The organism is Micromonospora jinlongensis (genome assembly GCF_013410645.1).
GTDB lineage: Bacteria > Actinomycetota > Actinomycetes > Mycobacteriales > Micromonosporaceae > Micromonospora > Micromonospora zamorensis.
Genome location: NZ_JACCHK010000001.1, coordinates 4,104,413 through 4,162,083, shown reverse-complemented (window position 1 = coordinate 4,162,083; position 57,671 = coordinate 4,104,413). Strand labels below are relative to the sequence as shown.

Sequence of the window (57,671 nt, the reverse complement as noted above, 5' to 3'; positions counted from 1 at the left end):
GCCGACGACGCGTTGTCGGCCATCTCGGTGTCACCCTGGCCGAACGCGGAATCCATTCCGCCCTGACCGCCCAGAATCGCGCCCAGCGCGGAATTGAGAGAGGCGGTGATCGAATCCGCGTTGGCCTTGAACGAATCGAATGCCACCCGCCCGGCACCGTTGAAGTTGCCCTGCAGCGGCTCAGCGGCAGCGATCAACTGCTTGATCAGGCTGCCGAGATCATCAGACGATCCCTGGGTCTGCTTGGTGAGGCTGCCGAGAGTCTGCGCTCCCATGTCGAACTTCATGCCGCTCCTCCCCGTGCCGGGATGAATAACGTTCGCGGTCAATGCTACGTCACCCACGCCACCTGGTTTGACATCCACCGACCGCGATAGATCAAACAGCGGTTGTCTCGGCGGGGTCCCGAAGATGACGACACGGCATCCGCAGATGCACGACTCAGTCGATTGGTGTACCGCTCACACAGGTGAGCACCTGGCTCTTACCGCGAGTGGCGCTTGCTGTGGTTGTCGCGAACCCGTGGGCTTCGAGCAGCATCGTGGTCGAGGTGAGGTTCGCGGTGGCGTGTGCGGCTGTGGGCCGTTCGCCGAAAACGTAGAGCCGCCCACCAGGCGTCAGCAGGCTCCGCATCCGTTCGATCTGCTGGGTTGCGTCGCCCAGCCAGAAGATGCTGACGTTTACTGCGAAGATCTTGTCGAAACGGAGCGAATCGAGGTCTGCTGACTCGAATCCGACACATTGAATTTCAGCTCGGCCGGCGTTGATGTGGGCAATGTTCCGTTTGGTGGCGAGTCGCACCATCGTCGCGGCCCGATCGATGGCGACGATCCGGCCGGTAGTGAGTCGGCTGGCGACCAGAGAAACGGCGGCTCCCCGACCGCATCCGATCTCCAGCACCTTGTCGTCGGATGCGACTGCCATCGTCTGGATCGCCCAGCGCTGCCGGTGGGCGGTCGTCGGCCGCACCGGTTCGTCCGGCGAAGAGGCGGCATCGCCGGTGGCGGAAGCCGGATGGCGGATGGGCAGAGTGCGCTTCACAACGTCACCCGTGGTGCCTGCTCCGCTCACGCATCTGATTCCACCCTGCCGGACGCGCCGGTGCACCGTGTCCTCGGTCACCGGCGGCGAGTCCGGCACGCGGAGTCGCGCCGATCAGTGCGCGGGGTAGGGCGTGATGTCCGGCAGGCAGCCGGGCGCCGACGTGGCCCCGATGGCCTTGCGGCACCGCCGTCGGCATGAACGCCAGGCCCGCCAGCACCGAGGCACTGAGGCGCTGAGGTCCGGTCCGGGGCGGCGGCTCAAGCGGCCGCCACCCCGGACCGGGCAGTGTGTCAGGCGATCCGGTATGCCCGCTGGATCGTCTCCGTGACCGTGTTGCCGGCGGTGTCGGTGGCCGTCAGTCGCAGCGAGACGAACCCGGCTCGCCGGGGGTGACTGATGAGGGCGACGTTCCGGAGCACCGGCAACGCAATCCACGTCCTGCCGTCGTCGAACGACGCGGACACCCCGAGAGTGCGGTTGGGCGCCGACGTCGAGCCCGCCCGCGTGATCGGCCCTGGCGCCGACCAGGTGCGGGCCGCCAGCAAGCCGGGCACCGACGACGTGTCGCTCTGGGTCGGGCGCCCGCGGGGCGACAGGTACCAGATCGTGTCGGCGGTGGCGGTCTGCATGACCGTCGTGCACGACGCCGCGCCGGGCAGCGTACGCGGCCGGGGGTGCGACCCGGCCGCCGAGACGCAGCTCTTCCGGATCGACCAGGTCCCCGACGGCAGCTACTCGATCTTCCAGGGCAAGCGCTACATCCAGGTGGTCGACGGCACCAACGCCCTGGTTCCCGACCTGCCCGAGGGCCTGACCACCACGTACGAGTTCGAGGATCGCGGACCCGCCCCGAGCTGAGCCGAACTGGACGCTGTTTACCGAAACGTTTCGATGCCCCGTGTTCGGGGCGTGAACTCGGGCACCGACAGGTCGACGCCCTGCCGGCCTTGACCCGTCTGCCTGAGCTGCGTGCATCTGCACCCCCACGGGCAACGGCGGTGGGCCGAAAAGACCGAAACTTTCGGCTCAGATATTGACACTTTCCGATAACCGAACCCAGACTTGACGTGGCTGGCATTCGCGATCATCGATCGCGTTTCGTTCCTTCCCTTCACCACCACCGCACTCGGAAGGAGAGCCTGATGAACATCAGCTCGGGCCGCTCTGGGATCCGTTCGGCGGTCGTCGCGCTGGCGGTAGCAGCGCTCACGATCGCCGGATCGGTATCAGTAACAACAAGGACGACAACGGCACACGCCGCCACCGGCGTCATGGCCGCCGCAGCAGTGGAGGACGAGGGCGCCGACTGCGCGGTGTCCGGTCTGCCGGACCTGGGCTCGCTGCCCACCAACGCCAAACTCCCCGATCCGTTCAAGAAGCTGAACGGCCAGACCATCACCTCCAGGTCCGACTGGCGCTGCCGTCGGGTCGAGATCAAGGAGTTGGCGGAGAAGTTCGTCTTCGGCGACAAGCCGGCAAAGCCGGCCACCGTCACGGGCACGGTCTCGAACAGCACCGTCACCGTGAACGTGTCGCACAACGGCAGGAGCGCCAGTTTCTCGGCGCGCGTCGAGCTGCCCAGCGGCACCGGCCCGTTCCCGGCCGTCGTGGTCGTCGGCGGCTTTGGCGCGGACACGGCCACCATCAAGGCCGCCGGCGCCGCCGTCATCAGCTACGACCCCATGGTCGTCGGCCGTGAGGGCACGCCCCGCAACAACAAGCAGGGCGCGTTCTACAGCATCTACGGCGCATCGAGCAGCACCGGTCTGCTCGCCGCCTGGGGTTGGGGCGTGAGCCGGATCATCGACGTCGTCGAGCAGTCCGGCAACGGGATCCTCAAGGCCGACGCGATGGGTGTCACCGGTTGCTCACGCTACGGCAAGGGCGCCTTCGCGATCGGTGTGTTCGACCAGCGCATCGCCCTGACCATGCCCATCGAGTCGGGCAGCGCTGGCGTTCCCATCTTCCGGGGCATCCCCGGGGAGGGTGCCCAGAGCCTGAGCAGCGCGTACGGGGAGCAGCCGTGGCTGGGTGACGCATTCGGGTCCTTCACCGGCAGCCCGAACAGGCTCCCGGTGGACACGCACGAGATGGTCGCCATGGTGGCGCCACGGGGGCTGTTCATCATGGACAACCCGCACATCGCCAACCTCGGTCCCCGGTCGGCGAGTGTGGCGGCCCTGGGTGGCGCGGAGGTCTACCGGGCGCTCGGTGCCGGCGACAACATCACCTACTGGTCCGACGTCCAGGACGGCACCCACTGCGCCAACCGCCCCGAGTGGCGGGGCCCCCTGCAGAACAACATCCGGAAGTTCCTGTTGAAGACGGGAAACGAGCCGGGTGTGATCCGGATTTCGAGCAGGGCGCTCGGCCGGTTGGCCGACTGGCGGGACTGGCAGACACCGGTCCTGGCTGATGGCCCGACCACCCCGCCGCCGACCACGCCGCCCCCGACGACACCCCCTCCGACCGAGCCGCCTCCGACCACGCCGCCTCCGACCGGTGGTGGCTGTGCGGCGACGGCGTCGATCAACCAGTGGACGGGCGGTTTCGTCGCCACGGTCCGCGTGACCGCCGGATCCGCGCCGGTCAACCGCTGGACGGTCACCATGACCCTGCCGTCGGGCGCCAGCATCACCAACATCTGGGGTGCCGGTCGAAGCGGCAGCACCGGCACGGTCCAGTTCACCAACGTCGCCTACAACGGCGCCATCGCCCCCGGCCAGTCGACCGAGTTCGGCTTCCAGGGCACCGGCAGCGGCACGGGAATGACTCCCACCTGCTCGGCCGCCTGATCTGCGGGCCCGGCGCGGAGGCCGCACGCCTCCACGCCGGGCCCTGCGGCCCTGCTGAGCGTCAGAGCCAGACGACGATCCCGGTCAGGTCGTTGAGGACCGCGGCCACGCCGGCCCGAATGGCGGCCGCGCAGCGCTCGGCCGTGAACGACTTCGGGTCGTACGTCGAGGACGCGCCCAGCCCTTCCCCGCGGAACGACGCGCCGTCCCAGTCGACCGCGGTGACGTTGTGGGTGGGCTCGGCCAGTTCCGCGCCCACCACCAGGAACTTCTCGTCCAGGTGGCTCGGGGTGACCAGCGCGAGGGGGTCGATGAGGTCGTTGCCCGCGCCGACGATGAGGTCCGGGCTCATCTCCATGGCCTCGGCGATGCTGGAGACGGCGTCGTGCGCAGTGCCGACGACGATCGTCCGGAGGTCGACGTGCTCGTCGTCGGCCCACTCCTTGACGGCTGTCACGAGCACCTTGGTCGGGTCGTCGTCCCCGGAGGTCAGCAACACCACCCGGTAGTCCTTCGGCGGGTGGACGCCGTCCCATGAGCCCGGCTGCGGCGTGATCGTCGCCTCCGGAGCGGGTGTGGTGGAGGGGGCGACGAATCCTGGGCCGAGAGTGCCGATGGCGGCGGGCTCGGGGTGTGGCTGTGACCAGTCGTCGCCGGAGTCGCAGCCGGTGATCAGGGCGACGGTCGCGGCCAGCATGGCAACGGCCCGGAGCGGGGGGCGCAAGGCGATCGTCCTTTCGAGTGGTGGCGGAAAGTGCGCGTACGTCTTCGTATTCCTATCTCAATTCTGGTCGCCAACTATCCGTGGGTGGCCGCTCGGGGTCTTTGTTTTCCGGCGGTTCGTCGGCGCGCGGGTTGATGTTCACCCGGGCCGTGCAACGTGCACTGGCCAACCGAGGGAGTCGCATGTCAGGGCGCGTCCGCCGTACCGTAATCGTCGCCGCTGTCGGGATCGCCGCAGCGGTGATTCCTTTTCTGGGCGCTGGAACCGCGTCCGCGCATGGCTTTTCGTCGACCGTGTATGCGAAAATCTCAGCGGGAGACGAGGGTCACATCCGCACGGCGTTGGAGTTCGAATACGACCTCCTCGTGGTGTCCGCCGCCGATTCCGCTGACGCCGATCCGCTCTTCCAGGCGGGAACGGCCGCGTTCGAGGCGGGTGACGCCACCGCCCAGGCGACGGCCCTGAAGAGCCATGCCTCGACGGTCCTCGGGTACGTCGCCGACCGCTTCTCGGTCACCTCGGGAAGTGCGGCCTGCCGACCGACCGAGGTGGGCGACGCGTCGATCGGCGAGCGCGAGGGCGTGCCGTACGCGGATCTGCTGTTGGACTGGACCTGCCCCGAGAAGGCCGACGAGCACGAGGTGCGCAGCGGTCTCTTCCCCGATGGCGAGGGTTACGTCAAGGGCACCAAGACGATCGTCACGTACGAGATCGACGGCCGGTCGGGCAGTGCGGCGCTCGACGCCGACCACCCGACCTTCTCGACCGGGCAGGCCTGGTACCAGCGTTTCGGCGAGTTCTTCCTGCTGGGCGCCGAGCATCTGCTCTCCGGGATCGATCACATCCTGTTCCTGCTGGCGCTCATCGCCGGGTCGCGGCGGCTTCGGGAGATCGTGCTCGCGGCGACCAGCTTCACCCTGGCGCACTCGGTGACGTTCATGCTCGCCGCCCTCGGCCTGGTCGAGGTGCCGGCGGCGATCGTGGAGCCGGTCATCGCGTTGTCGATCGTCGTCGTCGCTGGCTGGCACCTGTGGGGGATCTGGCGGCGCGGTGCGCACGCGGCCGACCTGGAGACGGCCGGGGCCGGTCACTTCAGCCTGGACCGGGCCGGCTGGATCCGCCTCGGGGTGGTGTTCTGCTTCGGCCTGGTGCACGGTCTGGGCTTCGCCGGTGCGTTGGGCATCGACGAGGCATGGTCGTGGACCCTGCTGTGGTCGCTCCTGGTGTTCAACGTCGGCATCGAGGTCGTTCAGTTGACGATTATCGCTGCCGTGTTCCCGCTGCTGTTCGTGCTGCGCCGCCGTGCGCCGAAAGCCGGTCTCTGGGCGACCGGCGCTGTTTCTGCGGGCGTGTCCATTATGGGGTTGATCTGGTTTGTCCAGCGCGTTTCTGGATCATGAGTAGGGCTAAGTAGTTCGTGAAGTGCAGTTTTTCGCAAGATCACGTTCATGGTCGGTTCATCAGGCGGCGAAACCGTGGATTTGCTTCCCCAGTGTCGGGTGAAGGCACAATCCATTTCTCTATTTGAAAAGGGAACAATGTCGATGACATTGAGCACCTCGACACGGGCCTCCGGGCTCGTGCGGCGGCGCCTGGTCGCCGGGGTCGCAGCCGGTTTCCTCGGAATGGGCGCGGCCCTCGGCAGTGGCCTGATGGCCACCGCGAGCGCGGCCGAGTCCACCACGATCACCAGCGTGGTCCTCGGCGTCGGCGCCAACGAGACCCAGCGCATCGTGAGCTGGTACTCCTCGGCCGACACCGCGCAGAAGATCCAGCTCGCCCCGACCGCCGAGATCGTCAACGGTGAGTTCCCGGCCGGCGCCGTCAGCTTCGACGCCGTCGGTGCGGCGAACACCTCCACCACCGGCTTCAATCGGCACGCCACGATCAGCAACCTGCGGGAGAAGACGGCCTACTCGTACCGGGTCGGCGCCGAGGGCAGCTGGTCCCCGACGTACGCCTTCAAGACGCAGGACTTCGAGGGCGACTACGACTTCCTGTTCTTCGGCGATCCCCAGATCGGCTCCTCCGGCGACCGGCTGAAGGACCAGGCCGGCTGGGAGGACACCCTGAAGGTGGCCACCGCGGCCAACCCGAACGCCGAGCTGCTGGTGTCCGCCGGCGACCACGTCGAGAGCGCCAACGACGAGGGGCAGTGGACCTCGTTCCTGGCCCCCGACCAGCTGCGTCAGATCCCCCTCGTGGCCACCATCGGTAACCACGACGTCGGTGGCAAGTCGTACGAGCAGCACCACTTCACCCCGAACACCGACCGCTCGTCTGCGTACTACAACGGGGACCAGGCCACGCGGTCCGGCGGCGACTACTGGTTCATCCACAAGGACGTGCTGTTCATCGACCTGAACAGCAACAGCTACGTCAACCCGGCGGACGGCTCCGCCGGCGGCGACGCGGCGCACGTCGCGTACGTCACCGACGTCATCAACAAGCACGGCTCCGAGGCCAAGTGGAAGGTGCTGGTCTACCACCACTCCATCTACTCGCCGGCCAGCCACGCGACCGACACCGACAACAAGCAGCGGCGGGAAGACTTCACCACCGCGTTCTCCAACCTCGGCGTCGACATGGTGCTTCAGGGCCACGACCACAGCTACACCCGCAGCTACTCCATCAAGAACGGCCAGAAGGAGAACCCGGCCGAGAAGCCGGGTTCCGCCGACGTGTTCCCCGGCCCGGGTGGCGTCATCTACGTGACGGCCAACTCGGCCTCCGGCTCGAAGTACTACGACATCAAGAAGCCGGACAACACCGGCACCGGCATCCGCGGCAACGGCCCGGACCCGCTGGACCCGAACAAGTACTGGTACAACTCCGTGCAGAACCAGGAGCACGTCCGCAGCTACGTCAAGGTGCAGGTCCGCGGGGACAAGCTGGTCCTCGCGAACGTCCGCAGCGGCACCTGCGCGGCACCGAACGCGGCGGTCGAGAAGGGCCTCTCCTGCGTCAACACCCCGGACGGCCAGCCGGTCGGCTCGATCGTCGACAACGTGACAGTGCACCCGTTCCACGGTGACGGCCAGGCCATCCAGGTCAACGTGCCGTCCCCGGCTCCGGGCGAGTTCGGCTGGACGATCGACGGCTACAACGGTCTTGTCGACCTGGGTACCGCGCAGGAGCGCAACGGCACCTTCTTCGAGGCAACCGGCAAGATCAACCCGATCCTCGTGTCGGACAGCCGCCGCTCGCTCGCCCCGTGGTCGATCTCGGCCAACGTCGGCGACTTCTCCGACGCCGAGAAGAAGTTCTCCGGCTCCTACCTGGGCTGGACCCCGTACGTGCTCGACGGCGGCGCGGGTGCCGAGGCCGGCGCGCCGATCCTGTCGTCCTACGACGACCAGGGCAAGGGCCTCTCGGTCTCCAGCGGACTCGGCGCGGCCGCGCAGGGTCACCCCCGGGGCGGCGCCAAGCTCGGCGCTGACCTGGATCTGAAGATCCCGGACAGCATCGCGAAGGGTAGCTACCGCACCACCCTCACGATCACTGCCCTGAGCAGCTGACCGGACCGTTCCACTCGGCGGGGTAGGCACCTTCGGGGCCTACCCCGCCACCCATGTGCCACCCTCCCAAGATCACCTCAAGGAACCGACATGTATCCGTCCGTAACGCGCTGGAAGACAGTCCTTCGAACCACCGCGCTCTCCCTGCTCGCCGCCGTCGCGACCGTCGGTGTCGGTGCCGGCCCCGCCTCGGCGGCGGACGGTAACGTCGCCTGGACGGTCCGGACGGCCTCCAACGGCTACGGCGAAGCCCGGTCCAGCTACAGCTACAACGTCAATCCCGGTGGTGCCGTCGAGGACGCCATGGTCGTGGCCAACCGCGGCCCGTCGCCGCTGACCCTGTCCGTGTACGCCGCCGACGGCTTCACGACCGACGCGGGCCAGCTCGACCTGCTCACCAAGGACAAGAAGTCCGTCGCGATCGGCGCCTGGGTGAAGGCGAAAGCCGAGAGTGTCGTGATCCAGCCCGGGAAGACCGCGCAGGTCCCCTTCGCGATCAGCGTCCCGGACAACGCCACGCCCGGTGACTACGTCGGCGGCATCCTCACCGCCCTGACGCAGGCCGACCAGGCCGAGGGCATCAACGTCGACCGTCGCCTCGGCATCCGGATCAAGTTGCGGGTCGGCGGCGAGCTGAAGCCGAACCTCGCGATCGAGGACCTGCACGTGACGTACGCCGGCTCGGCCAACCCGTTCGGCAAGGGCGACGCCACCATCACCTACAAGGTCCACAACGTCGGCAACGCCGCCCTGTCCGGGCAGCAGGCGGTGTCGGTCTCGGGCCCGTTCGGGTTGCTGCGGGTACGGGCCAAGGACATCGCCGCGCCGCCGGAGCTGCTTCCGGGTGAGAGCTGGAACGTGACGGTGCCCGTGCACGGCGTCGCCCCTGCCATCTCGCTGGCCGCGACCGCGACCCTCACGCCGCTGCTCACCGACGCGTCGGGCTCCACCACCCCGCTCAAGCCGGTCACGGTCACCGCGCACGGCTGGGCCCTGCCGTGGACGTTGGTGCTGGCGCTCGTCGTCCTGGTCGCCGCGCTCGTCGGGGCGTACCTGTACCGGCGTCGCAACCGGACGCAGCGCAAGGTGCGCGAGGACGCGCGGGTGCGCGACGCCGTCGCGCAGGCGCTGCGTGGTCAGGAGCCGCAGACGTCCTGATCCCGACTTCCGTCAGCGCCGCTGGCGGTGGTCGCCGGCGACGCTCGCGCGGCGGGCCAGGCCGACGGCGACCGCGACCACCGCGATCACCAGCGCCGCCGCCAGCGCCGGTGCCCAGGTCGGGGCGGTGCGCAGCAGCACCGTGCCGAGCACGGCGCCGAGCACCAGCCCGGCCAACCGGCCGACGCCACCCACGTCGGCGAACCGGTGCGGGTCGACGATGCGACGTCGGACCAGCTCGGTCAGCGAGCCGGTCAGATAGGTGGTCGACGCGCCCTTCACGCCGGCGCCAACGGTGATCACGCTCTGGATGCCGCTCGACACGGCGGCCATCCCCAGCAGCACCAGCCCGAAGCCGTACCCGGGACGGGCCGAGCAGGCCAACCAGCCCACAGTGAAGCCGAGCAGCAGCACCGCCTCGGCGAGGGTCACCACCGCGGTACGGCCGTTCCACCCCGGTGGGGTGCGACGCAGCGGCAGCGTGGCGGCGGCCACCCCCACGGCGTAACCACCGACCGCCACCACGGCACCCATCAGCGAGCGGGTGTCCGCCGTGGCGAGCGCGTGGCCGAGGTGCACCAGGTTTCCGGTGACCACGCTGGCGAAGTACCCGTTGAGCCTGGTCAGGCAGATCACGTCGATGCAGCCGGAAGCCGCGGCCAACGTCACCAGGAGCCAGGCCGTGGCCCGCGTCGAAGGAGCGCGCACGGTGCTGCCTCCCGTCGTCCTGCCACCAGCCCTGGCCCGGCGCCGGCCGCCTCCGGTAGGCAGCCATTCCCGTGCCCGTCCTGACTACGCCCGCCGAGGCGCGCCGGGAGCGGACGGTCGCCCTTGTGGGTGAACGGCACCCGGCGGCGGGGTCACGTCTGTCCCCGAGCCGGCATGCTGCGACGGTGACGCCGGCACGGGAGGGGAATCCACATGGTTGACGGGGATGTGCCAGAGCGGATGCAGGCCGCGGCCCTGGACGATTTCGGTGGGCCGGAGGTGATCACCCTCCGCAAGTTGCCGATCCCCGAGATCGCCGACGACGAGGTGCTGATCAAGGTCTGGAGCGCCGGCGTGGGCGTGTGGGACGTGTACGAGCGGCAGGGTGTGCTCGTACCGGAGGGCTCTGCCCTTCCGATCGTGCCCGGATCCGACGGTGCCGGCACCGTCATCTCTGCCGGCAGCAAGGTGTCCAACGTCGCTGTCGGCGACCTGGTCTACGTCTCCGCCACCACCCGACCGAAGGGTGGCTTCTACGCCGAGTACGCGGCAGTCAAGGCGGAGTACGCGGCGAAGGTGCCCGATGGCGTACCGGCCGAGCACGCCGGGGCCATGCCCACCGACGCGCTGACCGCGCTGGCCGGACTCGACACCGTCAGCCTGTCGGCCGGCGACTGGTTGCTGATCTTCGGCGCGAGCGGCGGTCAGGGACACCTGGCCGTGCAGCTGGCCAAACGGCAGGGACTGAACGTGATCGCCGTGGCATCCGGTGCGGACGGCGTCGCGCTGGTGACCCGGCTCGGCGCCGACGTTTCCCTCGACGGCCACGGCGACATGACCGACGTGCTGGCCCGAATCCGGGACGCGGCGCCGGACGGGGTGAACGCCATCCTGGCGATGGCCGGCGGTGCGACCCTCGACCGGCTCACCGAGGCGCTGGCCGACGGCGGGGTGGTCGCCTTCGCCCACGGGGTGCGGCCGGAGCCGCAGGAACGGCCGGGCGTCACTGTGCGGGCCTACGACGGCGAATCGAGCCCTCGACAGTTGCAGCGCCTCAACGAACTCATCGAGGCGGGGCCATTCGTGGTGCACATTGCGGAGAAGTTCCCGCTGGGCAAGGTGCGGGACGCGCACCAGCGCCTGGAGACCTCCTACGCCGGCAAGCTCCTGCTGACGGTGGCCTGAGACCTCAGGGCGTGCGCTGTTGCGGCACGCGTACCGATGCCATGCCGGCCGCGGTCGCGGCCTGGATGCCCAGGTCGGTGTCCTCGAAGACCAGGCACGACTCGGGCGCTACGCCGAGGTGTTCCGCCGCGAGCAGGAATGCCTGCGGGTCGGGCTTGGCCCGCGTGTAGTCGTCGGCGCAGACCAGCACGTCGAACCGGTCCAGCAGACCGAGTGCGTCGAGGGAGGCGGTGACCGAGGCGCGGGTGCTGCCGGAGACGACGGCGAACGGGACCCGCCGGTGCGCGTCGTGGATGTGCGCCAGCACCTCGGGCACGGCCGCGAGCTGCGGCAGCAGCTCCTCGTAGTAGCTCTCCCGCCGCTCGACGACCGTCGCCACCGGCATGCTCAGACCCTGCTGCTCGTTGAGGGCGACGATGATGTCGGCGGTCGGCCGGCCGCCCCAGGCGTAGAAGAGGTCCTCCGGGAACTCGCAGCCCCACTCGCCCAGGGCCCGCTGCCACGCCAGGTAGTGCAGCGGCATCGAGTCGACGATCGTGCCGTCGCAGTCGAACAGGTACGCGGCGAACTCACCGGGAGGCAGAGGCAGAGTCACCGAGGAAGGGTACAGCGCACGCCGGCCATCGGGCTCCGCTCACGGGCGCCCCGTGACGGCTTCCAGCTGGCGCAGCAGGAACACCCGCTCCGGTTCCGTGCCGACCAGCGCCAACGCGGTGCGGTACGCCGCCGCGGCCTCGTCGTACCTGCCGAGCCGGCGCAGCAGGTCGGCCCGCGCCGCCGGATAGGGATGGTGGCCGCGCAGCCGCGGCTCGTCGGCCAACTCGTCGAGCAGGACGAGCCCCGCCTCCGGCCCGTCCCGCATCGCCACCGCGGCGGCCCGGTTCAGCGCGACGACCGGTGAGGGCAGCAGGCTGAGCAGGACGTCGTAGAGGGCCACCACCTGCGGCCAGTCGGTGCTCGCCACGTCGGCGGCCTCGTCGTGCAGCGCGGCGATGGCGGCCTGCACGCCGTACGGGCCGGGCGCCGGGCCGGTCAATGCGACCACCACCAGCTCACGCCCCTCCTCGATCATCGGGCGGTCCCAGCGTCCGCGATCCTGGTCGTCGAGAAGGACCATGGCACCATCCGGCCCGGTACGCGCGTCACGTCGGGCATGGACGAGCAGCATCAGGCCGAGCAGCCCGGCGACCTCCCGCTCGGCGGGCAGCAGCCGACGCAGGATTCGGCCCAGCCGGATGGCCTCCTCGGCCAGGTCGACCCGTTGCAGATCCGGGCCGGAGCTGGCGGCGTACCCCTCGGTGAAGACCGAGTAGACGGCCTGGAGCACCGTGGGCAGTCGACCGGGCAGTTCGTCGTCGCCGGGCACCCGGAACGGGATGCGCGCGTCCCGGATCTTCCGCTTGGCCCGGACCAGCCGTTGGGCCATGGTCGCCGGTGGCACCAGGAAGGCCCGCGCGACCTCGGCCGTGGTGAGGCCGGCGAGGAACCGCAGCGTGAGTGCTCCCCGGTCCTGCGCGGCCAGGGCCGGGTGTGCGCAGGTGAAGAAGAGTGCCAGCCGGTCGTCGGGCAGGTCGCGGTCCGCGTCGGCGGGTGGGGCGTGGTCCGCCCGCTCGGCCTCCGCCCGAAGGACGGCGAGCCGGGTCGCCAGCACCCGGTCGCGGCGCAGCCGGTCCACGGCTCGACGCCGCGCCGTGGTGAGCAGCCAGGCGCCCGGCCGGCTCGGGACGCCGTCGGTCGGCCAGTGCACCAGCGCCGCCTCGATGGCCTCGGAGGCGACCTCCTCGGCCAGGTCGAGGTCGCCGAAGCGGCGCACGAGCGAGGCGAGCAGTCGGCCGCGTTCCTCCCGGAACACCGCCTCCACCGACGACCCGACTGCTGCCCTCTCACCCGGCACGGTCAGGCCTGCATGTCGATCTCGAAGATCGGACGGACCTGGACCGACCCGGTGCCGATGGCCCCGGGACTGCGGGCCGCCCAGTCCAGCGCGGCGTCGAGGTCCGGCACGTCGATGACGTCGTACCCGCCGAGCAGCTCACGGGTCTCGGCGAACGGCCCGTCGGTGATCGTGCGCTCGCCGTCCGGGCCCACCTGCACCGTGGTGCAGGTGGTCAGGTCCTGCAAGGGGTGCCCGGAGACCCAGACCCCGGCGTCCTTCATCTCCCGGTCGTAGCGGATCCAGTCCTCGAAGCTGCACCCGTTGTCGACGACCTCCCCGTCGACCATGGGGCTCATGAACAGCAGCATGTACTTCACGTTTCGGCTCCTCTCGGTGCGGCGTGTCGCCGTACAGCATGACGACGAACGACCCACGGGGATGTCGACACGGCACGTCAGGTTTTTCCGCGCGGAGTTCACGCGAGGCGTGGCTGTGCCGAGTCGCGTCCGTCGACCCGCCGCTCGAACCAGGTGACCCCGATCAGGAAGACGGTCAGCAGGGCGAGCGCCGCCAGCGGGGCAGGGACCGGCCGATCGGCAGCAGGGCCAGTAGCAGGATCGCGGATCGGGGTGCCGGCCTCAGGCCGAGGCGTCGGTCCGCCGCCGACTCCGCTCGGCCCGCCGCCGCACCTGCTGGTACGCGCCGGTCAGCCCCATCGCCCGGCGTACCTCGACCAAGGTCTGGCGTACCTCCAGGCGGGTCCGCTCGGTGCCCTCGACAATCAGCCGGTCGACCAACCCCCGGTCGGCTTCGATCTCGGCCCGGCGCTGCCGGATCGGCGCCAGGAATCCCTCGAGCGCGGCCACGAGCCGTTCCTTGCCCTCCACGTCACCCACCTGCCCGGCCCGGTAACGCCGGGCCAGGTCGGCCACCTCGTCGCGGTCCGGATTGAAGACCTCGTGGTACGCGAACACCGGGTTGCCCTCCACCATGCCCGGCACGTCGGCCCGTACCCGGTTGGGGTCGGTGTACATGCCGAGCACCTTCCGACGCACGGTGGCGGCATCGTCGGAGAGCGCGATCGAGTTGCCCCGGCTCTTGCTCATCTTGGCCGCGCCGTCGGTGCCCACCAGGCTCGGTGTGTCCGCCGGGATCAGCTCGGGCACCGGGAAGACGGGGCCGTAGAGGTGGTTGAACCGCCGCGCGATCTCCCGGGTCACCTCGACGTGCGCGGCGTTGTCCCGACCGACGGGGACCACCTCGCCCTTGACGCAGAGGATGTCCGCGGCCTGGAGCACCGGATAACCCAGCAGCCCGTACGGCATCTCCTCCTTGCCAGCGTCGCGGGCCATGTCCTTGAGCGACGGCACCCGTTCCAGCCGGGGGACGGTCACCAGGTTCTGTAGGAGGGTGTTGAGGTCGCCGACCTCCGGGATGGCCGACTGGAGGTAGAACGTGGCGCGCTCCGGGTCGACGCCGGCGGCGAGGATGTCGGTGACCATCTCCCTGGCGTTGCCGGAAACCTGGTCGATGTCCTCGCGGCGGTTGCGCGTGGTGAGCATGTGCAGGTCGGCGATGATGAAGAAGCTCTCGTAGCGTCGGTGCAGCCGCACCCGGTTGGCGATGCTGCCGACGTAGTGACCGAGATGAAGGCGGCCGGTGGGCCGGTCGCCGGTGAGCATTCGTGCGACGGACATGGTGGTGTGCCTCTCGTATCCGAAGGTTGGGTGACGCGTGGGCGCGCGCCGAGTGGGGCCGACGTTCAGGCCCCCTCGGTCAGCGGGATCGACTCAGCGAGCCGTCCGCCATCGCGCGCCGGCGCGGTACCGCAGACCACCGGCACGGAGGACGTTCAGAAGTTGCTCACGGCCGTCGCCGGAGCTGGTCGGGATCCTGGGCACCGCACCGAGCGGGAGGCCGTCGACGTTGTCGACCGCCTCCGACGCGCAGCTGCCCATCCGGACCACGGCCTCACATTACCCGCGGGACGGCGCCGGCCGGGGGAAGGTGACCGTCGGCGTAGTAGCTGCCGACGCGCTCCCGGTACTCCGGGTCGGCCGGATCCGCATCGAACGGCGGTGCGTCCTTGATCTGCTCCTTGGTCCGGTCGACGTGCACGACGCGTTCCTGGTGATCCACCCGCTCCACGGTGCCGGCGGGCAGCAGCACCTTCCGGCCGAAGATCCAGGGGCCGGTGTCCACCACCAGGTACCCGGCATCCGCCTCGTTGCTCGCCTCGTCGATGGTGCCGATGCGCCCGTCACTCGCCTGCACCTGGTAGCCCACCAGGTCCACCGGCGTGCCGGGGCCGGGAGCGTCCGGACCGTCGTGTCCACCGTCCTGGTCGTCGGGCGGGGTGACCGATGGGGTGGTCTGCGTGTATCCGCCGGCCAGGGCGGACGGGTCACGCCAGGCCCAGGGATTGAATATCGAGGGTTGCATGGGGCACCTCCGGGGGGACGGTCCTCAGCTGTCCTGTTTCGAAGTGCCCATCCCGCCGCCGTCGGAAACAGACCGGGGCGCCTCCCCCTGCTGGCGTGTCTCTGCTGATCGGCCAGGTCAGCAGGTGCGCTGGCATACTCGGCTGCCATGGTGCTGTCGCGAGGGTGGGCTGTCTTTCTGGTCGGGGTCGGGATCTGGACCTGGGTGATCTGGCCGAGGTTCGCAGTCGCCATCTGGCAGGACCCGCGGTCCTGGGCGTCCGGCACTGTCGCCGACGGCGCCGCCACCAGCTTCCTGTGGGTGCACGCGCTGCTGATCGCGGCGTCTCTCGCCATTGGTACGACGGTCGGTGTCCTCGGCATCCGCGCCTGGTTCGCCGCTCGTCGGCGGCAAGCGGCCTGACCTGCCCCGCGTCTCGTGGCAGCGGCTGTTGCGGAACCGATCGGGCGTCGGTCCGAACCGGGGGATCGGCAGACGACGCGAATGTGACGCGCGCCGCTACCCGTGGATTTGACGATCAAACCCGCGGACGCGTAACTTTCTCTCTGTCAGCGCGAACGGGGCAAACGGGACGAAAGTTCTGAGGCCCCGGGAGCTAGCTGGCAACCGGGTCAGGCAGGGGTTCGCTCCTGCGGGACGCGGTCCGGGCGGGGCTTGCCGGATCGGCTGCGAGGCGGATTTGGTGCGGCGAAGCCGACCGGGTAAGGTTCATGACCGGCAGGGCACCGGGCGAGACTGCGGGAGACCGCAGCGGCCGGTTCTGCCAAATCCGACGACCTGACGCAGCGGTTCGCTGCTGCGTGAGTGCGCCGGTGCCAACCCGTACGAAGCATGACAGACCGGGACACACGGTTTGACACGGCGAAGACGGTGAGGTAACGTAGTAAAAGTGCCCGGCGCGAGAGCGACGGGGACACGGAACGGAAAGCCCCGAACGGGGTTCCACTGAGGTGGGGCTTCTGGTCGGTGTGTGGTTGTTCTTTGAGAACTCAACAGGGTGCTTGTAAAGCCAGTGCCAATTATGATTTATACCCCGGACTGGTCAGTTTTTGCTGGCTGGTTGGGATTCCTTTGGCAACATTTGTTTGTTGCCGGGATAGCTGTTCAACTAATTTTTTGTTGGAGAGTTTGATCCTGGCTCAGGACGAACGCTGGCGGCGTGCTTAACACATGCAAGTCGAGCGGAAAGGCCCTTCGGGGTACTCGAGCGGCGAACGGGTGAGTAACACGTGAGCAACCTGCCCCAAGCTTTGGGATAACCCTCGGAAACGGGGGCTAATACCGAATAGGACTTCCGGCCGCATGGCTGGGGGTGGAAAGTTTTTCGGCTTGGGATGGGCTCGCGGCCTATCAGCTTGTTGGTGGGGTGATGGCCTACCAAGGCGACGACGGGTAGCCGGCCTGAGAGGGCGACCGGCCACACTGGGACTGAGACACGGCCCAGACTCCTACGGGAGGCAGCAGTGGGGAATATTGCACAATGGGCGGAAGCCTGATGCAGCGACGCCGCGTGAGGGATGACGGCCTTCGGGTTGTAAACCTCTTTCAGCAGGGACGAAGCGAGAGTGACGGTACCTGCAGAAGAAGCACCGGCCAACTACGTGCCAGCAGCCGCGGTAAGACGTAGGGTGCGAGCGTTGTCCGGATTTATTGGGCGTAAAGAGCTCGTAGGCGGCTTGTCGCGTCGACCGTGAAAACTTGGGGCTCAACCCCAAGCCTGCGGTCGATACGGGCAGGCTAGAGTTCGGTAGGGGAGACTGGAATTCCTGGTGTAGCGGTGAAATGCGCAGATATCAGGAGGAACACCGGTGGCGAAGGCGGGTCTCTGGGCCGATACTGACGCTGAGGAGCGAAAGCGTGGGGAGCGAACAGGATTAGATACCCTGGTAGTCCACGCTGTAAACGTTGGGCGCTAGGTGTGGGGGACCTCTCCGGTTTCCTGTGCCGCAGCTAACGCATTAAGCGCCCCGCCTGGGGAGTACGGCCGCAAGGCTAAAACTCAAAGGAATTGACGGGGGCCCGCACAAGCGGCGGAGCATGCGGATTAATTCGATGCAACGCGAAGAACCTTACCTGGGTTTGACATGGCCGCAAAACTCGCAGAGATGTGAGGTCCTTCGGGGGCGGTCACAGGTGGTGCATGGCTGTCGTCAGCTCGTGTCGTGAGATGTTGGGTTAAGTCCCGCAACGAGCGCAACCCTCGTTCGATGTTGCCAGCGCGTTATGGCGGGGACTCATCGAAGACTGCCGGGGTCAACTCGGAGGAAGGTGGGGATGACGTCAAGTCATCATGCCCCTTATGTCCAGGGCTTCACGCATGCTACAATGGCCGGTACAATGGGCTGCGATACCGCGAGGTGGAGCGAATCCCAAAAAGCCGGTCTCAGTTCGGATCGGGGTCTGCAACTCGACCCCGTGAAGTCGGAGTCGCTAGTAATCGCAGATCAGCAACGCTGCGGTGAATACGTTCCCGGGCCTTGTACACACCGCCCGTCACGTCACGAAAGTCGGCAACACCCGAAGCCGGTGGCCCAACCCTTGTGGAGGGAGCCGTCGAAGGTGGGGCTGGCGATTGGGACGAAGTCGTAACAAGGTAGCCGTACCGGAAGGTGCGGCTGGATCACCTCCTTTCTAAGGAGCACCTTCACCTGAAAGGGTGCAAGGAGCCCGCGGCCCACGGATGTTGGGTCGGGGTGCTCAGATGGCGGAGACACTGGCAAGTTTTCCCTCGGCAACGGCCGGGTTCCTTCTAGTACAGCCGCTCTTGGGTGGTGGGAACGAAGTCCCTGGTGCGGCTGAGGAAGAATGTGAGCACCCTGTTGGGTCCTGAAAGAACAACCATCGTGTTGTTGTTTCAGAGACTTGGCCGGCCTCCTGTGTGGGGGCTGGAAGTCTGCCAGGCATGGCCTGGCCCCATATACCGCCAACTGTTGTTGGTTTGGTGTGGGGCGGATCGGGTTGTGGGTTGGTCGTTTGTTGAGAATTGCACAGTGGACGCGAGCATCTTTGTGGTCAAGTTGTCAAGGGCGAACGGTGAATGCCTTGGCACCAGGAGCCGATGAAGGACGTGGGAGGCCGCGATAGGCCTGGGGGAGCTGTCAACCAAGCTGTGATCCCAGGGTGTCCGAATGGGGAAACCTGGCACCAGTCATGTGGTGTCACCCACACCTGAACACATAGGGTGTGTGGAGGGAACGCGGGGAAGTGAAACATCTCAGTACCCGTAGGAAGAGAAAACAATTTAGTGATTCCGTGAGTAGTGGCGAGCGAAAGCGGATCGAGGCTAAACCGGCTGCGTGTGATACCTGTCAGGGGTTGCGTGGTCGGGGTTGTGGGACCCTGCTGAACAAGCTGACACTTGTTCGAGAAGTTACAAAGTTAGTGGCTAGTCGAACAGTCTGGAATGGCTGACCGTAGACGGTGAAAGTCCGGTAGGTGAAAGTTGCTGACCTTCTGTGGGTGTTCCCGAGTAGCGGCGGACCCCTGAAATCTGCCGTGAATCTGCCAGGACCACCTGGTAAGCCTAAATACTTCCTGGTGACCGATAGCGGACAAGTACCGTGAGGGAATGGTGAAAAGTACCCCGGGAGGGGAGTGAAATAGTACCTGAAACCGTTCGCCTACAATCCGTCGGAGCCTTGCGGGGTGACGGCGTGCCTTTTGAAGAATGAGCCTGCGAGTTAGTGGCATGTGGCGAGGTTAACCCGTGTGGGGGAGCCGTAGCGAAAGCGAGTCTGAATAGGGCGATTCAGTCGCGTGTCCTAGACCCGAAGCGGAGTGATCTAGCCATGGGCAGGCTGAAGCGCGGGTAAGACCGCGTGGAGGGCCGAACCCACCAATGTTGAAAAATTGGGGGATGACCTGTGGTTAGGGGTGAAAGGCCAATCAAACTCCGTGATAGCTGGTTCTCCCCGAAATGCATTTAGGTGCAGCGTCGCGTGTTTCTTGCCGGAGGTAGAGCACTGGATGGTCTAGGGGGCCCACAAGCTTACCGAAATCAGCCAAACTCCGAATGCCGGTAAGTGAGAGCGCGGCAGTGAGACTGCGGGGGATAAGCTTCGTAGTCGAGAGGGAAACAGCCCAGATCACCAGCTAAGGCCCCTAAGCGTGTGCTAAGTGGAAAAGGATGTGGGGTCGCATAGACAACCAGGAGGTTGGCTTAGAAGCAGCCACCCTTTAAAGAGTGCGTAATAGCTCACTGGTCAAGTGGTTCCGCGCCGACAATGTAGCGGGGCTCAAGCACACCGCCGAAGCTGTGGCATTCACATTTTAACCTCGCTTGGACTTGATTCCTTGTGCAGGTGTGTGGATGGGTAGGGGAGCGTCGTGCCGCGAGTGAAGCAGCGGGGTGACCCAGTTGTGGACGCGGCACGAGTGAGAATGCAGGCATGAGTAGCGAAAGAAGGGTGAGAAACCCTTCCGCCGGATGACCAAGGGTTCCAGGGCCAGGCTAATCCGCCCTGGGTGAGTCGGGACCTAAGGCGAGGCCGAGAGGCGTAGTCGATGGACAACGGGTTGATATTCCCGTACCCGCGAAAGAGCGTCCCTGATGAACCTCGTTGTGCTAACCACCCGAACTGGCTGATGTCTTCGGACGGATGTTGGGGAGCGTGGGAACCTGATGGGTAGTAGTCAAGCGATGGGGTGACGCAGGAAGGTAGCTGAGCCCGGCCGGTGGTTGTGCCGGGGTAAGCGTGTAGGCCGTGTTGTAGGCAAATCCGCAACACATATAGGCTGAGACGTGATGCCGAGCCGATTCAGGTGAAGTCAGTGATCCTATGCTGCCGAGAAAAGCCTCTAGCGAGTTCTTAGCGGCCCGTACCCCAAACCGACACAGGTGGTCAGGTAGAGAATACCGAGGCGATCGGGCGAACTGTGGTTAAGGAACTCGGCAAATTGCCCCCGTAACTTAGGGAGAAGGGGGGCCGGAGACGTGAAGCCCCGCGCGGGTGGAGCGTTGTATGGCCGCAGAGAGCAGGGGGAAGCGACTGTTTACTAAAAACACAGGTCCATGCGAAGAAGTAATTCGATGTATATGGACTGACGCCTGCCCGGTGCTGGAACGTTAAGGGGACCTGTTAGCTCTTCGGGGCGAAGCGGAGAACTTAAGCGCCAGTAAACGGCGGTGGTAACTATAACCATCCTAAGGTAGCGAAATTCCTTGTCGGGTAAGTTCCGACCTGCACGAATGGCGTAACGACTTCCCCACTGTCTCAACCACAGGCCCGGCGAAATTGCAGTACGAGTAAAGATGCTCGTTACGCGCGGCAGGACGGAAAGACCCCGGGACCTTTACTATAGCTTGACATTGGTACTCGAATTAGCTTGTGTAGGATAGGTGGGAGCCGGTGAAGTCCATACGCCAGTATGGGTGGAGGCAATCTTGAAATACCACTCTGGTTGATTTGGGTATCTAACTTCGGACCGTTATCCGGTTCAGGGACAGTGTCTGGTGGGTAGTTTAACTGGGGCGGTTGCCTCCTAAAAGGTAACGGAGGCGCCCAAAGGTTCCCTCAGCCTGGTTGGCAATCAGGTGTTGAGTGCAAGTACACAAGGGAGCTTGACTGTGAGACTGACAGGTCGAGCAGGGACGAAAGTCGGGACTAGTGATCCGGCACTTGCGAGTGGAAGCGGTGTCGCTCAACGGATAAAAGGTACCCCGGGGATAACAGGCTGATCTTCCCCAAGAGTCCATATCGACGGGATGGTTTGGCACCTCGATGTCGGCTCGTCGCATCCTGGGGCTGTAGCAGGTCCCAAGGGTTGGGCTGTTCGCCCATTAAAGCGGTACGCGAGCTGGGTTTAGAACGTCGTGAGACAGTTCGGTCCCTATCCGCCGTGCGCGTAGGATACTTGAGAAGGGCTGTCCCTAGTACGAGAGGACCGGGACGGACGAACCTCTGGTGTGCCAGTTGTCCTGCCAAGGGCACGGCTGGTTAGCTACGTTCGGAAGGGATAACCGCTGAAAGCATCTAAGCGGGAAGCCTGCTTCAAGATGAGGTATCCCACCCCACTTTGTGGGGGTAAGGCCCCCAGCTAGACGACTGGGTTGATAGGCCGGAAATGTAAGCCCGGTAACGGGTTCAGTTGACCGGTACTAATAGGCCGAGGACTTGACTACTAAGCTGCTACGCGTCCACTGTGCAACTCTCGATAAACGAACAACAGACCACACATTGTTGGTGTTGGTGTTGTTTGACATGTCGATAGAGTTACGGCGGTCATGGCGGAGGGGAAACGCCCGGTTACATTCCGAACCCGGAAGCTAAGCCCTCCAGCGCCGATGGTACTGCACTCGTGAGGGTGTGGGAGAGTAGGACGCCGCCGGACAATCTTTCCAGAAAGGGTCACCCGTTATCGGGTGGCCCTTTCTGCGTTTACCCTGAGCCTCAGTTGCTCGACTCGGGATGACGTCCTTTGCTCTGCACCTGCGGAGGCGACACTCACGGTCTGTAGCTGGTGCCTCCGCAGGTGCAGAGCAAAGGACGGACGAGAGAGATCATGCGCGACCCGGATGGGTGGCGCATGGCGCGCGGGGGCGAGGCCGTTCAGTGGTCGCAAGGTCGTTGATCGACTCGTATCGGCCCACAGGAGGCCACGGATACCGCGATTTCGGTCGCTGCCGTAGTCAGCCCCAGCTGCGCGGGCCGACATTGGGCACCTGCTTGGGTTGTGGGTCGCCACTACGCTCTGCGGGTGGAACGACGCGCTGACATTACTGGTCTTCTCCGGCTGCATTGCAGCGATCCTGGGGGTCCTCTGTGGTGGCTGGCGTCCCGAGATGCGAGTGCAGGTCGCACGGGTGGTGCCGATGCCGCCGCAGGGTGGCCGGCGCCACGGCCAGGGCCGTGACGCCGGCGACCAGACCTCAGAGCCGGTGAGACGTCAGGAGGGCTTCGGCCCGCAGACGTAGCGGGGCTCCGCGTCGTAGCGCCAGGTGAACTTCTCCCGCTTGACCACCACGCCGCCCTTCTTGATGACCCGGAAGGCGTCCTGGGTGAAGCCGTTGATGCCGTTGGTCGCGATGCACGAGGGGCCGGGCTCCAGGTGGATCAGCTTCGGAGTGGTGATGTTGCGACGCGGCCCGTACTCGGTCTTCACGCTGTCGTAGATCTTCGTGCTCCAGATCGACACGGTGATCGTGCTCGACGTGTACGAGGTGTCGATCAGAACGCCGTACTCGGTGTTGTTGCGGAACTTGAAGTCCAGGTCCGGCCAGAAGATCGTCGACTCGATGACCGCCGGGTACCGGTCGAACCAGTACGAGTGCGGCTTGTGCTCGACGTCTTCCAGCCCGGCGTAGTAGGTCGCGTTGAACAGCGTGGTGGTGAACTGTGAGGTGCCACCGCCGACGCCCGGCACCAGTTTGCCGTTCAGGATGACCGGGGCGTCCCGGTAGCCCTGTGCGTAACCGCGTTCGCCGGTGTGGCCGTTCAGGGAGAACGTCTTTCCGGGCAGGACGACAGTGCCGTCCACGTCCTTGGCGATGGTGGCGATGTTCTGGCTACGCGACGAGGCCAGACCACCGGTGAATCGGGTGGTGAAGGTGGACACCCGTTCCTTGATGCCCAGGCTGGTCAGCTTTTCCGCGGTCAGCTCCGGTGGCGTCGGCTTCAACTCGCCGGTCACCTCACGACCCTCCGACTTCGGCAGCACCGCCAGCAGGTCGCTACCCAGGGTCGCAGTGTCCAGCTGCTGGCCGGAACGCCCCTCGGTGATGGTGGGACGGCCACCGGCGATGGTCACGGTGGCGTCCTTCGCCGGCACCTCGATGGCGTTCAGGTCATCACCGAGCGCTGCCCGCAGCCGCTTGACGTCCACCGACGGCGTCAGTTTTCCGGTCTTGTCGGCGGTGAACCGCAGGCTCTTCGCGATGGCGGCGGGCGGGACCTTCACCGACCCCTTGTTGGTGCGCAGGGTGACCGGCGCGGCGACCGCCGGCTTCGCCAGCTCGGCGACCAGCTTGTCCAACTCCTCCGGCGTCGTCGCCGGGTGGCTCTCCACCAGGGGCACGGTGATCGGTGTCCCGGCCAGCCAGCCGGCGCGGACCACCTCGGCGGATCGCTGCGGATCCAGGGCCAACCCCGGTTTGGGCTGCACCAACTTCGGCGTGGTGCCCTGGTAGCTGATCGCCGGCATCGTCATGCCCTGGGCCTGGTCGCCGAGCACCTTGCGGAGCGCGTCGTCCAGCCGGCCCGCGTCGACGGTGACCACCGGGTCGACGGTGCGGGAGCCGACCAGCCGGCTGACCGGGTGCGCGTTGGCCTCAGCCGCTGCCGCGACGGTCGCCGGCACGTCGACGGCGAGCCCGATGTCGGCCGGGTTGACCTCGGCGGTGCGTCCGTCGACGGTGACCGTCAGCGGCTTGGCGAGCGCTGCCGCCCGCCGCTCCAGCTCCGCCCGCAACTCCCGGTCGGCGTCCGCGCGGCTCCGGCCGCCCAGCTCGGTGCCGAGCACGCTGGTGCCGCGGGGAACGTCCCCGGCGTACGCCCAGGCGCCGGCACCCGCGACAGCGGCGAACACGCCACCGGTGACGCCGGCGGCGAGCAGCATCCGCATCCGCCCGGTGCGGCGCGGGCCGCCCTCCGGCTCGCCGGGGACGGGCGCCGGCCCGGCCGCCGGTCCGTCGTCCGGCCAGGTGACCGCGGTGACCTGCACGGTGGGCCGGTCGTCGGCGGGTGGACTCTTTTCGCCGTACAGCGTCACTGCAACCTCGATCGCCAGGGTGCCGCGGGAGTTTCCCCTCCCGGAGGCACCTACGGTAACGAATGCGCGGCCGTCCTTGGCAGCTACGCCCACCAGGCCCAGCTACCGCGTGTCTCCCGGCGTGTCGCGCTGGCCCCGGGGGCGCTGCCGTTGGCGAACCGCAGACGTGGCACGGTGGCCGGGTGGACACAGCGGAACGGGTGTTGGCGTACGGGGGCGGCTGGCTGGACCGGGCGGGCCCGTTGCGCACCGATCCGGCCCGGATGAGTGCGCTGCTCACCGAGTCGACCACAGTGGTGCTGCCCATGTGGCGGGACCGCTGTCTCGTCGACGGGGACGGGCCCGTCCGGCTCACCGCCGAGCGGGCCTCGCTCGTCCGGTCCGCCGCCGGTGAGACCGTCTTCCTCGGGCTCGACGGGGACGTGGCCGTGTTCGCCGCTGACCTGTCCGGGCTTCCCGAGCGGGCCGCCGTCGAGATGGCCGGTGCGACGCGGTCCGTCGACGTACGGGCACTGGTCGGGCGCCTCGAGCCGGGCGACGCAGCCGTCCAGGCGTACGGCAGGGGCTTGCTGCACTGGCACCGGCAGCAGCGGTACTGCGGGACGTGCGGTGCTGCGGCCGTCGCCGGTGGCGGCGGGCACCTGCGGACCTGCACCGGCGGGGAGTGCGGGCGGATCCTGTTTCCCCGGATCGAACCGGCGATCATCGTGTTGATCGAGGCGCCCGGCCCACCGGGGCGGTGCCTGCTGGCCAGGCACGCGGGTGCGTCGGAGGACGCGTACTCGACGCTGGCCGGGTTCGTCGAGGTCGGCGAGAGCCTGGAGGACGCGGTCCGTCGGGAGATGGCCGAGGAGGCGGGCGTGACCGTCACCGACGTGACCTACCAGGGGTCGCAGGCGTGGCCGTTCCCCGCCGGCCTGATGGTGGGCTTCCGGGCCACCGCCACGTCCGAGGAGGTACGCGTCGACGGCGAGGAGTTGCTGGAGGCGCGTTGGTTCACCAGGGCTGAGCTGCGGGAGCGGGTGGCCTCCGGCCGGAGCCTCGGGCGGGTGGACGCGATCGACCACCAGTTGCTCAGCACCTGGGTGGCCGCTGGAGACTGACTCGGTCTCCCGGCGGCCCTCCCCGGCGGAGGAAACGAAGCCCAGGTCAACCGCGGGTGGGACGGAACGCGAGCCACGTCATCACGGCGGCGGTCACCGCGGCGGTGACCAGCGCGCAGCTGAGCACGCCCCCGACAGTGCGCGGTGCCACCAGCAGCGCTGCCGCGACCAGGCTGGCGGTGGCCACCCACAGCGGGGCGGCCGGCCAGCGGGCACCGGTCGCCACCCGATCGTTCACCAGCATGAACACCACGGCGTAGAGGGCGCCGGTGGCGGCGAACAGTGGGGCCTCCCCGGCCAGGTGCAGGTAGTCCGCGCCGCCCACCAACCGGAAGGCCAACTCGCCAAGGACCGCAGAGGCGACCACCAGCACCACGCCGGAGGACACAATCAGCCCCAGCGCGAGCGCGCGGGCCCGGCGATCGCCCCAGGCCAGCCGCGGCAACACCAGGAGCGTGACCACCTGCGGCGCCCAGAGCGCCCCCTTGGTGAGGACCGAACCGACCGCGTAACCGCCGGAGCCGGTGGCCGGAAGAAGTTGGCGGGCGAGGATCAGGTCGGCGTACGAGATGACGAGCATCGCCAGGGTGGCGGCGCTCGCTGTCATCACCTGGCTGCCGGTCAGCCGCCGGTTCCGGGTATCGCCGACGCTCGTCCCGGTGCCACGTCCGCCGGAGGCCGGACCGCCGACCGTGGATGCGGCGAGCCATGCCAGGACCGGCAGGACGAGAAAGCCGGCCAGCGTGCCGAGGATGAGGGAGCCGACTGGTCCCCACCCGAGGGCGAGCCCGACGATGAGGCCGCCGTAACGGCCGGCGGCGAGCCCGATCATCGCGGCGGACAGCCGCAGGAACCGTTGGTCGCCCTGGAGTTCGCCGAGCCAGCAGCCGGCCAGCACGGTCGCGAAGGTGGTCGGAGCGAGCAGCAGGGTGAGCGCGATCGGAAGTCGGAGCGCCGCAGCGAGCACCGGTGCTGCGGCGAGGGTGACCCCGGCGGTGAACGCGGCGGTGCCAAGCGCCAGTCTCAGCGCTCCGCTGGGCCCCCACCGGGCACGGTGGGCTGCCACCGCGATCTGCAGGCCGAATCCGGGCACCGCCGCGATGGCCCCGAGCGCCAGCACTGTGGCGAGCGCACCGAGGTCGGGGGCGCTCAACTGCCGGGCACCGAGCATCGGGACCAGGTAGGCCAACCCGTTGGTCAACACGGTGGCGGCGGTGACGGCCGCGCCCGCCGCGCCCAGCCCCACCACCCCGTTGTCCCTGGTGGGCCGTTTCGTGGCGTCGGTCCCTGTCGCCGCCTCTGCCCCCATGCGGGTTCCCTCGGTGGTCACTCGGGCTTCGGGGTCAGGTTGCCGATAGTGATCTCGTTCGTACAGAGGGTCAGGTCCAGTCCGAGTGCCGTCAACTCCACCGCGTCGTCACCGCCGCTGATTTCGAAGAAGCGCTGATTCAGCCCCTTCTTCACCGGGAATGTGTGGGTTCCCTTCCCGAGCCGCAGCACCGCCGTGCCGTCGGCCGAACTCAGGTAGCCGATGCGGACGATCCAGAACCAGTCCTCCCGCGGCTTGTCCAGCGGCATCCGGACCGTCTGGCCTGCCGGCACCAGGTATCCGCAGCCCGCCTGTGGACCCGGCACGATGCTGCTGCCGTGGATGGTGGCCACCTGGATCCGTCCGAGATCGTCCAGTACGGAGGCGTTCTCCGTCTCGTGCACGAATTCGGGACGGGAGCCGGCCGCCGCGAAGAACCGGGACTGAAGGTTGTACGGCCAGGAGAGGTCAGGCACCACCCCGCCCGGGACCGGCGTGTCGAAGAAGACCGTGCCGGGCGGTGCGCTGGCCAATTCGATCCGCGCCGTGTCGAGGTAGGACCGGCCGTACTTCTTCGCCCACTCGTCGCCGTAGCGCGACGTCGTCCAGGCGGTGCCGAACATCGCCGCCACCAGCAGCAGTGCCAGACCGGCGCTCACCACCTCGCGGTACCGCTCCGGTACTGGCCCCAGCCAGTCCACTGGTGGGGGTGCCGGAGCCTGCCGCTCCCGCCCTCTGCCCGGGGACGTCTCCGTCACTTCAGGCGCACGCTCACCCGTCGGCTCCGGCCCGGTCCCGGGCGCCGGCTCGACCACGGGGTCGGGGCCGGCCGCCGGCTCCGTGGCGAGCGTCGGACCAGGCGCCGTCGGCGGTTCCTCCGCTGTCGCCAGGTCCGGGTCGTCCGGGGCTTCGGCGTGGATCACCCCGCCCCTGGAGGAGTAGGCCGCAACCACGGAGCCCGTTGCCCCAGCCATCTGCTCCGATTCCGGGTGGGAAGCCGGTGCCCGACGTGCTGTTTCGCTCGCGGCCGGCTCCGGATCCGGCTCGACGTGCGGCCTCGAAGTCCCGGCGAGCGGAGTTGGCTCACCATCGGCCGGCTCGCCACCGGCTGCCGTTGGTCGGGCGATTCCGACGAGGGCGACGCCGATGCAGATGCAGGCGACCACCACGGCGTCGCTGACGTAGCGGGGTACCCCGCCGGCGACCCCGCTGTAGACCGAACCGAGCCGGGTGGCGGCCAGCAGCGCCGCGACGAGGACCAGATAGCTGCCGAAGAGGAGCCAGGATCGGGAGGCTCCGCGGTCCCGCTTGACGGTCAGGATCACCAACGCTGTGAAGACCGACCAGGCGATCCATCGGCCGAGCTCGGGCGGTGCCACCACCGCCGCCCCGTCCCCCGCGCCCAGCCAGCCCCACGGCCCACCCAACAGGCCCGGCACGAGCGTGGAACCGAACAGTTGGGTGAGGAACGACAGCACCTCGCCCAACGACTCCGGTCGACGCAGGGACGATTCGGAGCGCAACAGGTAGACCCCGGCGAACGCACCGACCAGCGCGGTCAGCACGAGCCAGGACGGCCACCACCGGCGCAGCGCCGTCAGCACCGAGCGGATCGGCCCGCCTTCGGTGAAGAAGCAGACGGTGAAGAGGAAGACCAGCGGTACGACCAGCAGGGCCTTCTCGAAGAAGAGCAGACCGAGCAGCACGGAGAGAACCAGCGACAGCAGGTGCCGCTTGCGGCGGGTGCGGACGTACTTGAGCTGGGCGCCGAGGGCGAGCACCATGCTCAGCTGCATCGGCAGCATGTTCGCCCCGACGGCCCACCAGGAGGTCGCCTCGAGCGTCAGCGGGCTGAACAGGAACATGCCGAGCGGTACGAGCAGCAGGCGGCTTGGTCGCAGCAACGTACGCAGCAGCCGGTAGAACGCGACGGCGAGCACCGCCTGACCGGCCGCCATCAACAGCACGTACGGCCAGTAGGTGAGCCCGAAGGCGTCGGTGACCAGCCATGTGAGCAGCCGTCCACCCGGCATGAAGTGGTTGTTGTAGAGAGTGAGAAGGAAGCCCGGGGTGAGGGGCGACTCGGCGGACTGTGTGATCAGCACGTAGTCGTCGGCCGCCAGGTAGCCGCGAGCGGCGATCTGTGCGCGCCACAGCACGCTGACCGCGATCATCACGAGGGCGACGGATCGGATCGGATCGCGGCGCTTCGGTTGGTCTGTCTCGCTGCGCGCCACGCCCACCTCGGATCCGGTCGATGCCATGGCGGGAAGACTGCCACATGGTGGACGGGTCGCCCCATCAGGTCAATGGATGGTTCAGCGGCCGCTCGCGTCCGGCGTACAGTGGCCGCCACCAGCGCGACGGGTGGTCGTGCCGGACCGGGGTGGGGTCGACAGGATGCGCGAACGGCTGGTGCCGCATGGCGTGGCCGCCGCTGTGACGGCGGTGGTCCTCGCGCCGCTGGTGCTTCCCGGATACGTGCTCCGCTACGACATGGTCTTCGTGCCCCGTCAGGCGTTGGGTTGGGAGGTGATCGCCCCGGCCACCGCGTTGCCCCGGGCCGTACCCCAGGATGCCGTGGTGGCACTGGCCAACCAACTGGTGCCGGGTTGGCTGCTGCAACGGCTTGTGCTGGCGGCGATCCTCTACCTCGCGGCGCTCGGCGCGGCCCGGCTGGTCCCGACCGACCGGGTCGCGGTGCGGGTGGTGGCTGCCCTCGGGTACGCCTGGACGCCGTACCTCGCGGAGCGGCTCCTCGTGGGCCAGTGGGGGTTGCTGGTGGCGTACGCCGCGCTGCCCTGGCTGGTCCGGGCGGCGATCGGTGTACGGACCGGCCGGCCCGGCTCGTTGCCGCGGCTGCTGCTCGCCGCGGCGGCGTCGGCGATCACTCCGACTGGCGGAATGATCGCGCTGGTGGCGATCGCGGTGCTGCTGCCCGGCCGGTATCCGGGCGCGGTGCGGGCGGCCTCGACCGCGCTGGGCCTGACGGTGCTGCTCAATGCGCCGTGGCTGGTGGCCGGCCTCGGCAGCTCGGGCAGCGGGCGGTCTGACCCGGCTGGCGTTCTGGCCTTCGCGGCCCGGGCGGAGAACTGGGCCGGGCCACTGGTGGCGCTCGCCGCCACCGGTGGCATCTGGAACGGGCAGACCACACCCGCCTCCCGAGGCTTGGCGGTGGTGCCCCTGGTCACCGTGCTGGTGTTGGCCGTCGCCGGGTATGGCGTCCCGCTGCTGCGCCGACGCTGGCCCGCACCGGTGGCCGGCCGGTTCGGCCTGCTCGCCGCCGGCTCGTGGCTCGTGGCTGCGCTCGGCGCCCTGCCCGGCGGTGCGGGTCTGCTCGGCTGGCTGGTCGCGAACCTGCCCGGTGCGGGTCTGCTCCGCGACGGCCAGAAGCTTGTCGTTCCGTACGCCCTGGCTCTGGCGGTGGCCGGCGCGATCGGAGCGGAACGCCTCGCCGACCGGGTCGCCGCTCGCTTCGACGCGGCGACCGGTCGGGTGCTGCTGGTCGGTGCCGCACTACTGCCGGTGGCGCTCCTGCCCGACCTGGCGTTCGGCGCGGCGGGCAGGCTTCGACCGGTGGACTGGCCCGCGGAATGGGCCACGGTTGCGCGGCTTGTCGAGCAGCGACCTGGCGAGGTGATCTCACTGCCGTTCCAGGAGTACCAGCGGTACGCGTGGAACCGCGGCCAGGTGGTGATCGATCCGGCGCCCCGGTACCTCGGCGTGCCCGTTCTGATCGACGACACCCTGCGGGTGGGTGGGCTGGCGGTGGCTGGTGAGGACCCGCGGGCCGCGCGGGTGCGGGAACTCCTCGCCGTCGGGGCGCCGGTGTCGGCAGCCGGTTCCCGATGGGTGCTGGTCCAGCGGGCGGCGGGGCCGCCGCTGCCCCCGGCGTCGCTGGCCGGGTTGCACGTCGTCCACGATGGACCGGAGCTGACCCTGTACGAGAATGCCTACTGGTCCCCACCGCTCGCGCCGACCCGGCCTGGTCACGTCGGGCTGGCCCACCTCCTTGCCGGACTGGTGGTGCTGGGCATCGGTATTTCGGGCACTGCGCAGGTGAGCTACCGCGTGGTAACGTCCCGGCACGCAAGTCCGGCGGAAGGAGAAGGTGGATGAGGAACCTGCCCGCGTTCGTCGCCGTCGGTGTGCTCGGGGTCGTGCTCGGCCTGCTCGGTAGCGTCGGTCTGGCGAATGCGCTCAGCCCGTCCGCCAAGGAGGCCGCCACCACCAACGTCAATGGTGAGCAGGGCGCCGAGGCTCCGCTGTACGGCACGCGCTAAGTCAGACGATGAAAGGGCGCCCGCTGGTGCGGGTGCCCTTTCGTGGTGCTCGGGTCAGCCGGCCCGCCCGGTCGCGTGGGCCACGAGTTGGGCGAACCGGGCGCCGGTTGCCGCCCAGGTGAAGCGGGACGCGTGGTGCAGCGCCGCCTCACCCATCGCCTTGCGCCGCACGTCATCGGCGAGCAGTTCGCGGACCTGGGCGGTGAACTCCGCCTCGTCATCGACGAGCAGGCCGGTTTCGGTGTCGACCATCGCCTCCGCGACTCCGCCGGCGTAGCGGAAGGCGACCGTCGGAGTGCCGCGCGATGCGGCCTCGACGATGGTGAGCCCCCACCCCTCCTTGATCGACGGGGTGAGCGCCACCCAGGCCGACGAGAGCAGGGTGTGCTTCTCCTCCTCGCTGATGAAGCCCGTGAAGCGGACGCGGTCGGCGATGCCGAGTGAGTCGGACAGCTCCCGCAGAGGTTGCTCCCACCAGCCCTGGCCGGCCACCACCAGCTCCAGGTCGGGCAGCTCGCCGACCAGTTCGGCGACGGTACGCAGGGCGATCTCCACCCGCTTGTGCGGGACCAGGCGGCCGAGCACCACCAGCGACGGGTGTGGGGTGCGCGGCAATGGTGGACCGATCACCGGTGGCGTGCCGTTGGGGACAACGTCGATCCGTTCGGCGGCCACCCCCAGCGCGGCCAGTTCCGTCCGGCTCGCCTCGGAGACGGTGACGTACCGGCAGCGGCGGTAGAGCCGGACGGCGAGCCAGGACTCGATCCACCAGCCCAGTCTGGACATCAATGGGCCGAAGACGACCGGCCACTGCTCCCGGTGCACGTGGTGCACCAACGCGATCACCGGTCGGCTGGCGTACAGCGGCGCGAAGAACGGCACGCCGTTGCAGACGTCGACCACCAGGTCGGGCCGGCCGAAGCCACGCCGGCCGAGCGGGCCCAGGCCGAACCGTCCGGCGAGGCAGGTCAGCGCCACCCGGGCATAGACGGTGTGCCGGGAACCGCGCCGCAGCACGCGGACACCCTCGGCGGTTGTCTCCGCCGGGCTGGCGTTGTCGTGCGCGGCGCAGAGGAGGGTCACCCGGTGGCCCATGGCGACGAGTTCGGCGGCGATCCGCTCGAGGTAGACCTCGGAGCCACCGCCCTCCGGGTTGGTGGTGTCGCGCCAGTTGAGGAACAGGACGTGGAGTGCGGGGGCGCCGGGATTGTCCACGCTGCTCCTACCGGTGAGTAACTGACCACGATCGCGCCACCCTAGGGCGGTCCCGCCCATCGGCGCAATGGGTCGCACCGGCAGCGAAGATCGGATAACCGCTCGTCGATCGGGGGTTTGCCGGCGGCGAAAAACCTTGGCAGGGTGTGCAGCGCAACCGCGTGTGACGGCCGGCGTCCGGGTGACACCGCCCGGCGGGTGCAATGGATTCCGACCTGCGCAGGGACGCGCCGGTACGTGGCTAGGAGGTGGCCGGCGGTGCTGCGCGACGGACTCGCGCCGGTGCGCGCCCTCACTCGTCGCTCCCCGGTGGTGCTGCTCAGCGCGGCACTGGCGCTGCTGTTGGCCGGTTGGGCCGCCGTGGCCTACGTGCGAGCGGACCGGGGTGTGCCGGAGTGCGTCGAGCGTGTCCGGCTGCGGGTGGCCGCTGCGCCGGTGATCGCCCCGGCCCTGGACCGGGTCGTGCGGGCCAGCGTGGGGCGGCAACCATGCGTGTCGGTCGACGTGCAGGCTCGAGAGTCCCCCGATGTCTCCGGGGACCTGGCGAACGCGGTGGACGTCGCCGACGCCTGGCTGCCGGAGTCGACGTTCTGGCTGCGCCGTGCCCGGGCCGGGGGTGCCTTCGAGGTGCCCGACGAGGGCACCTCGGTGGCGAGCACACCGGTGGTGCTCGCGGTGACCGAGCCGACCGCTCGTCGGCTCGGGTGGCCGGCGGCACCGGTGACCTGGGCGTCGCTGCTCGGACCGAAGACCCGACCGGCACCGGTGGGAGTGCCCGACCCGGCCGCCGACCCGGCCGGGGTCGCGGCGCTGCTCGGAGTGCGTGCCCTGGCCGCCGGGGAGCGTGAACCCGCAGCCGCGACGGCGGCTGTGCTGCGCCGGCTCGCGGGTGGGACGCTCGCCGCCGGCGAAGGCACATTGGTGCCCGGGCGCGGACTCCCCGATGGGACGGACGCGGTAGCGGTCAGCGAGCAGGCCGTACTCGATCACAACGCGCTGGCCGGCTCAAACAGGTTGGTCGCCGCGTACCCGGAGATCGACGTTCCGTCTCTGGACCTGCCGTACGTGGTGCTGCCGTCCGCTCGCGGTCACGTCCGCGAGGCCGCTGCGGGCTTCCTGGCCAACCTGCTCACGGTCGAGTCCCGAGACGCGCTGCTCGGTTTCGGCTTCCGTACGGCGGCGGGCTTCCCGCCGGCAATTCCCGCCGACGGGCGTCTGCGGGCGGAGGAACGCCGACCGGTTCCGCTGCCCGCCGAGGAGACGGTCACCGAGGTGCTGACGGCCTGGAGCGGCGTGCAGCGCAGCGCTCGGATCCTCACGGTCATCGACGTCTCCGGCTCGATGGCGGCCCTGGTGCCCGGCACCGACCAGACCCGGCTCGCGGCGACCGTCAAGGCCGCCAAGGAGGGATCGGACCTGCTGCTGGACAACAGCGAGCTGGGGATCTGGGTCTTCTCCACGAAGGTGGAGGGCGACCGGGACTACCGGGAGATCCTCCCCGTCGCTCCGCTTCGTGGCCAGCGGACGCGGTTGGCCGAACGGCTGGCCGACGTCCAGGTCAAACCCGGCGGCGGGACCGGGCTGTACGACGCGACACTGGCCGCGTACCGGAACGCCCGGCAGCACTGGACACCCGGCCGGATCAATCTGGTGCTGGTCATGACCGACGGACGGAACGAGGACGGGGACAGCATCGGCCGTTCCAAGTTCCTTGCCGAGTTGACCCAGTTGCAGGACCCTCGTCGGCCTCTGCCGATCGTCTTCATCGGGCTGGGTCGTGACATCGACCCCGAAGAGCTGAACGCGATCGCACAGGTCACCGAGGGGCAGGTGTTCCGAACCGAGCAGCCCAGCGGCATCCGGCAGATCTTCTTCTCCGCGCTCGCCGACCTGAGCTGCCTGCCCCCGGAGTGCCGCCGATGATCCGGCCACACATCCCTCGGCGGGTACGCGTAGCGCCCGGGACCGCGCTGTCGCTGCTGCTGCTCACCGTCATCGCCTTCGCGCAGCGGCCCGGTCAGGTCACGTTCGACACCAAGCTCGACCTGGCCGTGGATCCGATCCGTTTCCTGGCCCGGGCGCTGCACCTGTGGAACCCGGAGGCGACCTCGGGCGAGCTTCAGAACCAGGCCTACGGCTACCTCTTCCCGATGGGACCGTTCTTCGCCGGCGGGCAACTGCTGGGCCTGCCGCCGTGGATAACGCAGCGGGCCTGGTCGGCGCTCCTGTTGGCGGTCGCCTTCTACGGGCTGCTGAGGCTGGCCCGGGCGTTGAAGATCGGCGCCGAACCGAGCCGGTACCTGGCCGCGCTCGGTTACGCACTGGCACCCCGGATGCTCACCGAGATCGGCGCGCTCTCCTCGGAGACGCTAGCTGCGGCGCTGCTGCCGTGGGTGCTGCTGCCGCTCGTGATGGTCCGTCGCATCGGCTCGCCGCGTCGGGCCGCAGCGCTCTCCGCCCTGGCCGTGCTCGGAATGGGTGGGATCAACGCCGCGGTCGTCGTGCTGGCCCTGCTGCTGCCCGGGGTCTGGCTGCTCACCCGTCGCTGGGACCGGGACCACCTGCGCCTCGTCGGCTGGTGGTGCCTCGGCGTCATCGCGGTCTGCCTGTGGTGGATCGTGCCGCTGCTGTTGCTCGGCGAATACAGCCTGCCGTTCCTGGACTACATCGAGTCGTCCACCACGACCACCGCCGTGGCCTCGCTCTTCCAGGCCGTCCGGGGCACCAACCAGTGGGTGGCGTACATCGTCCAGGGGGACCCGTGGTGGCCGGCGGGCTGGCTGCTGATCGATCACCCGGTGCTGATGGCGCTTACCGCGCTGGTCGCGCTGATCGGGCTGGCCGGGCTGGCCGGCAACCTGCTGCCCGAGCGGCGCTTCCTGGTGCTCGGCTTTCTGGCCGGGCTGACCCTGCTCACCATGGGCTACGTCGGCAGCCTGGACAGCCCGCTCTCGGGCCCGGTCCGGGACCTGCTGGACGGTCCGCTGGCCCCGTTGCGCAACGTGCACAAGCTGGACCCGGTGCTGCGGCTGCCGCTGATGCTCGGCTTCGCGCACGGGGTGGACGCGGTCGTCACCCGGCTGCACAACGCCGCCGTCCGGCGTCGCCCCCGTCTCCGGCTGCGGCCGTTGGCGCTCGTACCGGTGCTGCTGCTGATCCTGGGCGCCGCCGCGCCCGCCTGGCTGGGTCAGTTGCGGCCGGGCCCGGGCTGGTCGGACCTGCCGCCGAGCTGGCGATCTGCTGCCACCTGGCTGGCTGACCGGGACGAGCTGTCCCGGACGCTGATGGTGCCCGGGTCCGGCTTCGGCCAGTACGAGTGGGGACGAACGGTCGACGAGCCGATCCAGGCGCTCGCCGGCGCGCCCTGGGCGGTGCGGAACCAGATCCCGCTCGGCTCGGCCGGTAACACCCGCGTGATGGACACCGTGGAAAGTGTCCTGGCCGGCGGCCAGGGCTCGACAGGGCTGGCCGACTTCCTGGCACGGGCCGGCTTCCGGCACGTGCTGCTCCGCAACGACCTCGACCGGAGCCAGGTGGATGCCCCACCGGTCGCGGTGCTGCGCCGCGCGCTGACCGATTCGCCGGGAATCGCGCGGGTGGCGACCTTCGGCACCACCGCTCCAGGCCGCACGCCGGGCAGCCCCGTGGACGACGATGCCGGTCCGGTGCCGGCCATCGAGGTGTACGAGGTGCAGCGGCCGGTGCCGATCGCCTCGGCGGTGCTCACCGACGACGTTCCGACGGTCAGCGGTGGGCCGGAGTCCCTGCTGCCGCTGCTTGAGCAGGGGCTGGTGGAGCGTGACCGGCCGGTGGTGCTGGCCGGGGACCGTGCCGAGGTGGGGGACGAGCGGTGGATCGTCACGGACGGGCTGCGCCGCCGGGAACGTGACATCGGCCGGGTGCGGGACAACGTCAGCCAGACACTGACCGCCACGGAGCCCGGCCGGCAGGGCCGGGTCGCCCTCGACCTGCTGCCGTTCCCCGCGAAAAGGCACCAGACGGTCGCCACCTATCAGGGGGTGCGGGAGGTGACGGCCAGCACCGCGACGAGTTTCGTCGACAACCTCGCCGCCGCGGACCCGTCGCACCTGCCGTTCGCCGCCTTGGACGGCGAGTACGCCACCGCGTGGCACTCGGCCCCGCTGGCCGGGCCGGTCGGTCAGTGGCTCCAGGTGGACCTGGACACCCCGCGTGAGGTGGAGGCGGTATCGCTGGCATTCGTCAACGATCTCGGGGTGGGCTGGCCGGTCACCCGGTTCCGGATCACCACCGACCGTGGCTCGGTGGACCACGAGGTGGCCGACACGCTGGGCGGACATTCGTACTACACGTTGCCTGGGTCCACCAGCCGGGTGCGGGTCACGGTGCTGGCTGTTGCCGACGAACGGCGCGACGGCGGGGTCGGAATCCGGGAACTCACGATTCCCGGCACCACTGTCCGTCGGGCACTCAGGACACCGGACGATCTGCCCAACGGGTTCGACAGTGCCGTGGCCTGGTCGTTCAGCCGAGGCGCAACCAACCGGCCCGCCTGCTTCCCGACCTCCGCCCCCGGCGCCGGTTCGGACGTGGCGGAGGCCGGAACGGGGAACGGGTCGGCGGGCCGCACTGGGACCCGGCCGGCAGGCTCGGTCGTCCGGTGCGACCGCTTTCTGGCCCGTGCCGGTGAGGAACCACTCGGGGTCGACCGGGTGTTCCGCAGTACCAGCCCGGGCAGCTATCGGCTGGCGCTCACTGCGGTGCCGCGAGCGGGTGGGCAGCTCACCCTGACCGGGGCTCCGGTTGCGGCCACCGTCTCCTCGTACCTGGCTGGTGATCCGGCCGTCGCCGGGTACGCGGCCGTTGACGGCGACCCCGGGACGGCCTGGCTTGCCGATACCGGCGACCTTCGCCCCACGCTGAGGCTGCGGTGGTCCGGGCAACGAAGCCTTGCCGAGTTGCGGCTGCGGCCTGCGGAGTCGCCGGTCGGCTCGCTGCCGACCCAGGTCGAGGTGCTGACCCCGGGCCGCAGCCAGGTGCTGGCGGTCGGGGCGGGCGGGACGGTCCGCTTCCCGGCCGTCCGGACGGATCGGATCGAGATCGTGGTCCGGGACACCGCCACACGGATCGCCGACCGGCGCGGTAACGGCTGGACCGCCACCGCCGGGATCGCCGAGGTGGAGATTCCGGCCCTGGACGACCTGCTTCGCCCGCTCACCGGTGGCACCCCCGTCGCCGAGAAGTGCGGTGCGGGGCCCACCGTCGAACTGGACGGCAAGCGCTACGAGACGTCGGTGGCCACCACCCTCGCCGACGTGCTGGCAGGGCGGCCCGCGCCGGTCACGATCTGCGGATCCACGGGCGCGTCGGTGGATCTCCCGGCCGGTGGGCACCAGTTGGCGACCGTACCGTCGGCTGGCTTCGTGGTGCAGGACGCCACGCTGCGCTCGGAGGCCGCCGTCCCTGCACCCCGGCACCGTGAGGTGGCCGTGCTCCACTGGGCCTCGACTGACCGACTTGTCCGGGTGGCTGCCGGTGGCGAGGCGCTGCTGGCCGTACCGGAGAACGCCAACGCCGGCTGGAAGGCCACCGTGGATGGCCGGACGCTGGCCACGACCCGGGTGGACGGCTGGCAGCAGGCGTGGGTGGTGCCAGCCGGTGACGCCGCCGAGGTGCGGCTGGTCTTCGCGCCGGACCGGACGTACCGGACTGCTCTGGCGGTCGGCGCGTTCTCTGTGTTCGCGGTGCTGCTCCTGGCCGTGTGGCCGGTCCGCCGCCGTGTCGGCGTGGATCGGACGATCCCGGCCGAGGGCCCGGCATGGGCGATCGGCGTACTGCTGATGGTCCTGCTCGCCCTGCTGGGCGGGGTGCTGCCGGTGGCCATCGTGCTGGCCGCCATGCTGCTGCGACAGCTCGCAGTCCGGGCGTTGCCGGTGGTGGTGCTCGGCGGGTTGACGGTCGCCACGGTGACTGCGGTGGCGGGCCGGTTGCAGGGCCATGGGCAGGAGTGGGCGTACGGCCCTTGGGTGCAGGCCGCGATGCTGGTCGCGGTCGGCGCGGTCACCGCGGCGGTGATCCCGGTGCCCGGTACGCCGGTCGCGCGAGCCCGGTCCGAGGGCGGGGACGATGTGCCGGACCCGCCCGACACCACCGATCAGAACGAGGACGGGACGGTAACGGGATGACCACAGCAGACGACGTGGTGACTGATCGGGCGGCGCGCCGACGGTTCGCCACGCTGGGCCGCTCGGTGGCGCTGTTCCGGGCGTTCCTTGTCGAGCAGACCGACCCGGACCGTTTCTACGGCCTACTGGCAGCGGACTCGGTACGCCAGGTGTCCGGCTACACCGCGCTCACCGGGCGGACCTTGCTCGACGTCGGGGGCGGTCCCGGATACTTCGCCGCCGCCTTTCGTGCCGCCGGCGCCCGGTATGTGGGACTCGACCCGGACGTCGGCGACTTCTCCGCCGTCGGTGAGTCCGTCGCCGGCATGTTGCGGGGCAGCGGCACCGCCCTGCCGGTCCGGTCCGCCAGCGTGGACATCGCGTTCTCCTCGAACGTGCTGGAACACGTCTCCGAACCACAACGGATGCTGGACGAAATGGTCCGGGTGACGCGGCCGGGCGGCGTCCTCTTCGTCTCGTTCACCCCATGGTTGTCGCCGTGGGGCGGGCACGAGACGGCTCCCTGGCACTACCTTGGCGGCGACCGAGCCCGGCGGCGCTATCAGCGGAGGATGGGCAGGCCACCGAAGAACCGCTACCGCGAGACGCTCTTCCCGGTCTCCATCTCGGACGCGCTGCGCTGGGCGCGCGGCAACGGCGAGGTCGAGGTGCTGGACGCCCTGCCGCGTTACCACCCGTGGTGGGGCCGCTGGGTGGTCCAGGTGCCCGGCGTACGCGAGGTCGTGGCCTGGAACTTCGTGCTCGTCCTGCGACGGACCGGCCACGAACCGGGCAGCCTGGCGGGAAAAACACAGCTGACCGGGGGTCGCGTTGCTATGTGACTAGGTAGTAACCTCGCGGCCACATCACTGATCGATAGCGGCGAAATTAGCTCCTCCAGGGAGGAAACATGAAGCACCGCGCCACAGGTGCCGTGCTGTTCGGCGGCGGCGTACTGCTCCTGGCGCTGGCAGCCGGACTGGTTTTCGTCGTGAAGCCCGCGATGACCAAGCTGCCCTACGACTTGGAAGCCTCGACGTCGGTGGCGGAGGCGAAGGGTGCCACCTTCCTCCACATCACCAACGGTGCCATCGCAATCCGCCAGGGCGACCTCAAGTCCACTGTCCTGGTGACGCCCAACCGCGAGCAGACCGCGAACCTCAGCGGCGACCTCGATGGCGACACGGTGGTCTGGACGGTCGGTCAGACCGTCAACCGGACGGACACCAAGGAACTGGTCAACGCGTACGGCGCGATGCTGGCGCTGGACCGGGTCTCCGGCGCGGCGGTTAAGTGGGACGGTCAATACCTCGACGACACCGGCACCCGGGAGAAGGTCTCGTTCGCCGGTCAGGTCTACAAGTTCCCGTTCAACACCGAGAAGCGGAGCTACGACGTCTTCGACCGCGATCTGCGGAAGTCTCTGCCGGCCGAGTTCAAGGGCACGGAAGACGTTGACGGGCTCGAGGCGTACCGGTTCGAGCAGGTCATCACCGACCAGCAGCTCAACCTGGCCGCCGACCGGGTCGCCCTGCTGCTCGGGGCGCTCGCTCCCGGCGCGACCCAGGGCAAGATGACCTACAGCAACACCCGGACGCTCTGGATCGACCCGGTCACCGGGTCGTACGTCAAGGTGCGGGAGCAGCAGAGCAAGACCCTGGTGCCGGACGTGGGCACCCCGGTCTCGCTGCTCAACGCCGACTTCGTCTACAACGACGCGACGGTGGAGGCGTCGGTGAAGCGGGCCAACGAAAGCCGTAGCCAGCTCGCCATCCTCGGCGTCTACGCTCCGATCGGGCTGGCCGTGCTGGCTCTGCTGCTGATCGTCGCCGGTCTGCTGGTGACCCGCCGCGGCGGGGCTGCTCCGGCGGCCGAGGCACGCCATCGGGCCGACCCGGTGCCTGCTGACGACCCCGCCCCGACCCGGGTGGACCAGCCGGCTGTGCGGGACGACAAGTCCGGGCGGGACGGGGGTCTGCTGGCCGACGAGATCCCGCCAGCGTCGACGAACTGGAAGTCCGACGATCCGACGGTGCCGACCCAGCGTCCGGCGCCTGGCGAGGTGGAGCAGCGCTGACGCGCGTTTGACCGGAAGCACGTCTGAGGGGTGGGCCGCGATGCGGTCCACCCCTCAGTTCGTTCAGCGGCACCTGCCTCGGACGCCCGTGTGCTTTACATTCGTTACCTAATTGTAATTGCTCGATGCATCCTCACTCTCCGCTGTGCACAGGTGGGTATATGCCGGCTTTGATGTTCTATGCCGCACCCCTGTCTGCTGATGCTTGGACGCATCGTGACGGGGCAATGTCGCTCGGCCGCCCAACTGTTACCGCTGGGTAAGTGGGGGGTTGTGACCCACGCCGCAACGGGTGCACGATCAGGCTCGATCGTTACCCGCCGGTAACAGACGACGGGCCCGATGTGGGCCGTCAGTTGGGGACCGGCCAGCCCGCGCATCCACCTGAGGAGAAACCCGTGCAGGATCGGCTTGAGAATCAGGGGCGTACCCGGTGGTGGCGGTTCGCCGCCATGGCGGTGCCCGCCACCGCCGCCGTCGGCGCCATCCTGTTCGGCATGTCGACCGGCGCCATCGCGTCCGACGTCACCGTGTCCGGGCAGACGTTCAAGATCGGCGCGGCCCGCCTCGAGGGCGACGGCTTCAAGCAGTACGGCGGCGTCGTCCGCGAGAAGGGTGAGGACGGCAGGACCCACCCGATCGCCGTCGCCGAGATCAGCAGCGCAGAGCTCTACAACCTCTGCCAGTCCATCCGCTCCGACCTGCCTGGCCTGCCGGTGGTTCTCACCATCAACGCCGGTGAGGGCAAGGAGCCTGCCCGGGCCAAGGACCTGCTCATCGCCATGGACTCGCTCGACGGCAACGCGACCTTCACCAACATCAAGATTGGCCGGGACGCGACCGACCTGAACGCGACGGCGCAGAAGGGTTCGTTCGGCCAGAACTCCGACCACGTCACCATCACCAACCTCCAGCAGGTGTCCCGGTACACCACGGCGGCCACCTTCAACCTGGTCGGCCTCCGACTCAAGGTCAACGTGGGCGACGACGCCAAGGGCAAGGAGTGCTTCTGAGGTGACGGGGCCCGCGGTGGCCGACCACCGCGGGCCCCGGCCCTGTCCCCGTCCCCGCTCCGCCAGGAGGAGTACGTGACAACCGCCAACGCGTCCCACGCCCGGCCCGGCGGCACGGCCCAGGCGTGGCAGACCTTCCGTCGCTGGCAACGGAGCCGACCGTTCTGGGGTGGCCTCTTCATCGCCCTGGCCGGGGTGGCGATGTTCGCCTCCACCCGGATGACGATCAACGGCCTGAGCTTCCACAGCGGAGCCACCGGTCTACTCTCGCTCCTGATCCCGGTCATCCTGGTGACCTGCGCGCTGCTGCTCTGGTTGAGCCCGGCGCAGCGGCTGTTCTACTCGGTCGTCGCGGCGGTCACGACGGTCTACTCGCTGATCGGGCTCAACCTTGGCGGCTTCTTCGTCGGTCTGCTGCTCGGCATCGTCGGCAGCGCGCTCGCCTTCGCCTGGACCCCGATCCGACCCGCGCCAGCCGCTGCCGAACTGTCCGACACCGAACTGCCCCTCGCCGAACAGGTCGATGCGGATCAGGCGGAGGCGGATCGGCCTGGCGCGGATCAGGCGGACGCGGATCGGCCTGGCGCGGATCAGGCGGACGCGGATCGGCCTGGCGCGGATCAGGCGGACGCGGATCAGGGCCACGCCGAGCAGAGCGGAGTTGAGCGGCTCGACACGGAGCGGCTCGCAGTCGTGCAGGCCGACACGGCCGACGAACGGGTGGACCGCTCGGCGGGCGGCGCGACCGACGCGGGCGCACCGCCCGAGTGGCCGGGACGTTCCGCTGATCCGCGGGTGTTCGGAGTCGCGCTGCTGGTGCTGGGCCTCGCCGCGGCCGGCCTGGCCACCCAGCCCAGAGCGGTGCAGGCCGCACCGACCCGACCCGCCGCGGCCGCCTGCCCGACCCCGTCCCGGTCCGTCACGCCGTCTCCCAGCGCCACCACTCCCACCGGGACGTCGACGCCGACACCGAGCGCCAGCCCGGAGCGGGACGGCAACATCATCACCGACATCCTGGACGGGATCGGGGACCTGTTCACCGGTGGTCGCAGCGAGAAGACCGCGGCGCCGTCCGCTACCCCGACCGCCAGCGCGTCGGCGAAGCCGACAGTCACACCGACGGCCCGCCCCGGGTCCACGGCCTGCCCGTCACCGAAGCCGGGCGGGTCGGGCAAGCCCGGGGCCACGACACCCGACAAGCCAGACAAAGCGGAGCCGGGCAAACCGCTGCCCCGCATCGCCGCCGACCCGAGTCTGCCAATGGTGGGCCAGACGCCGTCCAAGCTCACCGGCTCCAAGGTCACCATGACCGGGCTGCGGTTCGACGGGACCACCGAGCTGCAGACCGAGAAGGGCAGCCTCAAGGTGCTGAAGTTCAGCATGCGGGAGGCGGTGACCGACGACTTCCTGCTGGTCGCCGACGGCCCCGACGGGCGCACCCAGCGGTACAAGACCGACCAGCTGACCGTCCGCGGCAACGTGGCCTTCTACTCCACCCGGTTCGTCGGCAAGCTCCTCGGCATCAAACTCACCCTGACCCCGGACCTGCCGTTGCCGGACGGGATCCCGGTCACCCTGCCGATCTCGATCACGTTCACCGACCCGGTCATGGATTTGGCGTACGTCGCCAGTGACACGCTGACCGCCCGGCCGTCGTTGGCGCTGACCCTCGGCTGAACGGCGCATCCGTCCCGATGGCTCCGGGTGCTGGCAACTCGTCGTACCGCCAGCACCCGGAGCCGTCAGCGGCTCAGAGCCGTGCCAGCGCCTGGCGCAGCGGGTCGAGCCCCAGCGCGCCCAGGTCCAACGCCTGCCGGTGGAACTCGCGCAGGTCGAAGTCCGCGCCCTTGCGGGCCTTGGCGTCCTCGCGGGCCTGGAGCCAGATCCGCTCACCGACCTTGTACGACGGGGCCTGCCCCGGCCAACCCAGGTAGCGGTTCAGCTCGAAGCGCAGGTTCTCGTCCGGCACCCGGCAGTGCGCCCGCATGAACTCCCAGCCCAGCTCGGGCGTCCACCGCTCACCCGGGTGGAAACCGAACGGGTTGTCCTTCGGGATCTCCAGCTCCAGGTGCATGCCGATGTCCACGATCACCCGCGCCGCGCGCATCGCCTGACCGTCGAGCATGCCCAGCTTGTCGCCCGGATCCTCCAGGTAACCCAACTCGTCCATCAGCCGCTCCGAGTACAGCGCCCAGCCCTCGCCGTGCCCGGAGACCCAGCAGAGCAGCCGCTGCCAGCGGTTGAGCAGGTCGGCCCGGACGGCGGTCTGCGCCACCTGGAGGTGGTGACCCGGCACGCCCTCGTGGAAGACCGTGGTCACCTCCCGCCAGGTGGAGAAGTCGCTGATGCCCTGGGGCACCGCCCACCACATCCGGCCCGGGCGGGAGAAGTCCTCACTCGGGCCGGTGTAGTAGATGGCGCCGTCGCTGGTCGGGGCGAGGCAGCACTCGATGCGGCGGACCTGCTCCGGGATGTCGAAGTGGGTGCCGTTCAGCTCGGCGATCGCCTTGTCGGCGAGCTCCTGCATCCAGTCCCGGAACGCCTCCTTGCCCTGGATGGTCCGGGCCGGGTCGGCGTCCAACCGGGCCACGGCCTCGTCGACGGTGGCGCCGGAGCCGGCGATGCGCCCGGCGACGACCCGCATCTCCGCCTCCAGGCGGGCCAGCTCCGCGAAACCCCAGGCGTACGTCTCGTCCAGGTCGACCTTGGCGCCGAGGAAGTACTGCGAAGCCAACTCGTAGCGTTCCCGGCCAGCGGCCTGCTTGTCCCGCCCGTGCGGGGCCACCTCGGTACGCAGGAACTGGCCGAACTCGGCGGTCGCCGCGGTCGCCGCCGCCGCCCCCCGACGCAGCTCCGCGCCGAGCGAGCCCTCCGCGTCCAGCCGCTCGACCAGCCCGTGGAAGAAGTTGTCCCCGGTCGGGTCGACCCAGATGTCGCACTGCTTGGCCACCTCGACCAGCTGCACCTTCGAGCTGACCTGACCGGCGGCGAGCGCTTCGCGCAGCGTGGTCTTGTAGCCCTCCAGCGCGCCGGCGAAGCCGTTGAGCCGGGCCGCGATGTTGGCCTGCTCGTCGGCGGTCTCGGTCGGCATCAGGTCGAAGACCATGCGGATCTCGTGCAGCCCGCTGGTGATGACGCTGACCTCGCTGGTCACCTCGCCGGCGTCGTACCGGGCCAGGTCCAGGCCTAGCCTCTCCTGCATGGCCTCCTTGGCGGTCCGCTCCAACTCGGTTGCCGGCTCGGTCACCTCCAGGTCGGCGAGAGTCCGGCGGGTGAGGTCCGCACGCGCTCGGTAGCCCTCGGGTGAGAGGTCGTCGAGCTGGTCGTCATGGCCGGCGATGCCGACGAAGGTCGCGCCGGTGGGGCTCAGGGGCGCCCACTCGGCCACGTATCGGTTGGCTAGTTCATCAATTCGTCCCACGCTGCGACACTACGTGACCACCCCGCCTCCGTGTCGATGACGTTTGTCGTGTTCAAACACAGGTTCCGACGGGCTGTGACGTCCGAAAAGGCAGGCGACTTTGTCGGGGGGCTGCGGCAGAGTGTCAGGGGTGAACGCCGATACCACTCCTGACAAAGCGCCAATCCGTTCCTGGTTGCCAGGCTTCGTCGCCCTCGCCGCGATCTGGGGCTCCAGCTTCCTCTTCATCAAGGTCGGGGTGGCCGAGCTGCACCCGGTCCAGCTCACTCTCTACCGGGTCGTCGCCGGCGCGTTGACCCTGCTCGTCGTCCTCGCCGTGCTGCGCGACCGGCTGCCCCGCGAGCCCCGGGTCTGGGCACACCTGACTGTCGTCGCCGCGTTCGGTGTGGCCGTGCCGTTCACCCTCTTCGGCTACGGCGAGCAGCGGGTCGAGTCGATGCTGGCCGGCATCTGGAACGCCACCACGCCACTGATCGTGCTGCCGTTGGCGGTCCTGGTCTTCCGCACCGAGCGGCTGACCGCGCGCCGTGCGGTCGGGCTCGGGCTGGGCTTCCTCGGTGTGCTGGTGGTGCTCGGCGTCTGGGAGGGCATCGGCGGGGCCCACTTCACCGGCCAGCTGATGTGCTTCGGCGCGGCCGCCTGCTATGGCGTCGCCATCCCGTACCAGAAGCGGTTCGTCGCCGGCAGCGCGCACTCCGGCCTGTCGCTGTCCGCTGCGCAGCTGCTGCTCGCGGCCGGGCAACTGGCCATCGTCACCCCGTTCGTCGCCGGGATGCCGCCGCTGCCCACCGAGCTGTCGGCGGGTGTGGTGGCCAGCGTGTTGACCCTCGGCGCGCTCGGCACCGGGCTCGCTTTCGTGATCAACATGCGCAACATCCGGGTGGCTGGCGCGAGCACCGCCTCCACCGTCACGTACCTGATCCCGATCTTCGCGGTGCTGATCGGCGCCGTGGCGCTCGACGAACGCCTCAACTGGCACCAGCCGGTCGGCGCGTTGATCGTGCTGCTCGGGGTAGCGGTCTCGCAGGGCGTTTTCGGCCGCCGACAGCTCCGGCCGGTGGTCGGGGTCGGTGCGCCCACCGCACCCGCCGCCGAGCCAGCCCGTCGCTGACGCCGCGCCGCGTCGCGCCGCGTCGTGCCGCGTCGTGCCGCGCCGCAGTGCCGGTAGGTGATCGACTCGGCTTCATTGAAATCGGGGTGTCCATCTGGCCAGGACACCCCGATTTCATGAAAGCCGAGTCGATCATGGCCGGAGCGGCGGCTGGAGGGGGTTGGGCCACCGGCGGGCCGGCCACCGGCGGGCCGGCCACCGGCGGCCGCCGGAAGGCGGCGGGCTGGCCGTCGAGGTCAGACGCGGTTGTGGGTCCAGTCCACGAGTTGCTCCGCGGACCAGGTGTTGACCACGCGGTCGGCGGGGACGCCGCAGAGGGCGGCCCGCTCGCAGCCGAACCGTTGCCAGTCGAGCTGGCCGGGCGCGTGCGCGTCGGTGTTGATGGCGAACCGGCAGCCGGCCTCCAGCGCGCGGCGGATCAGCCGCTTCGGTGGATCCTGGCGCTCCGGCCGAGAGTTGATCTCGACGGCGGTGTCGTGCTCCGCGCAGGCGGCGAAGACCGCGTCCGCGTCGAAGTCGCTCTCGGCCCGGGTCCGGGCCCGGTGACCCCGGTCGCCCGGGCCGGTCACTCCGGCCGGGCGGGACGACACCATCCGGCCGGTGACATGGCCGAGGATGTCCAGGTGCGGGTTGGCGACCGCGGTCAGCATGCGACGGGTCATCTTCGACCGCTCGTCCTTGAGGTTGCTGTGCACCGACCCGACCACCACGTCCAGCCGGGCCAGCAGCTCGTCGTCCTGGTCGAGTGAGCCGTCCGCGAGGATGTCCACCTCGATCCCGGTGAGGATCCGGAAACCCTCGGGCAGCGCCGCGTTGACCTGCGCGACGTGGTCGAGTTGCCGGCGCAGCCGGTCCGCGGTGAGGCCCCGGGCCACCGTCAGTCGTGGCGAGTGGTCGGTCAGCACCAGGTACTCGTGGCCCAACTCCACAGCGGCCAGCGCCATCTCCTCGATCGGCGAGCCGCCGTCGGACCAGTCCGAATGGGTGTGGCAGTCGCCCAGCAGGGCGGCGCGTAGCGCCGTCGCCTCGGCGTCCAGGTCGCTGCCCTCGGTCGCCACCAACCGCCGCAGGTAGACCGGCTCCTCACCGGCCAGCGACTCCACCACACAACGGGCCGTGACGTCACCAACCCCGGCCAGCTCGGTGAGCGTGCCGTTGCCGGCCCGGTCGGCCACCTCGGTCGCCGGCAGGCCGGCCAGCGCCTTTGCCGCCGACCGGAACGCCCGAACCCGATAGGTGGCCTCGTTCGCACGCTCCAACAGGAACGCGATCCGGCGCAGGTCGGCGATGGGGTCCCGGGCCTTCATCCCACCGAACCTAGTCGGTGCCGCCCCGGTCAGGGAGCCTTCGGACAGCCGTGTTTGCGCTGCCACGCGGTGACCTCGGCGGCTGGCTCCCGATTGCCGCCGCGCCGCCAGGAATCCAGGTAGCGGGCCGGCCAGAGCACCCCGCGCCGAATCCACCAACCGTCCTTGCCCGCGCACGGGGGCGAGATGCCGAAGTGCACGTGGCACACGTTGTTGGCGTTGCCGGTGCGCCCCACCTTGCCGAGCTGCTGCCCGGCGCGGACCCGCACCCCGGCGTCGACCCCGCCGGACACGGCACTCAGGTGCGAGCCGTAGTAGCGCACCCCGTCGTCGCCGAGGAGGGAGACCGACAGGCCACCGTTCTCCGGGCCCTGCGGCCCCCGCTTCGAGTAGCGGTCGACCCGACTCACCTCCAGCACCGTCCCGTCGGTCACCGCGACGAACGGTTCACCACAGTCGGCGAAGAGATCCGTGGCCGGATACGCCCCGTGCGTCGGGTGGTAGTCGACGTTGTCGGCGCGTACCGGAAAGACATGCCGCAGCCCGGTGCGCGGTGCCGTCGCCGACGGCCCGGCGGACGACGGTGTCGAGGCCGGGGTCGGGGTGGCAGCCGGCGGCGACGGTGCCGCCGGCTGCTCGGCGGTCGCCCAGACCGCCGGCGGCGTGGGCGCGGCGCCGTCGGCCGGCACCCCCGGCCGGGTTGTCGCGCAGCCGGCGGCCAGCACCGGGACGAGCAGCAGCAGGATCGGGTACGCCGGACGCGCGCGGCGGCCGATCGTCGGCGACGGCATCCGGTCATCCTGGCAGAACCGGTACCGTGGGCACGAGCGACGCGCGTGAGGGGAGGGCAGCGACGGTGACCATCGCCCGACCCGAACCTGGCTCGGATCCCGGTGCCTTCGCCCGCCCGGCGGCGCGTACCCCCTCGGGTCTTTTCCCCGCCGGCCCGCCGGCCCGGCCCACCTACCGCGAGCCGCACCCGGTCACCGGCGGTGGTGTCGCCGCTGGCGGCGGCGCGGCGGCCGGTTGGTTCCTGTTGTTCGGTCTGCTCGGCACCGATGTGGCCAGTTACGCGTGGTGGACGGTAGTGGCCGGTCTGCTGGCGTGGCTGACCGCCCTGGTGCTGGTCCGCTACGGCGACCGAGGGGTCGCCACCGGGGTCGCCATCGTCACGGCGGGAGGCTGGAGCATCGCCGCCGCCGTGCTGGCGGTCCGCTGGGGGACCAGCGGTGACTGGCCGCTGTGGTGACCGCCGACTGCGTCACTGACTGCTCCCGTGACAGTGCCGAAACGGCTCCGAAACGAGTGTCCATGACTGCGCCGTGTGCCCGGTTGGCTGCGTAGCGAACGCCGTCTTGACGTGGCCGCCGAGACTCGGCACGCTCGGCACTATGGCCTGGACCACCCCGCGACAGGACCCGGATCGCAGCCGCCGCCGCCTTCAGTTGTTGGCCGAGTTGGCGGGCGCCCGCGCGGTCCGTCAGCGCAGCCGCCCGCAGCGGCAGCGCACCGAGCGTCTGCGCCAGCTCATCGCCACCCGCCGTCGGGTCGCCGGCTGATCCGACTTTGTCAGGAATGACCGGCGCTTCGGGGCGTTGACCGGTCGCCTGCCGACCCGACCGGCTAACGTGCACGCGTAACGGGTCGGCGTTGTGCCGAGGGGCTATTGGGGGGACCGTGTCGTACTTCGCTGCGGCCGTGGTGCGCGACGACAGTGGCTGGACCGCCGCCGAGGTCAGCCTGCGTGGCGCCACCGACATCGACGAGGTCGCTGACCGACTGCGTGACGTCGACCAGGAGGCCGACGTGTCGCTGCTGTTCGTCGAGGCAGATGACGCCTATCTGGTGGTCCTGCGCCTCGACGAGGGCGACGACCTACGGGTGTTCGGTTCGGACTCCGCGTTCGCCGAGGAGTCCCCTCTTGGTTCGCTGCTGGTCGGTGACCTGAAGACCTCGGTCACCGGGCTCGACGGCGACGAGGAGCCGCGCCCGGTGACCAGCGGTGACGAGGAGAGTGAGCAACCCGTCGTCGACCCGGAGGCCGACCCGGTGGGCGATGCCGACCTGCTGGCCAACCTGGGCATCTCCGCGCAGAAGCTGCTGACGCTGTGTACGCACGAGGGAATGATGCCGGCGGACGTCACCGCCGAGATCTGCCAGGTGCTCGGCTGCGTCGACGAGGTCGAGGAGCTGCGTGAGGTCTGAGCCGGCCGACGCCACCGATCCGTCGCTGGAGTCGATCCGGCCTGGGCAGCCGACCCCCGGTGCGGTGGGCCGCGCCGGCCCGGGCGCCCACGAGGGCTTGGCCGACCTGGGCGAAGTCGGCCGACGGCAGCGGCACGAGCTGTGGATGCGCCGCGCACTGGAGGTCGCCGTCACGGGCGTTGGCGACGCTGCCACCGGTGCCACGGACGTGGACGACGTGCCGGTGGGCGCGGTGCTCTACGGTCCGGACGGGACTGAGCTGGCCATCGGGCGCAACGAGCGGGAGTTGACCGGCGACCCCACCGCACACGCCGAGGTGCTGGCCCTGCGCCGAGGTGCCGAGCAGGTCGGCCGGTGGCGGCTGGACGGCTGTACCCTGGTGGTCACCCTCGAACCGTGCACCATGTGCGCGGGTGCGCTGGTGCTGGCCCGGGTCTCCACCGTCGTCTTCGGCGCGTGGGAGCCCAAGACCGGCGCGGCCGGATCGCTCTGGGACGTGCTGCGCGACCGCCGGCTCAACCACCGCCCCGAGGTCTACGGCGGGGTGCTGGAGGCCGAGACCGCCGCCGTCCTGCGCGCGTTCTTCCGCTGAGGCCGGGCCGCCGGTCAGGCCGGCGGCAGGGCGACCGGCGTGACGTGGCGCGGGTTGGCGCGGCGGGGTCGGGCCGGCCTGATGCGGAAAAGCGTGATGACTGTGAGGCATATTGATGCCACACAGTCATCACGCTCTCCGCGATGACGCCGCCCGGACGGGTCAGGCGATGATCGTGTCGAGGGCGATCTCGACCATCTGGCTGAAGGTCTGCTCCCGCTCCTCAGAGGTGGTCTTCTCGCCGGTCTTGATGTGGTCGCTGACGGTCAGCACGGTCAGCGCGCGGGCCTTGAAGCGGGCGGCGATCGTGTAGAGCGCCGCCGACTCCATCTCCACCGCCAGCACGCCATAGTCGGCGAGGGTGTCGTAGAGGTCCGGCCGGTCGGTGTAGAAGGCGTCCGCCGCCAGGATCGGCCCGACGTGCATCGTGATGCCGCGCCGCTCAGCCACCTCGACCGACGTACGCAGCAGCCCGAAGTCGGCCACCGGGGCGTAGTCGATCAGCCCGTCGAAGCGCATCCGGTTCATGTTGGAGTCGGTGGAGGACCCGATGGCCGCCACCACGTCCCGCAGTTGCAGGTCGGTGCTGAGGGCACCACAGGAGCCGACGCGGATCAGCGTCTTCACGCCGTACTCGTTGATCAGTTCGTGTGCGTAGATGGAGGCCGACGGCATGCCCATGCCGGAGCCCTGGACGGAAACCTCGACGCCGTTCCAGCGGCCGGTGAAACCCAGCATGCCCCGGACCGTCGAGTAGCAGGTGGCGCCCTCGAGGTAGGTCTCCGCGATCCACTTGGCCCGCAGGGGGTCGCCCGGCATCAGGACCCGCTCGGCGATCTCGCCCGGCTTCGCGCCGATGTGCGTACTCATGGCAAAGATCCTGCCAGGCCGGCATGGGCGATACCGGTTCGGCGTCGGAACCAGCGGTCCTGTACCCTCGTCGGCGGTGGCGTGTCCGAGCGGCCTAAGGAGCACGCCTCGAAAGCGTGTGAGGGTTAACGCCCTCCGAGGGTTCAAATCCCTCCGCCACCGCTCGTGAAGTGCGAAAGCGCCCGGACGATCCGCGAGGATCGGCCGGGCGCTTTCGCCAGTGGTCTCAGTCAATGGGCGAGGTGATCGAGTTAGTGCCGGCTTAACCCGGCGTTATCTCACCGCGCGCGAGGCTCGTCCCTGCCCGGGCGGGCGATGGACCCGGTCCGGGTACATCGTCACGGGAGGATCACGCATGCGAATCCGTACCCTAGGGGTGCCCGCCCTGGTCGTCGCGTTGCTGACGGCCGTCACCCCGGCCGCCGCGGCCGCCGCGACCGCCGCGACCGCCGCGACCGCCGCGACCGCCAGCTTCGGCCCACCGGTCGACGTGGCGACCGGCGCCGTGCCGGGTGCCATGGCCACCGGTGATCTCAACGGCGACGGGCGGCCCGACCTGGCGGTCGCGCACCCGGACGCGGACCGGGTTTCGACCCTGCTCGGTCAGGGGGCGACCGGCTTCCGCGCGAGGAGCGTGGTGGCCCTCGGCGGCGCGCCCCGCTCGGTCGCGCTCGCCGACGTCAACGGCGACGGCCGGCGGGACCTGGTCGCCACGGTCGTCGACATCGCTCTCAACCAGGTGGTGATCGCTCTCGGCCGGGGCGACGGCCGGTTCCACGCGCCTCGGGTGATCGACCTGGCCGTGAACAGCATCCCCCGCAACCTGGTGGCGGCCGACTTCGACGGTGACCGGGACGTCGACCTGGCGCTGACCCTCGCCGGGCGGGAACAGGTCCAGGTGCTGCGCAACGACGGTCGGGGCCGGTTCGCCCTCGGTGCGACTCTGGCGGCCGAGCCGACCGCCAACAACGGGCTGACCGGCGCCGACCTCAATGGGGACGGTCACGTCGACCTGGTGGCGACCGGCGGCGTGTACGGCCGGGTGGTGACCTGGCTGAACGCCGGGAACGGCACATTTGCACCGGGGGTGTGGAGGGAACTGTGGACCGCGCGCAACCCGGCCGTGGTTGCCGACTTCGACACGGACGGCCGGGTCGACGCGCTCGTACCGGGAGCCGAGTGGGGTGACGCGCTCTATCTGGCGGGCAATGGCGATGGCACCTTCGCCGAGGAGCGCACCCACTTCTTCGGACAGGGTGAGCGGAACGCGACCGGCGGCGACTTCGACGGGGACGGTCGGGCGGATCTCGCGTTCGGCGGCGGCTACTACGGCGTGCTGGTGGTGCTCGGCAACGGTGACGGCACCTTCCAGGCCCCGATCACCCTGGCCACGCCCAACGTGCCCGGCGTGCCCGTGGTGGACGACTTCACCGGGGACGGGCGCGATGACATCGTCGTGTCGAACGACAGCGGCCTGAGCGATGTCCTCTGGTTCTTCCCGACCGTGTGAGCGCCGAGCCGGGGTGGCGGTAGACGAGCGCCCGGTCGATCCGCGAGGATCGGCCGGGCGTTTCGCTCAGAGCTGCTGCTCGCCGCCATCGACGAACAGCTCGCCGCCGGTCATGAAGCTGCTCTGGTCGGAGGCGAGGAAGAGCGCCGCGTTGGCGATCTCGTCCGGGTGGGCCATCCGGCGCATGGGCACGCCCGAGGCGATGGACTGGAGCAGGCCGGGGGCCTCCTCGGGGCTGGGCGCCAGACCCGCGAGCCCGGGGGTCTCGGTCGAGCCGGGGACCAGGGTGTTGACCCGAATGTTCCGGCCGACCAACTCGGCGGCCCAGGTGCGGCCGAACGAGCGGATGGCGGCCTTGGACGCGGCGTAGACGCTGAACGCCGGGGTGCCGTTGCTGGCGGCCGTCGAGCCGGTCAGCACGATCGAGGCACCCTCGTTGAGCAGGGGCAGGGCCTTCTGCACGGTGAAGACGGTGCCGTAGATGTTGGTGTCGAAGGTGCTGGCGATGTGTTCGACCGTGATCGAGTCGAGCGGGAGGAACTCGCCGCCGCCGGCGTTGGCGAACACCACGTCCAGCCCGGCGCCCCGGGCCTCGATCGCCCGCATCACCCGGTCCAGGTCGTCGAGGTTGCCGACGTCACTCGCGATACCGGTGGCGTTGGTGCCGATGCTGGCCACGGCCTCGTCCAGCGGGCCCTTGCGCCGGCCGGTGACGAAGACGTAGGCGCCTTCGGCGGCGAATCGGCGGGCGGCGGCCAGGCCGATGCCCGTGGTGCCCCCGGTGACGAGGGCGGTCTTGCCGTCGAGCTGTCCCACGATGGATCTCCTTTGACGAATTCTGTACTGAGCGGTACGGATTCGACCGCAGCAACCAGCGGCGGCGTCCGCAAATTTCTGTACCGATCGGTTGGGCCGCGGGTAGGATGGGTCGAGGGAGGTGGTGGCCGTGCCACAGCGAGGGCGACCACGGGGTTTCGACGCCGACGAGGCGCTGGAGCGCGCAGTGGAGGTGTTCTGGCGTCAGGGGTACGAGGGCGCGTCGGTGAGCGACCTCACCGCCGCGATGGGCATCAACAAACCCAGCCTCTACGCCGCCTACGGGGGCAAGGAGGAGTTGTTCCGCAAGGCCGTGGCCCGCTACGCCGAAAAGGACATGGCGTACGCCCGGAGCGCGTTCGCCCAACCCACCGCGTACGAGGTGGTCGCCACCCTGCTGCGGGAGAACGTGCTCGCCGTGACCCGGCCCGACCGTCCGGCCGGGTGCCTGTCGATCCAGGGGGGCACCGCCTGCTCCAGCGAGAACGCGCCCGTCGCCGGGTTCCTTGCCGCCAGCCGCCTGGCCGGCGAAGGGGCTCTCGCCGACCGGTTCGCCCGCGCTGTCGCCGAAGGCGACCTACCCGCTCACGCCGACCCGGTCGCGCTCGCCCGCTTCGTCATGATCGTCAGCGAGGGGCAGGCGGTGCATGCCGCCGCCGGTGTCAGCCGTGAGGACCTGCGACAGGCCGCTGAGATCGCGCTCGCCGGTTTCGCCGCGGCGTCCGGGGCGCGGCTGCCCGAGCAGGCCACCGGGACGGTCTGAGCGCTCAGCGAGCCGCGAACAGCCCGCCGGGTGTTCCCGACACCGAAGCGTCGACCCGACGTGCCGGGCGGGTCGATCCACATCGGATCAGCCCGCCCGTCAGCGCTAGGCCAGCGCGGTTCGCCTCAGCAGGGGCCGACGCCCTCGTCGAAGAGGCGGCGGGCCCAGTCCGCGTACCCCGCGATGGTTTTTCGGACCGTGCGCCCGTCGTGCAGGAACAGGTACGCGCGGTCGCCGCTGCGGGCGAGCAACCCGTCGAGGCGGTGCGTCCCCTGTGGAGCGTCGAGTCTGGTCACCAACTGGTAGCGGGCCCAGACCTGGTCGACGGGCGAGCCCACCGTTATGCCCTCCGGTGTCCGCATCGGGTCGCCGACCCAGAGCAGCACCAGTCTGTCGTCCATGAAGACCGGGCTGACCGTGTCGTGGCCGACGAGCATCGGCCCGCAGGCGTCCAGGCTGGTACGCAGGATGCCGCGCTGGGTCAGCTCATCCTCGGTGTCACCGAACTCGATGTTGCGCAGGCCGTTCAGGTCGATGATCTCCACGCTGCCGGCGGGCCGGCCGTGCGGGATCGACCCGGTTGGCGGTACGCCGCTGCCAGCGATCGAGGCAGCCGTCATCAGCATGGCTATAAAAGCAAATTGTCGCAATTTCATGGAATCCCCCAGTCCCCAACGGAACGAGGGCGCTCAGGTTGCTGGCGATCGCCGAATTACTGATTTTCCCACTGTTCGACCAGCTCATCCCAGTAGTCGGCGCTGAGTCGACGCCGCCCGTGCGCGAGCCAACCCTCGGTGTTGCGCTCCAGGTGCAACCCCAGTTCGGCGAACGGGTCGATCCACTCGCCGGGCTCGACACCGAGCCGGGTCAGCGCCGCGTTGATCGGCCACTGCTCGCGCGGCGCGTCCAACACGTCGTCGAAGCCTGGGCCCCACGACAGCGTCCCGCCCAGCCACACCGCCGCCGACTGGTAGCCGGTGCCACCGCCGAACTCCGCCTCCAGGTAGGCCACCGGCCCCGCCTCTGACCAGCGGGTCAGCGACTCGGTCAGCGTCGGCGACAGCACCAAGCCGAACGGGTGTTCGGCGCTGCGGTCGTCCGTCGTGAAATCCGGCAGCGACCCGGTCAGCTCCACCACCAACTGGGGCGTGACCGGCAACAACCCGAAATCCTGGCGCAGCTCGCCGAGGACCGCGTGATCCAGCTCAGCGGTGTGCTCGCGGAGCAGCTCGGCGTCCGCGACCACCGCGCTGAGCTGGTAAGCCATCGAGCCCTCCGCCGTCCACAGCCTGTGGATAGAACATGTGTACGACGGTTTCCGGCGAGCCGGCGTCGATTCCCGGACCGTACCCGCCCAGCGGCGACAGACTCCCTGCCGGGACCCGTTGTACGGTCCTGGTCATGGCTGACCAACTGACCGTCCCCGGTATGCCGTCCGCGCTCGTGCCCTCACCCGCGGGGCTCTGGCGGGTGGACGAGACGACCGGCACCGTGACGGTGTCGGCGCAGCCGCGCACGGACATCTTCATCGACCCGAGCGGAGTCGGCGTCGACGGGGACGAGAACGCCGCGCCCGTCCTCAACGCGGCGACGCTGCTCGGTGACCTGCCGCCGGAGGCTGACTTCCAGTTCAGCGCCCGGGTCAGCGTCGCCTTCGCCGCCACCTTCGACGCCGGGGTGCTGCTGCTCTGGCGTGACGAGCGGTGCTGGGGCAAGTTGTGCTTCGAGTTCTCACCCGAGGGTGAGCCCATGATCGTGTCCGTCATCTGCCGTGGTGTCGCCGACGACGCGAACGCCTTCGTCGTGGCCGACCGGTCGGTGTGGCTGCGCGTCTCGCGAATCGGCCGGGTCTACGCGTACCACGCCTCGGTCGACGGCAGGACCTGGCAGTTGATCCGCGTGTTCAGCTTCGACGGCGAGACGACCCGCGACCGGATCGGCTTCGCCGGTCAGTCGCCGACCGGCGACGGGTGCAACGTGACCTTCGATGAGATCAGCTTCCGGCCGGAACGCCTCGCCGACCTCCGCGACGGCTCCTGACGCAGGCCCTGTCCACAGCCTGTGGATAGAACATGTGTACGACGGATTCGCGCCCTGGTCAGAGCCGCATGGCGAGCCGGCTCACGAACGCGCGCCAGGTCGCCGGCGCGAAGGTGAGCGCCGGGCCGGTCGGGTCCTTGGAATCCCGTACGCCGATGACGCCGGGCAGATTGTCGGCGACCTCGACACATGCGCCGCCGTTGCCGCTGCTGCGGCTGCTCTTACGCCACCGTGCGCCGTTCAGCTCCATGTCTGCGCCACTTCCCTCATCAGGTCGACCGACTGCCAGTGGGACAGCGCCTCCCCGCGCACGTTCTCCCATGCCGCCATCATGGCCGCGATGTCCTCGGGGTCGCTAGCGACTTGTCCCTGGAGTTGGTTGTCCAGGTAGCCGGCGACCCGGTGGTCGTGGCTGTGCGCGATCACGAACGGCCCGTTCAACCCGGCGTAGGCGCCGACCGTGCTGGGCACGACGTGCACCCGGATGTGCGGTTCGGAGCACGCCGCGACGACGGCCAACAGTTGCTCGCGCATTGTCGATCCGCCGCCCACCGGGCGACGGATGACCGCCTCGTCGACGACCGCCGTGAACTGCGGCGGGTCATCCCGCTTGAGGACGCCCTGCCGGCCGAGCCGGACCGTGAGATGCCGCTCGATGTCGCCCCGGGGGATCAGACCCGCGCCGCTCAGCACCGCCCTGGCGTACGCCTCGGTCTGCAACAACCCCGGCAGCACGGTCGACTCAAACCAGCGCAGTGACACCGCCTCGCGCTCGATCTCCTGCCACGGACGAAACCAGATGGGGTCACGACGTCTTGAAGTGTCCGGCCAGATGTCCGACACGTCCTTGTGGAGGGCCTCCGCTGCCGCCAGGCGGTGCCGGGGGTGCGGGATGCGCCCCTCGGTCAATCAGCGCCCCACGGTCTTCGGGTCGACGCCGACCGTTTCGGCGAGGGATTCGGTGGTGTGCCCGGTGTCGCTGAGCGCCACCCGAAGCGCGTCGTTCACGGCCCCTCCATCGGATGTCTCGAATATCTGAGGACCATATCGCTACGCGGTGTACCTGTCCGGTGACGCGCGCGAGGGTGATCCGCAGAAGACGGCGAGGCCGGTGGAGGCGCAGGAGCCCGGCGGTCGGCGTCAGTCCGGGTGCCGCCCCGACGGGAAGGCGGGGCGGCACCCCTCCAGCCGCGCCCGCTTGCCGCGGCTATCCACACCGCCGCGCTCGCCGAAGGAGGCCTTGCCCATGCCCCGCCGCCGCTACCGGAAGCACCTGCCGACCCGACCCACCTGGCGCTGTGCCGCGTGCGGCATCGCCTGGCCCTGCTCGGCGGCGAAGCTGCGGCTGCTCGGCGAATACCGGCACGACCGGCTGGCGCTGACCGTCTACCTGGCGACGCTCCAAGCCGAGGCGAGCGCGCAGCTCAGCGAGGTTGACCCAAGCCGGCTGACCGGCCGCTTCCTCTCCTGGGCGCGCGCCCGCGCCTGAAGGGCGCCGGGTCGGGGCGGTTCCCGGCCGGAGAACGTCCAGGTGGTGGGCTGACGCCCGCAGAACGACTCAGGGCCGGTCCCCGTGGGGCCGGCCCTGTCGTTGGTGCTGCTCAGGTGAGCGGAGGATACGAGATTCGAACTCGTGAGGGTGTAAACCCAACACGCTTTCCAAGCGTGCGCCCTAGGCCTCTAGGCGAATCCTCCGCGAGCCAGGATACAGGCCTCCGTCGGCCGGGCCACCCCACC

At 69.5% G+C, this 57,671-nt stretch carries 47 protein-coding genes, 2 tRNA genes and 3 rRNA genes (1 of these 52 cut by a window edge); 29 read left to right on the top strand and 23 right to left on the bottom strand.

Annotation, left to right across the window (positions count from 1 at the left end):
• Positions 1-287: the 5' portion of a hypothetical protein gene (locus HNR22_RS18400; protein ID WP_088950652.1), read on the bottom strand. 49 nt of this gene lie to the left of the window's left edge; the window shows 287 of its 336 coding nt (coding positions 1-287); it begins with the start codon at positions 285-287; its stop codon lies off the left edge, out of view.
• Positions 288-441: 154 nt separating this feature from the next.
• On the bottom strand, positions 442-1,041 hold the full coding sequence (locus HNR22_RS18395; RefSeq protein ID WP_179781392.1) for a methyltransferase domain-containing protein: 600 nt from the start codon (positions 1,039-1,041) through the stop codon (positions 442-444).
• A 399-nt stretch (positions 1,042-1,440) separates the two neighbouring features.
• Here HNR22_RS18395 and HNR22_RS18390 point away from each other — a divergent pair, with 399 nt between their 5' ends.
• Positions 1,441-1,902, top strand: coding sequence for a hypothetical protein (locus HNR22_RS18390; protein ID WP_179781391.1), 462 nt, complete (start codon positions 1,441-1,443; stop codon positions 1,900-1,902).
• 284 nt (positions 1,903-2,186) lie between these two features.
• Positions 2,187-3,839, top strand: a complete 1,653-nt coding sequence (locus HNR22_RS18385) for a glucuronyl esterase domain-containing protein (RefSeq protein WP_179781390.1) — start codon at positions 2,187-2,189, stop codon at positions 3,837-3,839.
• Between the two features lie 61 nt (positions 3,840-3,900).
• On the opposite strand, the gene HNR22_RS18380 is transcribed toward HNR22_RS18385, so the two are convergent.
• Positions 3,901-4,563: a type 1 periplasmic-binding domain-containing protein gene (locus tag HNR22_RS18380; RefSeq protein ID WP_179781389.1), complete on the bottom strand. Its 663-nt coding sequence runs from the start codon at positions 4,561-4,563 to the stop codon at positions 3,901-3,903.
• 80 nt (positions 4,564-4,643) lie between these two features.
• On the opposite strand from HNR22_RS18380, the gene HNR22_RS18375 reads away from it, so the two are divergent.
• The 3 genes from HNR22_RS18375 (at position 4,644) to HNR22_RS18365 (ending at position 9,239) form a co-directional block, all read left to right on the top strand.
• Positions 4,644-5,963, top strand: a complete 1,320-nt coding sequence (locus HNR22_RS18375; RefSeq protein ID WP_343059867.1) for a HupE/UreJ family protein — start codon at positions 4,644-4,646, stop codon at positions 5,961-5,963.
• A 144-nt stretch (positions 5,964-6,107) separates the two neighbouring features.
• Positions 6,108-8,081, top strand: coding sequence for a purple acid phosphatase family protein (locus HNR22_RS18370; protein WP_179781388.1), 1,974 nt, complete (start codon positions 6,108-6,110; stop codon positions 8,079-8,081).
• 90 nt (positions 8,082-8,171) lie between these two features.
• Positions 8,172-9,239: a WxL protein peptidoglycan domain-containing protein gene (locus HNR22_RS18365; RefSeq protein WP_179781387.1), complete on the top strand. Its 1,068-nt coding sequence runs from the start codon at positions 8,172-8,174 to the stop codon at positions 9,237-9,239.
• 12 nt (positions 9,240-9,251) lie between these two features.
• Here HNR22_RS18365 and HNR22_RS18360 read toward each other — a convergent pair whose 3' ends face one another.
• Positions 9,252-9,947: a DUF1275 family protein gene (locus tag HNR22_RS18360; RefSeq protein ID WP_179781386.1), complete on the bottom strand. Its 696-nt coding sequence runs from the start codon at positions 9,945-9,947 to the stop codon at positions 9,252-9,254.
• A 213-nt stretch (positions 9,948-10,160) separates the two neighbouring features.
• On the opposite strand from HNR22_RS18360, the gene HNR22_RS18355 reads away from it, so the two are divergent.
• Complete coding sequence (locus HNR22_RS18355) at positions 10,161-11,132, top strand: quinone oxidoreductase family protein (RefSeq protein WP_218906493.1); 972 nt, start codon at positions 10,161-10,163, stop codon at positions 11,130-11,132.
• 4 nt (positions 11,133-11,136) lie between these two features.
• On the opposite strand, the gene HNR22_RS18350 is transcribed toward HNR22_RS18355, so the two are convergent.
• The 5 genes from HNR22_RS18350 to HNR22_RS18330 form a co-directional block, all read right to left on the bottom strand.
• Positions 11,137-11,727, bottom strand: coding sequence for an HAD-IA family hydrolase (locus tag HNR22_RS18350; protein ID WP_179781385.1), 591 nt, complete (start codon positions 11,725-11,727; stop codon positions 11,137-11,139).
• A 39-nt stretch (positions 11,728-11,766) separates the two neighbouring features.
• A complete protein-coding gene (locus HNR22_RS18345; RefSeq protein WP_343059866.1) occupies positions 11,767-12,993 on the bottom strand; it encodes an RNA polymerase sigma factor in 1,227 nt (408 codons plus the stop codon).
• A 35-nt stretch (positions 12,994-13,028) separates the two neighbouring features.
• Complete coding sequence (locus tag HNR22_RS18340) at positions 13,029-13,376, bottom strand: YciI family protein (protein ID WP_179783609.1); 348 nt, start codon at positions 13,374-13,376, stop codon at positions 13,029-13,031.
• Between the two features lie 270 nt (positions 13,377-13,646).
• Positions 13,647-14,705: a tryptophan--tRNA ligase gene (gene trpS / locus HNR22_RS18335; RefSeq protein ID WP_179781383.1), complete on the bottom strand. Its 1,059-nt coding sequence runs from the start codon at positions 14,703-14,705 to the stop codon at positions 13,647-13,649.
• Positions 14,706-14,979: 274 nt separating this feature from the next.
• Positions 14,980-15,450, bottom strand: a complete 471-nt coding sequence (locus tag HNR22_RS18330) for a PRC-barrel domain-containing protein (protein WP_179781382.1) — start codon at positions 15,448-15,450, stop codon at positions 14,980-14,982.
• A 147-nt stretch (positions 15,451-15,597) separates the two neighbouring features.
• Here HNR22_RS18330 and HNR22_RS18325 point away from each other — a divergent pair, with 147 nt between their 5' ends.
• The 4 genes from HNR22_RS18325 to rrf all read left to right on the top strand — a co-directional run bounded on the left by HNR22_RS18325 (position 15,598) and on the right by rrf (position 21,780).
• A complete protein-coding gene (locus HNR22_RS18325) occupies positions 15,598-15,852 on the top strand; it encodes an SCO4848 family membrane protein (protein WP_179781381.1) in 255 nt (84 codons plus the stop codon).
• Between the two features lie 714 nt (positions 15,853-16,566).
• Positions 16,567-18,081: ribosomal RNA gene (locus HNR22_RS18320) — 16S ribosomal RNA — on the top strand.
• Positions 18,082-18,460: 379 nt separating this feature from the next.
• A 23S ribosomal RNA gene (locus HNR22_RS18315) occupies positions 18,461-21,571 on the top strand.
• A gap of 92 nt (positions 21,572-21,663) precedes the next feature.
• Positions 21,664-21,780 (top strand): 5S ribosomal RNA (rrf, locus tag HNR22_RS18310).
• Together the 16S, 23S and 5S rRNA genes form the textbook arrangement of a ribosomal RNA operon.
• 555 nt (positions 21,781-22,335) lie before the next feature.
• On the opposite strand, the gene HNR22_RS18305 is transcribed toward rrf, so the two are convergent.
• The gene (locus tag HNR22_RS18305) at positions 22,336-24,156 is read right to left on the bottom strand and encodes a VanW family protein (RefSeq protein WP_179781380.1); all 1,821 of its coding nucleotides are present in this window, start codon (positions 24,154-24,156) and stop codon (positions 22,336-22,338) included.
• A gap of 182 nt (positions 24,157-24,338) precedes the next feature.
• On the opposite strand from HNR22_RS18305, the gene nudC reads away from it, so the two are divergent.
• Entirely contained in the window at positions 24,339-25,259 is a 921-nt protein-coding gene (nudC, locus tag HNR22_RS18300; RefSeq protein ID WP_343059865.1) for an NAD(+) diphosphatase, read from the top strand.
• Positions 25,260-25,305: 46 nt separating this feature from the next.
• On the opposite strand, the gene HNR22_RS18295 is transcribed toward nudC, so the two are convergent.
• Together HNR22_RS18295 and HNR22_RS18290 are read right to left on the bottom strand one after the other, a co-directional pair.
• On the bottom strand, positions 25,306-26,568 hold the full coding sequence (locus tag HNR22_RS18295) for an MATE family efflux transporter (RefSeq protein ID WP_246380928.1): 1,263 nt from the start codon (positions 26,566-26,568) through the stop codon (positions 25,306-25,308).
• Between the two features lie 17 nt (positions 26,569-26,585).
• Entirely contained in the window at positions 26,586-28,832 is a 2,247-nt protein-coding gene (locus HNR22_RS18290; RefSeq protein ID WP_179781378.1) for an ICP22 family protein, read from the bottom strand.
• A gap of 136 nt (positions 28,833-28,968) precedes the next feature.
• Here HNR22_RS18290 and HNR22_RS18285 point away from each other — a divergent pair, with 136 nt between their 5' ends.
• Positions 28,969-30,687, top strand: coding sequence for an MmpA family trehalose lipid delivery protein (locus HNR22_RS18285; RefSeq protein WP_179781377.1), 1,719 nt, complete (start codon positions 28,969-28,971; stop codon positions 30,685-30,687).
• Positions 30,684-30,851 (top strand): hypothetical protein, encoded by a 168-nt coding sequence (locus HNR22_RS18280; protein WP_179781376.1) that lies wholly within the window; start codon positions 30,684-30,686, stop codon positions 30,849-30,851. The genes HNR22_RS18285 and HNR22_RS18280 overlap by 4 nt, the downstream gene beginning before the upstream one ends.
• Before the next feature lie 54 nt (positions 30,852-30,905).
• On the opposite strand, the gene HNR22_RS18275 is transcribed toward HNR22_RS18280, so the two are convergent.
• The gene (locus tag HNR22_RS18275) at positions 30,906-32,066 is read right to left on the bottom strand and encodes a glycosyltransferase family 4 protein (RefSeq protein WP_343059864.1); all 1,161 of its coding nucleotides are present in this window, start codon (positions 32,064-32,066) and stop codon (positions 30,906-30,908) included.
• 258 nt (positions 32,067-32,324) lie between these two features.
• Here HNR22_RS18275 and HNR22_RS18270 point away from each other — a divergent pair, with 258 nt between their 5' ends.
• The 6 genes from HNR22_RS18270 to HNR22_RS18245 all read left to right on the top strand — a co-directional run bounded on the left by HNR22_RS18270 (position 32,325) and on the right by HNR22_RS18245 (position 42,976).
• Positions 32,325-33,989, top strand: coding sequence for a substrate-binding domain-containing protein (locus HNR22_RS18270; protein ID WP_179781374.1), 1,665 nt, complete (start codon positions 32,325-32,327; stop codon positions 33,987-33,989).
• Positions 33,986-38,230 carry an alpha-(1->3)-arabinofuranosyltransferase gene (locus HNR22_RS18265; RefSeq protein WP_179781373.1) on the top strand — a complete coding sequence of 1,415 codons (4,245 nt, stop codon included), beginning with the start codon at positions 33,986-33,988 and terminating at the stop codon, positions 38,228-38,230. The genes HNR22_RS18270 and HNR22_RS18265 overlap by 4 nt, the downstream gene beginning before the upstream one ends.
• The gene (locus tag HNR22_RS18260) at positions 38,227-39,051 is read left to right on the top strand and encodes a class I SAM-dependent methyltransferase (RefSeq protein ID WP_179781372.1); all 825 of its coding nucleotides are present in this window, start codon (positions 38,227-38,229) and stop codon (positions 39,049-39,051) included. Before HNR22_RS18265 ends, HNR22_RS18260 begins: the two co-directional genes overlap by 4 nt.
• Positions 39,052-39,119: 68 nt before the next feature.
• Positions 39,120-40,286 carry a cell envelope lipid trafficking protein PgfA gene (gene pgfA / locus HNR22_RS18255; RefSeq protein ID WP_179781371.1) on the top strand — a complete coding sequence of 389 codons (1,167 nt, stop codon included), beginning with the start codon at positions 39,120-39,122 and terminating at the stop codon, positions 40,284-40,286.
• A 398-nt stretch (positions 40,287-40,684) separates the two neighbouring features.
• Positions 40,685-41,299, top strand: coding sequence for a DUF6230 family protein (locus HNR22_RS18250; RefSeq protein ID WP_179781370.1), 615 nt, complete (start codon positions 40,685-40,687; stop codon positions 41,297-41,299).
• A gap of 75 nt (positions 41,300-41,374) precedes the next feature.
• On the top strand, positions 41,375-42,976 hold the full coding sequence (locus HNR22_RS18245) for a DUF6114 domain-containing protein (RefSeq protein WP_179781369.1): 1,602 nt from the start codon (positions 41,375-41,377) through the stop codon (positions 42,974-42,976).
• Between the two features lie 73 nt (positions 42,977-43,049).
• On the opposite strand, the gene HNR22_RS18240 is transcribed toward HNR22_RS18245, so the two are convergent.
• Positions 43,050-44,720, bottom strand: coding sequence for a DUF885 family protein (locus tag HNR22_RS18240; protein WP_179781368.1), 1,671 nt, complete (start codon positions 44,718-44,720; stop codon positions 43,050-43,052).
• Between the two features lie 130 nt (positions 44,721-44,850).
• On the opposite strand from HNR22_RS18240, the gene HNR22_RS18235 reads away from it, so the two are divergent.
• On the top strand, positions 44,851-45,831 hold the full coding sequence (locus tag HNR22_RS18235) for an EamA family transporter (RefSeq protein ID WP_179781367.1): 981 nt from the start codon (positions 44,851-44,853) through the stop codon (positions 45,829-45,831).
• 236 nt (positions 45,832-46,067) lie between these two features.
• On the opposite strand, the gene HNR22_RS18230 is transcribed toward HNR22_RS18235, so the two are convergent.
• The gene (locus HNR22_RS18230) at positions 46,068-47,138 is read right to left on the bottom strand and encodes a PHP domain-containing protein (protein WP_179781366.1); all 1,071 of its coding nucleotides are present in this window, start codon (positions 47,136-47,138) and stop codon (positions 46,068-46,070) included.
• Positions 47,139-47,167: 29 nt separating this feature from the next.
• Positions 47,168-47,929, bottom strand: coding sequence for a M23 family metallopeptidase (locus tag HNR22_RS18225; RefSeq protein ID WP_179781365.1), 762 nt, complete (start codon positions 47,927-47,929; stop codon positions 47,168-47,170).
• A gap of 65 nt (positions 47,930-47,994) precedes the next feature.
• On the opposite strand from HNR22_RS18225, the gene HNR22_RS18220 reads away from it, so the two are divergent.
• The 4 genes from HNR22_RS18220 (at position 47,995) to HNR22_RS18205 (ending at position 49,935) form a co-directional block, all read left to right on the top strand.
• Entirely contained in the window at positions 47,995-48,387 is a 393-nt protein-coding gene (locus tag HNR22_RS18220; RefSeq protein ID WP_425488063.1) for a hypothetical protein, read from the top strand.
• 142 nt (positions 48,388-48,529) lie between these two features.
• The gene (locus HNR22_RS18215) at positions 48,530-48,697 is read left to right on the top strand and encodes a hypothetical protein (protein ID WP_167454701.1); all 168 of its coding nucleotides are present in this window, start codon (positions 48,530-48,532) and stop codon (positions 48,695-48,697) included.
• A 118-nt stretch (positions 48,698-48,815) separates the two neighbouring features.
• A complete protein-coding gene (locus HNR22_RS18210) occupies positions 48,816-49,343 on the top strand; it encodes a tRNA adenosine deaminase-associated protein (protein ID WP_179781364.1) in 528 nt (175 codons plus the stop codon).
• Between the two features lie 145 nt (positions 49,344-49,488).
• Positions 49,489-49,935, top strand: a complete 447-nt coding sequence (locus tag HNR22_RS18205; RefSeq protein WP_179783606.1) for a nucleoside deaminase — start codon at positions 49,489-49,491, stop codon at positions 49,933-49,935.
• Between the two features lie 162 nt (positions 49,936-50,097).
• Here the strand turns inward: HNR22_RS18205 and deoD are convergent, their stop codons facing one another.
• Complete coding sequence (gene deoD / locus HNR22_RS18200; RefSeq protein ID WP_074315244.1) at positions 50,098-50,805, bottom strand: purine-nucleoside phosphorylase; 708 nt, start codon at positions 50,803-50,805, stop codon at positions 50,098-50,100.
• 75 nt (positions 50,806-50,880) lie between these two features.
• On the opposite strand from deoD, the gene HNR22_RS18195 reads away from it, so the two are divergent.
• Positions 50,881-50,967 (top strand) — tRNA-Ser (locus HNR22_RS18195).
• Between the two features lie 193 nt (positions 50,968-51,160).
• Complete coding sequence (locus tag HNR22_RS18190) at positions 51,161-52,315, top strand: FG-GAP repeat domain-containing protein (protein WP_179781363.1); 1,155 nt, start codon at positions 51,161-51,163, stop codon at positions 52,313-52,315.
• A gap of 66 nt (positions 52,316-52,381) precedes the next feature.
• Here HNR22_RS18190 and HNR22_RS18185 read toward each other — a convergent pair whose 3' ends face one another.
• The gene (locus HNR22_RS18185) at positions 52,382-53,131 is read right to left on the bottom strand and encodes an SDR family oxidoreductase (RefSeq protein WP_099849238.1); all 750 of its coding nucleotides are present in this window, start codon (positions 53,129-53,131) and stop codon (positions 52,382-52,384) included.
• Between the two features lie 130 nt (positions 53,132-53,261).
• Between HNR22_RS18185 and HNR22_RS18180 the strand changes: the two genes are divergently transcribed.
• The gene (locus HNR22_RS18180) at positions 53,262-53,894 is read left to right on the top strand and encodes a TetR/AcrR family transcriptional regulator (protein ID WP_099856814.1); all 633 of its coding nucleotides are present in this window, start codon (positions 53,262-53,264) and stop codon (positions 53,892-53,894) included.
• Between the two features lie 125 nt (positions 53,895-54,019).
• Here HNR22_RS18180 and HNR22_RS18175 read toward each other — a convergent pair whose 3' ends face one another.
• Both HNR22_RS18175 and HNR22_RS18170 read right to left on the bottom strand, forming a co-directional pair.
• Complete coding sequence (locus tag HNR22_RS18175; protein WP_172862127.1) at positions 54,020-54,514, bottom strand: hypothetical protein; 495 nt, start codon at positions 54,512-54,514, stop codon at positions 54,020-54,022.
• A 92-nt stretch (positions 54,515-54,606) separates the two neighbouring features.
• Positions 54,607-55,161 (bottom strand): hypothetical protein, encoded by a 555-nt coding sequence (locus tag HNR22_RS18170; protein ID WP_179781362.1) that lies wholly within the window; start codon positions 55,159-55,161, stop codon positions 54,607-54,609.
• A gap of 134 nt (positions 55,162-55,295) precedes the next feature.
• Here HNR22_RS18170 and HNR22_RS18165 point away from each other — a divergent pair, with 134 nt between their 5' ends.
• Positions 55,296-55,934, top strand: coding sequence for a DUF1349 domain-containing protein (locus HNR22_RS18165; protein WP_179781361.1), 639 nt, complete (start codon positions 55,296-55,298; stop codon positions 55,932-55,934).
• A gap of 58 nt (positions 55,935-55,992) precedes the next feature.
• Here the strand turns inward: HNR22_RS18165 and HNR22_RS18160 are convergent, their stop codons facing one another.
• Together HNR22_RS18160 and HNR22_RS18155 are read right to left on the bottom strand one after the other, a co-directional pair.
• The gene (locus HNR22_RS18160) at positions 55,993-56,184 is read right to left on the bottom strand and encodes a DUF397 domain-containing protein (protein WP_179781360.1); all 192 of its coding nucleotides are present in this window, start codon (positions 56,182-56,184) and stop codon (positions 55,993-55,995) included.
• A complete protein-coding gene (locus HNR22_RS18155; RefSeq protein ID WP_343060041.1) occupies positions 56,175-56,828 on the bottom strand; it encodes a DUF5753 domain-containing protein in 654 nt (217 codons plus the stop codon). The genes HNR22_RS18160 and HNR22_RS18155 overlap by 10 nt, the downstream gene beginning before the upstream one ends.
• Before the next feature lie 352 nt (positions 56,829-57,180).
• On the opposite strand from HNR22_RS18155, the gene HNR22_RS18150 reads away from it, so the two are divergent.
• Positions 57,181-57,423, top strand: coding sequence for a flavin reductase (locus HNR22_RS18150; protein WP_179781359.1), 243 nt, complete (start codon positions 57,181-57,183; stop codon positions 57,421-57,423).
• A 121-nt stretch (positions 57,424-57,544) separates the two neighbouring features.
• Here HNR22_RS18150 and HNR22_RS18145 read toward each other — a convergent pair.
• A tRNA-Ser gene (locus HNR22_RS18145) sits at positions 57,545-57,629 on the bottom strand.
• Positions 57,630-57,671 lie beyond the last annotated feature (42 nt).

Coding starts and splice junctions, on each gene's coding strand:
- HNR22_RS18390 (WP_179781391.1), top strand. CDS start 1,441: ATGAGGGCGACGTTCCGGAGCACCGGCAACGCAATCCACGTCCTGCCG.
- HNR22_RS18385 (WP_179781390.1), top strand. CDS start 2,187: ATGAACATCAGCTCGGGCCGCTCTGGGATCCGTTCGGCGGTCGTCGCG.
- HNR22_RS18370 (WP_179781388.1), top strand. CDS start 6,108: ATGACATTGAGCACCTCGACACGGGCCTCCGGGCTCGTGCGGCGGCGC.
- HNR22_RS18365 (WP_179781387.1), top strand. CDS start 8,172: ATGTATCCGTCCGTAACGCGCTGGAAGACAGTCCTTCGAACCACCGCG.
- HNR22_RS18355 (WP_218906493.1), top strand. CDS start 10,161: ATGGTTGACGGGGATGTGCCAGAGCGGATGCAGGCCGCGGCCCTGGAC.
- HNR22_RS18340 (WP_179783609.1), bottom strand. CDS start 13,376: ATGCTGCTGTTCATGAGCCCCATGGTCGACGGGGAGGTCGTCGACAAC.
- trpS (WP_179781383.1), bottom strand. CDS start 14,705: ATGTCCGTCGCACGAATGCTCACCGGCGACCGGCCCACCGGCCGCCTT.
- HNR22_RS18330 (WP_179781382.1), bottom strand. CDS start 15,450: ATGCAACCCTCGATATTCAATCCCTGGGCCTGGCGTGACCCGTCCGCC.
- HNR22_RS18325 (WP_179781381.1), top strand. CDS start 15,598: ATGGTGCTGTCGCGAGGGTGGGCTGTCTTTCTGGTCGGGGTCGGGATC.
- HNR22_RS18295 (WP_246380928.1), bottom strand. CDS start 26,568: ATGGGGGCAGAGGCGGCGACAGGGACCGACGCCACGAAACGGCCCACC.
- HNR22_RS18290 (WP_179781378.1), bottom strand. CDS start 28,832: ATGGCATCGACCGGATCCGAGGTGGGCGTGGCGCGCAGCGAGACAGAC.
- HNR22_RS18285 (WP_179781377.1), top strand. CDS start 28,969: ATGCGCGAACGGCTGGTGCCGCATGGCGTGGCCGCCGCTGTGACGGCG.
- HNR22_RS18280 (WP_179781376.1), top strand. CDS start 30,684: ATGAGGAACCTGCCCGCGTTCGTCGCCGTCGGTGTGCTCGGGGTCGTG.
- HNR22_RS18265 (WP_179781373.1), top strand. CDS start 33,986: ATGATCCGGCCACACATCCCTCGGCGGGTACGCGTAGCGCCCGGGACC.
- HNR22_RS18260 (WP_179781372.1), top strand. CDS start 38,227: ATGACCACAGCAGACGACGTGGTGACTGATCGGGCGGCGCGCCGACGG.
- pgfA (WP_179781371.1), top strand. CDS start 39,120: ATGAAGCACCGCGCCACAGGTGCCGTGCTGTTCGGCGGCGGCGTACTG.
- HNR22_RS18230 (WP_179781366.1), bottom strand. CDS start 47,138: ATGAAGGCCCGGGACCCCATCGCCGACCTGCGCCGGATCGCGTTCCTG.
- HNR22_RS18225 (WP_179781365.1), bottom strand. CDS start 47,929: ATGCCGTCGCCGACGATCGGCCGCCGCGCGCGTCCGGCGTACCCGATC.
- HNR22_RS18215 (WP_167454701.1), top strand. CDS start 48,530: ATGGCCTGGACCACCCCGCGACAGGACCCGGATCGCAGCCGCCGCCGC.
- HNR22_RS18205 (WP_179783606.1), top strand. CDS start 49,489: ATGCGCCGCGCACTGGAGGTCGCCGTCACGGGCGTTGGCGACGCTGCC.
- deoD (WP_074315244.1), bottom strand. CDS start 50,805: ATGAGTACGCACATCGGCGCGAAGCCGGGCGAGATCGCCGAGCGGGTC.
- HNR22_RS18190 (WP_179781363.1), top strand. CDS start 51,161: ATGCGAATCCGTACCCTAGGGGTGCCCGCCCTGGTCGTCGCGTTGCTG.
- HNR22_RS18175 (WP_172862127.1), bottom strand. CDS start 54,514: ATGACGGCTGCCTCGATCGCTGGCAGCGGCGTACCGCCAACCGGGTCG.
- HNR22_RS18170 (WP_179781362.1), bottom strand. CDS start 55,161: ATGGCTTACCAGCTCAGCGCGGTGGTCGCGGACGCCGAGCTGCTCCGC.
- HNR22_RS18165 (WP_179781361.1), top strand. CDS start 55,296: ATGGCTGACCAACTGACCGTCCCCGGTATGCCGTCCGCGCTCGTGCCC.
- HNR22_RS18160 (WP_179781360.1), bottom strand. CDS start 56,184: ATGGAGCTGAACGGCGCACGGTGGCGTAAGAGCAGCCGCAGCAGCGGC.
- HNR22_RS18150 (WP_179781359.1), top strand. CDS start 57,181: ATGCCCCGCCGCCGCTACCGGAAGCACCTGCCGACCCGACCCACCTGG.